The 57,671-nt window shown below is 66.6% G+C and carries 40 protein-coding genes, 1 tRNA gene and 1 pseudogene (2 of these 42 running past the window's edge); 19 read left to right on the forward strand and 23 right to left on the reverse strand.

The window, feature by feature from the left end:
- A protein-coding gene (locus ABLE91_RS00940) for an alkaline phosphatase family protein (protein ID WP_510181889.1) crosses the window boundary here: on the forward strand, positions 1-517 show its end. The gene continues 1,304 nt to the left of window position 1, outside the view; 517 of the gene's 1,821 nt are visible here — the last part of the coding sequence; its start codon lies beyond the left edge, outside the window; the stop codon is at positions 515-517.
- A 7-nt stretch (positions 518-524) separates the two neighbouring features.
- Here the strand turns inward: ABLE91_RS00940 and ABLE91_RS00945 are convergent, their stop codons facing one another.
- From ABLE91_RS00945 to ABLE91_RS00955, 3 genes are all read right to left on the reverse strand, one after another.
- Positions 525-1,862, reverse strand: a complete 1,338-nt coding sequence (locus ABLE91_RS00945; RefSeq protein ID WP_348927556.1) for a diguanylate cyclase domain-containing protein — start codon at positions 1,860-1,862, stop codon at positions 525-527.
- Between the two features lie 208 nt (positions 1,863-2,070).
- Complete coding sequence (locus tag ABLE91_RS00950; RefSeq protein ID WP_348927558.1) at positions 2,071-2,787, reverse strand: RlmE family RNA methyltransferase; 717 nt, start codon at positions 2,785-2,787, stop codon at positions 2,071-2,073.
- The gene (locus tag ABLE91_RS00955; protein WP_348927560.1) at positions 2,784-3,902 is read right to left on the reverse strand and encodes a Ppx/GppA phosphatase family protein; all 1,119 of its coding nucleotides are present in this window, start codon (positions 3,900-3,902) and stop codon (positions 2,784-2,786) included. Before ABLE91_RS00955 ends, ABLE91_RS00950 begins: the two co-directional genes overlap by 4 nt.
- A gap of 233 nt (positions 3,903-4,135) precedes the next feature.
- Between ABLE91_RS00955 and ABLE91_RS00960 the strand changes: the two genes are divergently transcribed.
- Positions 4,136-4,498, forward strand: coding sequence for a hypothetical protein (locus tag ABLE91_RS00960; protein ID WP_348927563.1), 363 nt, complete (start codon positions 4,136-4,138; stop codon positions 4,496-4,498).
- A 22-nt stretch (positions 4,499-4,520) separates the two neighbouring features.
- Here ABLE91_RS00960 and pncB read toward each other — a convergent pair whose 3' ends face one another.
- Positions 4,521-5,813: a nicotinate phosphoribosyltransferase gene (pncB, locus tag ABLE91_RS00965; protein ID WP_348927566.1), complete on the reverse strand. Its 1,293-nt coding sequence runs from the start codon at positions 5,811-5,813 to the stop codon at positions 4,521-4,523.
- A gap of 399 nt (positions 5,814-6,212) precedes the next feature.
- On the opposite strand from pncB, the gene ABLE91_RS00970 reads away from it, so the two are divergent.
- From ABLE91_RS00970 to ABLE91_RS00995, 6 genes and pseudogenes are all read left to right on the forward strand, one after another.
- Positions 6,213-7,691, forward strand: a complete 1,479-nt coding sequence (locus ABLE91_RS00970) for a sensor domain-containing diguanylate cyclase (RefSeq protein WP_348927569.1) — start codon at positions 6,213-6,215, stop codon at positions 7,689-7,691.
- A 233-nt stretch (positions 7,692-7,924) separates the two neighbouring features.
- Positions 7,925-9,700, forward strand: coding sequence for a glyoxylate carboligase (gene gcl / locus ABLE91_RS00975; RefSeq protein ID WP_348927571.1), 1,776 nt, complete (start codon positions 7,925-7,927; stop codon positions 9,698-9,700).
- A 127-nt stretch (positions 9,701-9,827) separates the two neighbouring features.
- Positions 9,828-10,601 carry a hydroxypyruvate isomerase gene (gene hyi, locus ABLE91_RS00980; protein WP_348927574.1) on the forward strand — a complete coding sequence of 258 codons (774 nt, stop codon included), beginning with the start codon at positions 9,828-9,830 and terminating at the stop codon, positions 10,599-10,601.
- A 64-nt stretch (positions 10,602-10,665) separates the two neighbouring features.
- Positions 10,666-11,592, forward strand: a pseudogene (locus ABLE91_RS00985) (2-hydroxy-3-oxopropionate reductase); the annotation flags it as partial.
- A 253-nt stretch (positions 11,593-11,845) separates the two neighbouring features.
- Complete coding sequence (gene pyk / locus ABLE91_RS00990; protein ID WP_348927577.1) at positions 11,846-13,339, forward strand: pyruvate kinase; 1,494 nt, start codon at positions 11,846-11,848, stop codon at positions 13,337-13,339.
- A gap of 154 nt (positions 13,340-13,493) precedes the next feature.
- A complete protein-coding gene (locus ABLE91_RS00995) occupies positions 13,494-13,964 on the forward strand; it encodes a CYTH domain-containing protein (protein WP_348927578.1) in 471 nt (156 codons plus the stop codon).
- A 25-nt stretch (positions 13,965-13,989) separates the two neighbouring features.
- On the opposite strand, the gene ABLE91_RS01000 is transcribed toward ABLE91_RS00995, so the two are convergent.
- Positions 13,990-14,868 (reverse strand): uracil-DNA glycosylase, encoded by an 879-nt coding sequence (locus tag ABLE91_RS01000; protein ID WP_348927581.1) that lies wholly within the window; start codon positions 14,866-14,868, stop codon positions 13,990-13,992.
- 152 nt (positions 14,869-15,020) lie between these two features.
- Between ABLE91_RS01000 and ABLE91_RS01005 the strand changes: the two genes are divergently transcribed.
- Positions 15,021-16,691 carry an electron transfer flavoprotein-ubiquinone oxidoreductase gene (locus ABLE91_RS01005; RefSeq protein WP_348927584.1) on the forward strand — a complete coding sequence of 557 codons (1,671 nt, stop codon included), beginning with the start codon at positions 15,021-15,023 and terminating at the stop codon, positions 16,689-16,691.
- Between the two features lie 48 nt (positions 16,692-16,739).
- Here ABLE91_RS01005 and ABLE91_RS01010 read toward each other — a convergent pair whose 3' ends face one another.
- Together ABLE91_RS01010 and ABLE91_RS01015 are read right to left on the reverse strand one after the other, a co-directional pair.
- Complete coding sequence (locus ABLE91_RS01010; RefSeq protein WP_348927586.1) at positions 16,740-17,477, reverse strand: ZIP family metal transporter; 738 nt, start codon at positions 17,475-17,477, stop codon at positions 16,740-16,742.
- An 89-nt stretch (positions 17,478-17,566) separates the two neighbouring features.
- Positions 17,567-18,112: an adenine phosphoribosyltransferase gene (locus ABLE91_RS01015; protein ID WP_348927589.1), complete on the reverse strand. Its 546-nt coding sequence runs from the start codon at positions 18,110-18,112 to the stop codon at positions 17,567-17,569.
- 133 nt (positions 18,113-18,245) lie between these two features.
- Here ABLE91_RS01015 and ABLE91_RS01020 point away from each other — a divergent pair, with 133 nt between their 5' ends.
- Complete coding sequence (locus ABLE91_RS01020) at positions 18,246-18,659, forward strand: VOC family protein (protein ID WP_348927591.1); 414 nt, start codon at positions 18,246-18,248, stop codon at positions 18,657-18,659.
- A 408-nt stretch (positions 18,660-19,067) separates the two neighbouring features.
- Here ABLE91_RS01020 and ABLE91_RS01025 read toward each other — a convergent pair whose 3' ends face one another.
- The 3 genes from ABLE91_RS01025 to petA are packed head-to-tail and all read right to left on the reverse strand — an operon-like array spanning position 19,068 to position 21,745.
- The gene (locus ABLE91_RS01025) at positions 19,068-19,904 is read right to left on the reverse strand and encodes a cytochrome c1 (protein ID WP_348927593.1); all 837 of its coding nucleotides are present in this window, start codon (positions 19,902-19,904) and stop codon (positions 19,068-19,070) included.
- Between the two features lie 19 nt (positions 19,905-19,923).
- Positions 19,924-21,183, reverse strand: a complete 1,260-nt coding sequence (locus ABLE91_RS01030) for a cytochrome b (RefSeq protein ID WP_348927595.1) — start codon at positions 21,181-21,183, stop codon at positions 19,924-19,926.
- A 37-nt stretch (positions 21,184-21,220) separates the two neighbouring features.
- Positions 21,221-21,745: a ubiquinol-cytochrome c reductase iron-sulfur subunit gene (gene petA, locus ABLE91_RS01035; RefSeq protein ID WP_348927598.1), complete on the reverse strand. Its 525-nt coding sequence runs from the start codon at positions 21,743-21,745 to the stop codon at positions 21,221-21,223.
- A 287-nt stretch (positions 21,746-22,032) separates the two neighbouring features.
- On the opposite strand from petA, the gene ABLE91_RS01040 reads away from it, so the two are divergent.
- From ABLE91_RS01040 to ABLE91_RS01055, 4 genes are all read left to right on the forward strand, one after another.
- On the forward strand, positions 22,033-22,518 hold the full coding sequence (locus tag ABLE91_RS01040; RefSeq protein ID WP_348927600.1) for a tRNA (cytidine(34)-2'-O)-methyltransferase: 486 nt from the start codon (positions 22,033-22,035) through the stop codon (positions 22,516-22,518).
- A 33-nt stretch (positions 22,519-22,551) separates the two neighbouring features.
- On the forward strand, positions 22,552-23,436 hold the full coding sequence (gene hemF / locus ABLE91_RS01045) for an oxygen-dependent coproporphyrinogen oxidase (protein ID WP_348927603.1): 885 nt from the start codon (positions 22,552-22,554) through the stop codon (positions 23,434-23,436).
- A gap of 96 nt (positions 23,437-23,532) precedes the next feature.
- On the forward strand, positions 23,533-25,620 hold the full coding sequence (locus ABLE91_RS01050) for an FUSC family protein (protein WP_348927606.1): 2,088 nt from the start codon (positions 23,533-23,535) through the stop codon (positions 25,618-25,620).
- 192 nt (positions 25,621-25,812) lie between these two features.
- Positions 25,813-25,889, forward strand: a tRNA-Arg gene (locus tag ABLE91_RS01055).
- A gap of 6 nt (positions 25,890-25,895) precedes the next feature.
- On the opposite strand, the gene ABLE91_RS01060 is transcribed toward ABLE91_RS01055, so the two are convergent.
- Positions 25,896-26,144 carry a hypothetical protein gene (locus ABLE91_RS01060; RefSeq protein ID WP_348927609.1) on the reverse strand — a complete coding sequence of 83 codons (249 nt, stop codon included), beginning with the start codon at positions 26,142-26,144 and terminating at the stop codon, positions 25,896-25,898.
- Positions 26,145-26,269: 125 nt separating this feature from the next.
- On the opposite strand from ABLE91_RS01060, the gene ABLE91_RS01065 reads away from it, so the two are divergent.
- Positions 26,270-27,187 (forward strand): hypothetical protein, encoded by a 918-nt coding sequence (locus ABLE91_RS01065; RefSeq protein ID WP_348927612.1) that lies wholly within the window; start codon positions 26,270-26,272, stop codon positions 27,185-27,187.
- Between the two features lie 230 nt (positions 27,188-27,417).
- On the opposite strand, the gene ABLE91_RS01070 is transcribed toward ABLE91_RS01065, so the two are convergent.
- From ABLE91_RS01070 to ABLE91_RS01085, 4 genes are all read right to left on the reverse strand, one after another.
- Positions 27,418-27,735, reverse strand: coding sequence for a hypothetical protein (locus ABLE91_RS01070; protein ID WP_348927614.1), 318 nt, complete (start codon positions 27,733-27,735; stop codon positions 27,418-27,420).
- A gap of 274 nt (positions 27,736-28,009) precedes the next feature.
- Positions 28,010-28,234: a hypothetical protein gene (locus tag ABLE91_RS01075; RefSeq protein ID WP_348927617.1), complete on the reverse strand. Its 225-nt coding sequence runs from the start codon at positions 28,232-28,234 to the stop codon at positions 28,010-28,012.
- A 509-nt stretch (positions 28,235-28,743) separates the two neighbouring features.
- Positions 28,744-29,481, reverse strand: a complete 738-nt coding sequence (locus tag ABLE91_RS01080; protein ID WP_348927618.1) for a LytR/AlgR family response regulator transcription factor — start codon at positions 29,479-29,481, stop codon at positions 28,744-28,746.
- Positions 29,469-30,521, reverse strand: coding sequence for a sensor histidine kinase (locus ABLE91_RS01085; protein ID WP_348927620.1), 1,053 nt, complete (start codon positions 30,519-30,521; stop codon positions 29,469-29,471). The genes ABLE91_RS01080 and ABLE91_RS01085 overlap by 13 nt, the downstream gene beginning before the upstream one ends.
- Before the next feature lie 151 nt (positions 30,522-30,672).
- Here ABLE91_RS01085 and ABLE91_RS01090 point away from each other — a divergent pair, with 151 nt between their 5' ends.
- Positions 30,673-30,948, forward strand: a complete 276-nt coding sequence (locus ABLE91_RS01090) for a hypothetical protein (RefSeq protein WP_348928317.1) — start codon at positions 30,673-30,675, stop codon at positions 30,946-30,948.
- Positions 30,949-31,313: 365 nt separating this feature from the next.
- Here ABLE91_RS01090 and ABLE91_RS01095 read toward each other — a convergent pair whose 3' ends face one another.
- Together ABLE91_RS01095 and ABLE91_RS01100 are read right to left on the reverse strand one after the other, a co-directional pair.
- Complete coding sequence (locus ABLE91_RS01095; RefSeq protein ID WP_348927622.1) at positions 31,314-32,768, reverse strand: autotransporter outer membrane beta-barrel domain-containing protein; 1,455 nt, start codon at positions 32,766-32,768, stop codon at positions 31,314-31,316.
- A complete protein-coding gene (locus ABLE91_RS01100; RefSeq protein ID WP_348927624.1) occupies positions 32,690-33,475 on the reverse strand; it encodes a hypothetical protein in 786 nt (261 codons plus the stop codon). The genes ABLE91_RS01095 and ABLE91_RS01100 overlap by 79 nt, the downstream gene beginning before the upstream one ends.
- A gap of 34 nt (positions 33,476-33,509) precedes the next feature.
- Between ABLE91_RS01100 and ABLE91_RS01105 the strand changes: the two genes are divergently transcribed.
- The 3 genes from ABLE91_RS01105 to ABLE91_RS01115 all read left to right on the forward strand — a co-directional run bounded on the left by ABLE91_RS01105 (position 33,510) and on the right by ABLE91_RS01115 (position 34,788).
- Positions 33,510-34,034: a hypothetical protein gene (locus ABLE91_RS01105; RefSeq protein ID WP_348927626.1), complete on the forward strand. Its 525-nt coding sequence runs from the start codon at positions 33,510-33,512 to the stop codon at positions 34,032-34,034.
- Positions 33,955-34,545 (forward strand): hypothetical protein, encoded by a 591-nt coding sequence (locus ABLE91_RS01110; RefSeq protein WP_348927628.1) that lies wholly within the window; start codon positions 33,955-33,957, stop codon positions 34,543-34,545. The genes ABLE91_RS01105 and ABLE91_RS01110 overlap by 80 nt, the downstream gene beginning before the upstream one ends.
- A 108-nt stretch (positions 34,546-34,653) precedes the next feature.
- On the forward strand, positions 34,654-34,788 hold the full coding sequence (locus tag ABLE91_RS01115) for a hypothetical protein (RefSeq protein WP_348927629.1): 135 nt from the start codon (positions 34,654-34,656) through the stop codon (positions 34,786-34,788).
- A 1-nt stretch (position 34,789) separates the two neighbouring features.
- Here ABLE91_RS01115 and ABLE91_RS01120 read toward each other — a convergent pair whose 3' ends face one another.
- From ABLE91_RS01120 to ABLE91_RS01145, 6 genes are all read right to left on the reverse strand, one after another.
- Complete coding sequence (locus ABLE91_RS01120; RefSeq protein WP_348927631.1) at positions 34,790-35,575, reverse strand: hypothetical protein; 786 nt, start codon at positions 35,573-35,575, stop codon at positions 34,790-34,792.
- 186 nt (positions 35,576-35,761) lie between these two features.
- Complete coding sequence (locus ABLE91_RS01125) at positions 35,762-36,088, reverse strand: hypothetical protein (RefSeq protein WP_348927633.1); 327 nt, start codon at positions 36,086-36,088, stop codon at positions 35,762-35,764.
- 390 nt (positions 36,089-36,478) lie between these two features.
- Entirely contained in the window at positions 36,479-43,735 is a 7,257-nt protein-coding gene (locus tag ABLE91_RS01130; protein WP_348927635.1) for an autotransporter outer membrane beta-barrel domain-containing protein, read from the reverse strand.
- Between the two features lie 714 nt (positions 43,736-44,449).
- Positions 44,450-50,962 (reverse strand): hypothetical protein, encoded by a 6,513-nt coding sequence (locus ABLE91_RS01135; RefSeq protein ID WP_348927637.1) that lies wholly within the window; start codon positions 50,960-50,962, stop codon positions 44,450-44,452.
- A gap of 524 nt (positions 50,963-51,486) precedes the next feature.
- Positions 51,487-54,822 carry an efflux RND transporter permease subunit gene (locus ABLE91_RS01140; RefSeq protein ID WP_348927638.1) on the reverse strand — a complete coding sequence of 1,112 codons (3,336 nt, stop codon included), beginning with the start codon at positions 54,820-54,822 and terminating at the stop codon, positions 51,487-51,489.
- Positions 54,819-57,671 carry the 3' portion of an MdtB/MuxB family multidrug efflux RND transporter permease subunit gene (locus ABLE91_RS01145; RefSeq protein ID WP_348927640.1) on the reverse strand. Its footprint extends 237 nt past the window's final position, so 2,853 of the gene's 3,090 nt are visible here — the last part of the coding sequence; its start codon lies beyond the right edge, outside the window — the gene reads right to left on this strand; it ends in the stop codon at positions 54,819-54,821. The genes ABLE91_RS01140 and ABLE91_RS01145 overlap by 4 nt, the downstream gene beginning before the upstream one ends.

Raw genomic sequence — 57,671 nt, forward strand, 5'->3', positions numbered from 1 at the left:
CACGCTGACGCTCGACGACATCGCGCTCGACGGCAAGGCGGTGACGCCGAAGCCGGCCATCGCGGTCAATTTCCGCTCCTTCGACACGGTGTGCGGCGAGCCGGCGCGCTGTGGTGTGATCATCGCGGATAGCCCGCTCCAGCAGGGCCAGGGCCAGCACGGCTCCTTCAGCCGGGCGGACACCTGGAACTTCATGGCGTTCCACGGCCCCGACTTCAAGGCAGGCTTCATCGACCCCGCCCCCACCAGCAATGCGGATGTGGGCCGCACCATCGCCCACCTCCTCGGCCTGAAGGCGGAGGACAAGGGCAACCTCGTGGGCCGGGTGGTCACCGAAGCCATGAAGGGTGGCGAAGCACCAGAGGTGACAAGCCGCACCATCGTCTCGGCGCCCGCCCATAACGGCCTCCAGACCGTGGTGAACATGCAGATGGTGGGCGAGACCCGCTATTTCGACGCCGCCGGCTTCCCCGGCCGCACGCTGGGCCTCACGGCTCCGCCGCAGCCCACGCACTGAAGACCAGTTAGGTCGCCGCGCCCGAAACAATCTCGCAGGTTACGGGCGCGGCGATCTCGCACCGGTTCCGGCCGGCCTTCTTCGCCGCATACATGGCGGCGTCGGCATCCGCGAACACCTGCGTCAGGTTCGACGCGCCGGGGTCCGTGGGCATGCAGATGCCCACGGATGCCCCCACATCGAATTCCTGCCCTTCCCATGCGATGGGCTTGCGGATTTCGGCCACCGCCCGGCGCACCGCATCCTCGATGCCGGCGCGGTTCTTCAGCCCGCGACACAGAACCGCGAACTCGTCGCCGCCGACGCGCCCGATGAGACAGCTCTTGCCGAAGGCTCCGCGCAGCCGCTTCGCGGTCGCCTTCAGGCACGCATCTCCCGCGGCGTGGCCGAACGTGTCGTTGATGGCCTTGAAGCCGTCCAAATCGATCAGCACTAGCGCGGCGAGGGCGCGGGCGGCAGGCGCGCGGACGAGCGATTCAAGAAGCTGCTCCTCGAACATGCTCCGGTTGACGAGGCCGGTCAGCGGATCATGCTGGGCGAGCCGCCGCATGCGGTCCAGCAGCTCCTTCTCCTGCGTCACGTCCTGCTTGGTGCCGAAGATGCGGACGGGACGGCCCTCCTCCGCCTCCACGTCCACGGAGAGGCGCACCCATCTCTTATTGCCCTTGGGGGTCCTGATGCGGATGTCCATGGCGAAGCCGGAGCATTCGGCGATGGCCCGGCTGCGCAGGCGCTCCATCTCCTTGCGCGACTCCTCGAAATAGAGGTCGAGGATCATCTGGCGCGTGATGGCCGAGCCGCGCGGAAGCTCGAAGATGTCATAGACCCCGTCGGTCCAGGTGAGCTGTTCCGTCGTCAGGTCGCATTCCCAGGTGCCGATGCGCGCAAGGGCGGAAGAGCGCTCGTACATCTTCTTGTAGCGCAGGACTGAATCGTGGTGCTGCGCAGCGAGGCATGTCTGGGCGTCGAGGTCGCGCCGAAGGGTCTCGATGACCTGCGCGTCCCTTACCCTGCCGATCACGGCCCCTGCGATGCCCGCCATGCCCTGGAGGGCGCGTTCCTCCTCGGCCGTCAGCCGGCGCGGCGCGGCGCCCATGAGGCTCAGCGTGCCGCTTGGTGTGTCCTCACCGCTCGTAATGGGAATGCCCGCATAAAAGCGAACGGCACATGTTTCCGGGCCCGGCCGCTTCCGCATGAAGCGGGGATCGCCCGCCGTGTCTGAGATGATGAGAGGGCCGGGCGCATCCAGCACGCACGCGCAGTCCTCAATGATCGCGCAGGCGTCCAGCTCCCCCGCGCCTGTTGACCAGATGGCCGGGTGGCCGGCCAGAGAGATCGCGGCCATGGGCACATCGAACGTCTTGCGCACTGCAGCAAGCAGGCATTCAAGCTCAGTTCGTCCGACCTCGGTTAAATCCGCAACGTAAGGCAAAGCCGTGACTGCCCGGATGTGCAACGCAGGGGAATTTACTCACGAACCGTTCTCGCTTTGTTAGAACAAGCCCCCGCACGAAGCGCAAGTGGCACATTTCGCCAGCGAAAGAGGTACCTTTTTATTCCCGCTCGTCTTCTTGGGGCGCAGCGCTCCCCCGGAAACCTGTGGCGAGCACATAGAGCTCAGCCGAATCCGCGCGGCTGGCGGCGGGCTTCAGGTGCTTCACCTGGGCAAAATCGCGCTTCAGGTTCGCGAGCAGGGTGCCCTCAGTTCCGCCCTGGATCACCTTCGCCACGAAGGCGCCGCCAGGCGCCAGGACCTGCCGGGCGAAATCGGCGGCAAGCTCCACGAGGGCGACGATCTTCAGATGGTCGGTCTGCCGGTGGCCCGTGGCATTGGCCGCCATGTCGGACATGACGAGGTCCGCCGGGCCGTCCAGCATCTCCATAAGGCGCTGGGGGGCGTCTTCCGCGAGGAAATCCATCTGGGCGAAGGTGACGCCGGGAACGGGGTCCATCTCCAGGAGGTCGATGGCGACGATCTTGCCCTTGCCCTCCTCGACCCCGATGCGCTTGGCCGCCACCTGGCTCCAGCCACCGGGCGCAGCGCCGAGGTCCACCACGCGCAAGCCGCGCCGGAGCAGTTGAACCTTCTCGTTCATCTCGATGAGCTTGAAAGCGGCGCGCGAGCGCCAGCCCTCGCGCTTGGCGCGGGCCACATAAGGGTCGTTGAGCTGGCGCTGGAGCCATTTCTGCTGGGAGGTGGTGCGGCCGCGCGAGGTCTTCACGCGCACTTTCAGCGGGCGGCCGTCAGGCCCCTTGGTCGACGTGCTCAAGCGCTGGCCTCCGCCGCGACCGGCGCATCCGGCCGGCGCCAGACGCCGTCGGCCCGCATGAGCTGCACAAGCATGCCTTCCCGAAGGCCCCGGTCGGCCACGCGCAGGCGGTCGGTGGGGAACGCCTCCCGCACTGCCTCCATGATGGCGCAGCCGGCCAGCACCAGGTCCGCGCGCTGCGCACCGATGCAGGGGTTGGACACACGTTCCTCGAAAGACATGCCCACCAATTGGTCCACCACCCTGTTGATGTCGCGGCCATGGAGCCAGGCGCCGTCCACGCGGGTGCGGTCATAGCGCTGGAGGCCGAGATGGATGCCGGCCACCGTGGTCACGGTGCCGGAGGTGCCGAGAAGATGCATGCGGCCGGGGGCGCGCACGCCCCAGCTCTGGCGCACGCCCTCCAGCATGTCCGCCACCTCGGCGACCATGGTGTCGAACAGTTCGCGCGACACCTTCACCCCGCCATGGCGCTCCGCCAGCGAGACCACCCCCACAGGCATCGAGGCCCAGGAGCGGATGCGCGCGCGGGGCGGACCATCATCGCCGGAGGCTCGGCGGCCGAGCCAGACCACCTCGGTGGAGCCGCCGCCGATGTCGAACAGAATGGCGCCGTCGCAGGACGGGTCCACTAAAGGCGCGCAGCCGGCAGCGGCAAGCCCCGCCTCGGTGCGCCGGTCCACCACTTCGAGGGCGAGCCCGGTGCGCGCCTCCACCTCGGCGCAGAATTCGGCGCCGTTGGCGGCCGCGCGGCAGGCTTCGGTGGCGATCACGCGGGCGCGCAACACGCCGCGGCTGGCGATCTTGGCGGCGCAAACCTCGAGCGCACCCATGGCGCGCTCCATGGCAGCCGTGCCAAGCCGCCCGCTGCCGACCACCCCTTCGCCGAGCCGGACGATACGGGAGAATGCATCCACCACGCGGAAATTGCGCTGGGTCGGCCGGGCGATGAGGAGGCGGCAATTGTTGGTGCCGAGGTCGAGCGCGGCGTAAACGCGTTCGCTCCGCGTGCCGGGCCAGGGGCTAAGCACGGTGGGCGTGTCCTGAGAAGCGCGGTCACGCTCCCGGACAGACGGCGCCGGGTCCTGACAGGACCCGAGCGTCTCGTCCCTCATCTCAATCCCCTTGCCGCCCTCGGCGGCGCCAGATCCGGCGCGGCACGCGGGCTTTCATACATCATTTCAAAAGAAGTGTAGCAGCCAGGGCGCCGGGCGCAATCCACAGGCGCGATGCGCCGGTGCTAACGCTCTGTTCACCACGATCACCCGAAGGGCCGCCCCGGCAAGGGTTGGGAAAGGGGCGCCCGGCCATCCTCCCTCCAGGATAAGATCCGGTCCACGGAGAGACGATGATTTCGGCGGAGATGGTGGAGCGCATGGCAATGGGCGCACACAGCGCGGCGCGAGAGCGCTATCCGCTGCTGGAACCGTGGGACCGCCTTTCGCCCGAACGCCGCGCCTATCAATGCGCCCTCATGGCCAAGGCCCTGTCGGCCCTCACTGCCCGCGACGTTCTGAATCTCGCCAATTGCGTGCCCGAAGTGGTGGTGCTTCCGGCCGAGCCGAGCCCCTTCGCTCTGGCCGAGCTCCAGGAAGCCGCCATCGGCGACAGCGGCACGGTGGGCGATGCCAAGCGCCGCTACCGCTCGCTCCTGTCGGTCGCCGCCCAGCCGCTGCGCCAGCGCACCGGCCTGCCGGGCGGCGCGGCCTGACCGGGCGAAATCCAGCAAATCCCTAAACGATCGTCCGGCGCACCTGCTGCGGGCCGACCTTGAACAAGCGCTTGTAGCGCTCGATCTCTTCCGGCGGGCCCATGGCCTTGGTGGGGTTGTCCGACAGCTTCACCGTGGGGTGGCCGTTGGCGGAGATCACCTTGCAGACGATGGAGATGGGGTCGAGCCCGCCGCCAGCCACCAAGCCCCGGAAATCGTTGGTGAGCAGCGTGCCCCAGCCGAAGCCGAGGCGCATGCGGCCGGCAAAGCGGGCATTGATGCGCGCCACCTCCTCCACATCGAGGCCGTCGGAGAAGATGGCGAGCTTCTCGGCCGGGTCCTGCCCGCGCGAGCGCCACCACGCAACCGCCTCCTCGCCGCCCTCCAGGGGGTCCTTGCTGTCGATGCGGATGCCGGTCCAGCCCGCCAGCCAGTCCGGCGCGTCGGCGAGGAAGCCGGTGGTGCCATAGGTGTCGGGGAGCATGATCCGGAGGTTGCCCTCGTAATCCTCCTGCCAGTCCGCCAGCACCTGATAGGGCGCCCACAGCAATTCCTCGTCCGAGCGTGCGAGCGCGGCATAGACCATGGGCAGCTCGTGGGCGTTGGTGCCCGCCGCCTCCACCTCCCGGTTCTTGGCGATGAGGCAGTTGGATGTGCCGAGGAAGGTGTCGCCCAGGCCCTCGATCAATGCCTGCACGCACCAGTCCTGCCAGAGGAAGCCATGCCGGCGGCGGGTGCCGAAATCGGCGAGGTTGACGGGGCCGAGGGTTTTCAGGAACTCGACCTTCTCCCACACCCGCGTCATGGCGCGGGCGTAGAGGATCTGCAGCTCGAACTTGCCGAGTTCCTTCAGCACCGCCCGCGAGCGCAGTTCGTTGATGATCGCGAGCGCCGGGATCTCCCACATGGTGGTTTCCACCCAGGGCCCCTCGAAGATCAGCTCATACTGGCCCTGGCGCTTCTCCAGGTGATAGGCGGGGAAGCGGAAGCGCTCCAGCCAGGAGATATAATCCGGCGAGAACATCTGGCGCTTGCCGTAGAACATGTTGCCGCGCAGCCAGGTGGATTCGCCGCGCGTCAGCGAGAGCGAGCGCACATGGTCCAGTTGCTCGCGCAGCTCGCCGGCATCGATGATGTCTGCGATGCGGACATGGCTGGTGCGGTTATGGATGCCGAACGTCACCTGCACGGCCGGATGCCGCCGGAAGATCGTCTGGCCCATGAGCAGCTTGTAGAAGTCCGTATCCAGCACCGACCGGACGATCGGGTCGATCTTCCAGGTGTGGTTGTAAACGCGGGTCGCAATATCGATCATGGCGATCTCTCAAGGAGCGGCCGGGACCGACCCTCCTACCCGAGCGGCAGACTGTACGAATCACCCCCACCATGACGCTTCGCAGCCCCATGGGAAACCGCGCGACCCGACGGGAAAACCGCTTACACCATTACCCGCCCGCTCTCCAATGGAACCGCAGCCATTGCGAGCATCCATTTCAGCAACCTTTGCGGGAAGATTTGGCCTCGGCGCGGCCGATGGGACAAAAAAAGCCATGCGCGGGCCTCGGCGGTCATCAACCTGTGTGTTTAGGTGCGGAGGTATGAACGCAGTCGGCTAGATTTTGGGGGCGGTGCAGGTGGCCGCCACGGGTCGCCGACATGAAGGGCGACGCTGCGCCAGGATCGGCCGGCCGTGTATTGAATGAACAGGAATGCCATGGAGGCACGGGTCGGGAGCGGCTCAGCTGCTGTCGAGACGGGTGACTGGGCAGAAGCACTGCGAGCCCTGCGACGTCTGCTTGCCTTGGGCGAGTGCGGCATCTCCGAGATTTACGATGCCTATCTGAACGTCGCGAAAGACGTCTTCGCGCTTCGCACCGCTCTCATCGGCGGTGTGCGGGACGGCAGCGTGTCATTTCTCCGCGTCGTATCCGACGTGCCCGTGCCGTTCGCGCCGGCGGAGGCGTGGCCTGTCGCATCCCTCTTCGAGGGAGAAGCGGTGTGCGCCGGCACCAGCCTCCTGTGCCACCACATCGCGCACGAGCCGGGCCTGCGCGCGCATCCCCTTTATGCGCAGGGCGGGTTCGAGACTTATGCCGCCGTGCCGATCCGCATCGGCGCGCAGGTCTTTGGCGTCATCAGCCTCTTCGACCCCGATCCGCGCGCCAAGCCCTTCGATGCGGAAGCCCGGGCCTTCCTCGAACTTCTGGCGGACACGCTCGGCCACGCCATCGAACGCCATCAGCTAGAGACCCGGCGCCGCGCTGCGGAACAAGAGCGCCGTGAGGCCAGCGCACTGTTCGGCACGGCGTTCACCAACGCGCCCATCGGCATGGCGCTGGTGGGGCTCGACGGCCACTTCCTCCAGGTGAACGAGGCCGCATGCCGCTTCTTCGGCTACACCGAGCAGGAGCTGCTGGGGCAGGACTTCCAGTCCATCACATATGGCGCCGACCTCCACGCGGACCTCGACCTTCTGGAGGCCCTGCTGTCGGGCGACACCAAGGACTACCAGATGGAGAAGCGCTACGTGCACCGGGACGGCGCGATCGTCTGGGCGCAGCTGAACGTGGCGCTGGTCCGGTTCGAGGATGGTACGCCGCGCTGCTTCATTTCGCAGATCCAGGACATCAATCCCCGCCGCGCGCTCATCGCCGAGCTGGACCTGAGGCGCCACGAGCTGGAGGAAGCCAACCGCAAGCTCACCCAGCTTGCGGCCCTCGATCCTCTGACCGGCACGCTGAACCGGCGCGCGCTGCGCCAGCGCCTCGACGAGGAGATGGTGAGCGCGGTCAAGGCCGGCACCCCGCTCGCCTTCGTCATGGTCGATGTGGACCACTTCAAGAACTACAACGACCGCCATGGGCACCTGGAGGGCGACATCGCGCTGAAGATGGTAGCGCAATGCCTGAAGAGGACGGCCCGCGAATCCGACGCGGTCGGCCGCTTCGGCGGCGAAGAGTTCATGCTGCTCCTGCCTCGAACCGGAGAAGGCGACGCCCGCAAGGTTGCCGAGCGCCTGCGCGAAGGCATCGCCGCCTCCAAGGATCTTCGCTGGCCGCTGACGGTCAGCGCCGGCGTCCATGTGTTCCAGCCCGATGGAAAGGTCATCCCCGTGGACCGGCCCATCGCCCAGGCGGATACGGCGCTCTACAAGGCCAAGCAGAATGGCCGGAACCGGGTCGAGGTGGCTTAGGTCCTTTAGAGCCTCCCACTCAGAGCGTCCCCCCGGGCTTGACCCGGGGATCTCCCGCCATCCTTGGCGCCGCGCCACCCCCTTGGACATGCCCGGATCAAAGCCGGGCATGACCCGCTGAGGACGCGCGCCCATTCTTTCTGAATTGGAACGAATGTACTTCCAATTGTTCCCATAGAAGCAAATGCGGGTTGGGCGTATCTCCATCGAAAGTCCAATAACGGGAGGATGCCATGGCTCGTATGCGTGCCGTCGATGCCGCGGTCCGGGTTCTTGAAAAGGAAGGCATCACCTGTGCCTTCGGTGTTCCGGGCGCGGCGATCAATCCGCTTTATTCCGCGCTGAAGGCGCGCGGCTCCATCCGCCATGTCCTGGCGCGCCACGTGGAAGGCGCCTCGCACATGGCCGAGGGCTATACCCGCGCTGTGGCCGGCAATCTCGGCGTGTGCATCGGCACATCGGGCCCCGCCGGCACCGACATGATCACCGGCCTCTATTCTGCCCAGGCGGATTCGATCCCGATCCTGTGCATCACCGGCCAGGCGCCCCGTGCGCGCCTCTATAAGGAAGACTTCCAGGCGGTGGACATCGAATCCATCGCCAAGCCCGTCACCAAGTGGGCGGTCACCGTGCGCGAGCCGGCACTGGTCCCCATGGTGTTCCAGCAGGCGTTCCACGTCATGAAGTCCGGCCGCCCCGGCCCGGTGCTCATCGACCTGCCGCTGGACGTCCAGCTCGCCGAGATCGAGTTCGACGACGAGACCTACGCGCCGCTCCCCGTCTACAAGCCGAAGGCGACCCGCGCCCAGGCGGAGAAGGCCCTGTCCTTCCTCCTCGCCTCTGAGCGCCCGCTGATCGTCGCCGGCGGCGGCATCATCAATGCGGACGCGGCCGACCTCCTCGTCGAGTTCGCCGAGACGGCCGGCATCCCGGTCATCCCCACCCTCATGGGCTGGGGCACCATCCCCGACGACCACAAGCTGATGGCCGGCATGTGCGGCCTCCAGACCTCGCACCGCTACGGCAATGCGAACATGCTGGCCTCCGACTTCGTGCTCGGCATCGGCAATCGCTGGGCGAACCGGCACACGGGCTCGGTTGAGGTCTACACCAAGGGCCGCAAGTTCGTTCACGTGGACATCGAGCCGACCCAGATCGGCCGCGTCTTCGGGCCGGACTTCGGCCTCGTCTCTGACGCCGGCGCCGCTCTGGAGCTGTTCGTGGAGATCGCCAAGGAGTGGAAGGCGGCCGGCAAGCTGCCCGACTATTCCGCCTGGGCCGCCGAATGCCTCCAGCGCAAGCAGACCATGCTGCGCAAGTCGCATTACGACAACGTGCCCCTCAAGCCCCAGCGGGTCTATGAGGAGATGAACGAGGCGTTCGGCCGTGACGTGACTTATGTCACCACCATCGGCCTCTCGCAGATTGCGGGCGCCCAGTTCCTCCAGGTCTACGAGCCCCGCAACTGGATCAATTGCGGCCAGGCCGGCCCCCTCGGCTGGACCCTGCCGGCGGCGCTCGGTGTGCGCGCGGCGCGGCCCGACGCGAAGATCGTGGCGCTCTCGGGCGATTACGACTTCCAGTTCATGATCGAGGAACTAGCGGTGGGCGCCCAGCACAAGCTGCCCTACCTCCACGTGGTCGTGAATAATTCGTATCTCGGCCTTATCCGGCAGGCGCAGCGCGGCTTCGACATGGACTTCGAAGTGTCGCTGGCGTTCGACAACATCAATTCCGAGGAGGCCGGCGGCTACGGCGTCGACCATGTGGTGGTGGCGGAAGGCCTCGGCTGCAAGGCGATCCGGGTGCGCACCCCCAACGAGTTCAAGGACGCGTTCGCCCAGGCCGAGACGCTCATGAAGGAGCATCAGGTGCCGGTGGTGGTGGAGTTCATCCTGGAGCGGGTGACCAACATCGCCATGGGCGTCGAGATCGACAAGGTCAACGAATTCGAAGAGATCCTCGACGTGCCCGTCGAGAAAGTGCGGCAACCCGAGCCGGCGGAGTGACCTCCCCTCCGAAGATTGGGTAGACTTGGCCCTCCGGCCCCGCCGGAGGGTTCTTCATGACCGGGCTGGCCCATGGGGGGCGCCGGTAAATCACGAAAAATCACAGGCTCAGCCAGCGGAGAGGTGAATGCCCAAATTCGCAGCCAATCTCACCATGCTCTGGAACGAGATCGACTTCCTCGACCGGTTCGAGAAGGCGGCCAAGGCCGGCTTCACCGGCGTGGAATATCTCTTCCCCTATGCCTATCCCGCCGAACAGCTGAAGGAAAAGCTGGAGACGAACGGCCTGAAGCAGGCCCTCCACAACCTGCCCGCCGGCGACTGGGCCAAGGGCGAGCGCGGCCTCGCCGTGCTGCCCGACCGGGTGGGCGAGTTCCAGGACAGCGTCGGCAAGGGCATCGAATATGCCAAGGTGCTGGGAACTGAGACGCTGAACGTGCTGGTGGGCCTCACCCCGGCGGGCGTGCCGGCCGAGAAGATCCATGAGACGCTGGTGTCGAACCTGAAGTTCGCCGCCGCCGAGCTGAAGAAGGCGGGCATCCCGTTCGTGGCGGAAGCCATCAACACCCGCGACATTCCCGGCTTCCACCTCACCGGCACCAAGCAGTCCATGGCGCTGTTCGACGAAGTGGGCGCGGACGACATCTTCCTGCAGTACGACATCTATCACATGCAGATCATGGAAGGTGACCTCACCCCCACGATCCGCGCGCTGCTGCCGCGCATCAAGCACATCCAGCTTGCGGACAATCCGGGCCGCGGCGAGCCAGGCACGGGCGAGATAAATTATCCCTTCGTGCTCAAGGCCATCGACGATGCCGGCTATGCAGGATGGGTCGGCTGCGAGTACAAGCCAAAGACCACAACCGACGAGGGTCTTGGCTGGCTCAAGGCGTATTAAGGCCCGACAAAGCGCGCCCTAATCCCCTCCCCCGCAAAGGGGGAGGGTCAAGAACCGCAAGGTCGCACATATAAAGCGCCCCCGGCGCCGCTCATACTGGGAGAATCAAGACATGAACGTGGGTTTCATCGGTCTCGGCATCATGGGCAACCCCATGGCCGGCCATCTCATCGACGCCGGCCACACGCTGTTCGTCTATGACGTGTTCAAGATCCCGTCCGAAGTGACCGGCAAGGGCGCCACCGCCGTCGCCTCCTCCGCCGAGGTCGCGAAGAATTCCGACGTGATCATCCTCATGGTGCCGGATACCCCGCATGTTGAGGAAGCCCTGTTCGGCGCCGTCGGCGTCGCCGAGGGCCTCACCCCCGGCAAGATCGTGGTGGACATGAGCTCCATCTCGCCGGTGGCCACCAAGCAGTTCGCCGAAAAGATCAACGCGCTCGGCTGCGACTATCTCGATGCCCCGGTGTCCGGCGGCGACGTGGGCGCGAAGGCTGCGTCCCTCACCATCATGGTCGGCGGCCCGGAAGGCGCCTTCGAGACGGTGAAGCCCCTGTTCGAGAAGATGGGCAAGAACATCACGCTCGTGGGCGGCAACGGCGACGGGCAGACCACCAAGGTCGCGAACCAGATCATCGTCGCCCTCACCATCGAGGCGGTGAGCGAGGCCCTGCTGTTCGCCTCCAAGGCCGGCGCTGATCCCGCGAAGGTGCGCCAGGCGCTCATGGGCGGCTTCGCCAATTCGCGCATCCTGGAAGTCCATGGCGAACGCATCGTGAAGCGCAACTTCGCCCCCGGCTTCCGGATCGAGCTGCACCAGAAGGACCTCAACCTCGCTCTGTCCTCGGCCCGCGCGCTCGGCGTCTCGCTGCCGAACACCGCGACCGCGCAGGAGCTGTTCAACTCGGTCGCCGCCCATGGCGGCGCGAAGCTCGACCACTCCGCCATGGTCAAGGCCCTGGAGCTGCTGGCGAACCACGAGGTCGCCTGATAGCGGGCCTCGCTCGCGCAACGAAGTCCCCTCTCCCGTCCGGACCCGGCTGTGGCCGGGTTCGGTCAGTCAAGTGCCGAAGTTGGAAACATCCGACTTCGGTGCGGGGGAGGGCCAGGGAGGGGGAAGGCGGGCGGTTTCTCTACGGAGCGACGTCGCCCTGCTTGATGGTCCCCTCCCCAACAACCCTCCCCCGCGAGCGGGAGAGGGAGTGCGTCGCTCAACTGACGACCATTCAAGGGGGAGGAAAGCCATGGCTTTGAGACGCGACCGGTCCACCAAGATCGTTGCCACCGTCGGCCCCGCCTCGAACAGCCCGGAGATGCTCCGGGCGCTGTTCCTCGCCGGCGTGGACGTGTTCCGGCTGAACTTCAGCCACGGCACCCAGGAAAATCACGGCGAGGTGCTCGCCCGCATCCGCGCGCTGGAAGCCGAGATGGGCCGCCCCATCGGCGTCATCGCCGACCTCCAGGGCCCCAAGCTCCGGCTCGGCCGGTTCGTGGAGAACGCAATCACCTTCGCCCCCGGCAAGGTCCTGCGCTTCGACGCGGACGTGGGCCGGCTGGGCGACGACACCCGCGTCCCCATTCCCCATCCCGACATCATCGAGGCGCTCACCCTGGGCGCAACCGTGCTGTGCGACGATGGCAAGGTGCGCCTGAGGGTGGTGGGCAAGGGACCCGGCTGGCTGGATGCCGAAGTCATCAGCGGCACGAAGCTCTCCAACAATAAGGGCTTCAACATCCCCGACGTGGTGCTGCCGCTCTCGCCGCTTACCGAGAAGGACCATCTGGACCTCCAGTTCGCACTCTCCAAGGGCGTGGAATGGATCGCGCTCTCCTTCGTGCAGCGGCCCGAGGACATCCACGAGGCCCGCGCCATCATCGGCGACCGCGCCGCCATCATGCTGAAGATGGAGAAGCCGGCGGCGGTGGAGCATCTGACCGAGCTGGTCCAGCTCTCCGACGCCATCATGGTGGCGCGCGGCGATCTCGGCGTGGAGCTGTCGCTCCCCGAAGTGCCGCCCATCCAGAAGCGCATGATCGCCGAATCCCGCCGCTTCGGCCGCCCCGTGATCGTGGCGACGCAGATGCTGGAAAGCATGATCACCGCGCCCGTCCCCACCCGCGCCGAGGTCTCCGACGTCGCCACCGCCGTCTATGAGGGCGCGGACTGCGTGATGCTCTCCGCCGAGAGCGCCGCCGGCCAGTATCCCATCGAGGCGGTCTCGTTCATGGACGAGATCATCCGCAACGTGGAGCGCGACCCCGGCTATCGCCAGATCCTCGACGCGACTCCGGCGCCCAGCGGCAACACAATCGGCGATGCGGTCATCAAGGCCGCCACCCAGACCGCCACCGCCGTGGGCGCCAAGGCGCTCGTCGCCTACACGCTGTCGGGCACCACGGGCCTGCGCGCCGCGCGCGAGCGTCCGGCCCAGCCCATCCTCGGCATCACCAGCCGCATCGAGACGGCGCGGCGCCTCGCCCTCTCCTATGCGGTCCATGCCGTGCATGCGCCGGAGGACATCCATTCCTTCGGCGAGATGGTGGACAATGCGGTGCGGATCGCCGTGCGCGAGGGCCTGGGCACGCCGGGCGAGCGCCTCGCCATCACGGCCGGCGTGCCGTTCGCCCGCCCCGGCACCACCAACATCCTGCGGGTCACCACCATTGGCGACACCGACCCGCCCAGCAAGTACGACGTGGAGGTGGAGGTCGCGCCCCGCGTAACCGAAACCGCCTGATATCACGGCACAATTCCGCGACAAATAGCCTCATATGCGCTATGGTTCTCAGGTTGCTTGCCCGCGCTCCGGCGCGGGCTGAGTTTTTGTTCTTCCCCAAGCGTCCCGATGACGTTCGAATACGACCTCGTTCCACGGCTCGGGATAAGTGCGCATGCCGGTTGAAATCGAACGCAAGTTCCTCGTCTGCTCCGATGCCTGGCGCGAGGGTGCCCATGGGCAGCGTTTCAGCCAGGGCTATCTCTGCATTTCGGAGAACGCGACCGTGCGGGTGCGCCATGCCGGCGCCCGCGCCTTCATCACCGTCAAGGGCTCCACCGAGGGCATGTCGCGGGCGGAGTTCGAATACGAGATCCCGGTCGCCGACGCGGACGCCCTCCTGCGGGACCATTGCCTGAAACCGCTGATCGAGAAGACGCGCTACGACGTGCCGTTCGCCGGCAAGACCTGGACGGTGGACGTGTTCGAGGCCGGCAATGAGGGCCTCGTCGTCGCCGAAATCGAATTGTCCCACGACACGGAGAAGGTCGCCCTCCCGCCCTGGATCGGCGAGGAGGTCACCGACGACCCGCGCTACCGGAACTCTGCGCTGGTGAGCGAGCCCATGACCGGCAACGGGGCTTGAGCCGGCACTTGTCCCGGTAGACCCTTTAGGTCTTCGCCTCTCCCAATGCCGCCTCCACCTCCAGCAGATCCCGCCAGACCAGCCTTTTGCCCAACGGCGTGCGCAGCAAATAGGCCGGGTGGAAAGTCGGCATGGCGCGGATCGTCCGCTTGCCCGTGTCGTAGGAGAAGAAGCGCCCGCGGGTCTTGGTGATGCCCTCGGTGATCCCGAGCAGCGTCTGCGCCGAGGGGTTGCCGAGGCAGATCAGGATATCCGGGTCCGCCAGTTCGATCTGCCGCCGGATGAAGGGCAGGCAGATGGCGGTTTCCTGCGGCGTCGGCGTGCGGTTGCCGGGCGGGCGCCAGGGAATGACGTTTGCGATGTAGGCGCTGGTCCGGTCGAGGCCGATGGCGCCCATCATCAGATCCAGCAGCCGGCCGGAGCGGCCGACGAAGGGCAGGCCCTGCGCGTCCTCGTCGCGCCCCGGCGCCTCCCCCACGAACATCACGCGGGCTTCCGGTTTCCCATCGGCAAAGACGAGCCGCGTCGCGGTGCGCTTCAGGGGACAGCCCTCGAACGCATCGAGGATGGCGCGCAGCTCATCGAGGCTGCCGGCGGCGCGGGCCGCCTCGCGCGCAGCCATTACCGCCTCGTCCGGCGGCTGCGCGGCCATGACGGGCGAAGGCGCAACTGATGGGACCGCGCGCGGTGCGGCCGGGCGCGGCGGGACGAGGGGCGAAGGCGCTAGCGAAGAGGAGGCGGAAGAGGCGGGCCGGACGGGCGGCGCCTCCGCCGGCTTCGCTGCGCGCGCGGCCGCAGCGGCGGCGAACCGGTTCACCGGCGCATCACCCAAGGCAACGTCCACCCCGGCCTCCACATGGAAGGCCAGGAGATCGCGAATGTATGAAACAGAAAAATTCGTCATTAGCCGGCGCGTTCGTCCTCCATCATAGAGCATCCCGACCCGTCCTGCGATTCCGCACTGCGCCTGACGCAGGTGCAGCAAAGCGAATTGTCATGGCGGCCCAAGCATGGAAGAACTCCAAGGACGAAAGATTGATGTCTAGGGACACGGGTATGACCGAGGCGGAACTGCCGGAACGCGAAGGCATGGATTACGACGTGGTGGTGGTGGGCGCGGGGCCCGCCGGCCTCGCCACCGCCATCCGCCTGAAGCAGCTCGCCGGCGAGCGGGGCGAAGACGTTTCCGTCGTGGTGGTGGAGAAGGGCTCGGAAGTCGGCGCCCACATCCTCTCCGGCGCGGTCGTCGACCCGAGCGGCCTCGATGCCCTCCTCCCCGGCTGGGAGAGCGAGCCCGACGCGCCCCTCGTCACCAAGGTCTCGGACGACCAGTTCTATCTGCTCGGCCCGGCCGGCGGCGTGCGGCTGCCCAACATGCTCATGCCGCCGCTCATGAACAATCATGGCAATTATGTCGGCTCGCTCGGCAATGTCTGCCGCTGGCTCGCGCAGAAGGCCGAGGGGCTGGGCGTCGAGATCTATCCCGGCTTCGCCGCCACCGAGATCCTCTATGACGACAAGGGCGCGGTGAGAGGCATCGCCACCGGCGACATGGGCGTTGGCCGGGACGGCGAGCCGAAGGGTGAGTTCACCCGCGGCATGGAGCTGCGCGGCCGCTACACGGTGTTTGCCGAGGGCGCGCGCGGGCACCTCACCAAGCAGGCCATCGCCAAATATGCCCTCGATGCCGGGCGCGAGCCGCCGAAATTCGGCATCGGGCTGAAGGAGCTGTGGAAGGTGAAGCCGGAAAAGCACCATCCCGGCCTGGTGCAGCACGGCTTCGGCTGGCCGCTGGACCCCAAGACCGGCGGCGGGGCGTTCCTCTACCACATGGAGGACGAGCAGGTGATGGTGGGCTTCGTGGTCCACCTCAACTACCAGAACCCCTATATCTCGCCCTTCGACGAGTTCCAGCGCTTCAAGACCCACCCCATGTTCCGCGGCACGTTCGAGGGCGGAAAGCGCCTCTCCTACGGCGCGCGCGCCATCACGGAAGGCGGCTGGCAGAGCGTGCCGAAGCTCACCTTCCCCGGCGGCCTCCTGGTGGGCTGCGCGGCGGGCTTCGTGAACGTGCCGCGCATCAAGGGCAGCCATAATGCCATGCTCTCCGGCATGCTCGCGGCGGAGCATCTCGTGCCGGTTCTCGCCGAAGGCCGCGCGCACGACGAGGTGGCGGACTATGAGGCGCGGTGGCGCTCTTCTGCCGTGGGCGCGGACCTGAAGAAGGTGCGGAACGTGAAGCCGCTCTGGTCGAAGTTCGGCACCTATATCGGCATCGGCCTCGGCGCGCTGGACATGTGGACCAACACGTTCGGCTTCTCGCTGTTCGGCACGCTGAAGCACGGCAAGAGCGATGCGGCGAGCCTGAAGCCGGCCGCCCAGTTCAAGCCCATCGCCTATCCCAAGCCCGACGGCGTGCTCACCTTCGACAAGCTCTCCTCGGTGTTCATCTCCAACACCAATCACGAGGAGGACCAGCCGATCCATCTCAAGGTGAAGGACATGGCGCTACAGAAATCGTCGGAGCACGACGTCTATGCCGGTCTTTCCAACCGCTATTGCCCGGCGGGCGTCTATGAATGGGTGGAGGAGGCGTCAGGGCCGCGCTTCCAGATCAACGCGCAGAACTGCGTCCACTGCAAGACCTGCGATATCAAGGACCCCAACCAGAACATCGTCTGGACCGCGCCCGAAGGCGGCGGCGGCCCGAACTATCCTAATATGTGAGGACCTGTTCCTCGCCGTCATCCCCGGGCTTGACCCGGGGATCTCAGATCACCCTCCCACTGCCTTCAGCAGCAGCACCGCCAGGAATCCCAGGAAGAAGGCGCCCGCCGAAATCGGCGTGTCGGGCGCGTCCTCATGGGCCTCGGCGAGCAATTCCTCGGCCACCAGATAGAGCAGCGCGGCGGTGGCGAAGGCCAGAACGCCCGCCTGGAGGTTGGCGGGGGCCGCCGCAAAGGCGAGCGCGCCGATGAGGCCGCCCACGGGGATGAGCACGAACAGCCCGAACGATTTCAGGAGCGTTTCCACGCTCCGCCCCAGCGTGACCACGGTGGCAAGGCCGAGGAAGAAGACTTCCAGCGACAGAGCGGCCACTACCACAAAGCCGCTTTCCGGCGCCGCCGCCAGGGTCACCGCGCTCAGCATGCCGTCGATGAAGAGGTCGACGCCCACGGTGGCGATGAGCGCGAGGCTGCCCTTGCTCACCGCCTCACCTTCCGCGTGCGCTTCGCCGTCCCCGTGCTCTTCCCCCTCCCCCGCCAGGGCGCGGATCGCCAGCATGGCGCCGCCGCCGAGGAGGAAGCCGATGGACATGCTCAAGGGCGATGCCGCGCTCAGTTCCGGCAACAATTCCACGCCTACCGCCGCAAGGACGACGCCGGCCGTGAAATGCTGGACGGAGCTGCGCGTGATGGCACCGGGGCGCCACGCCATGCCCAGCAGCGCGCCGAGCGCAGCGGCGGCGGCGGGAACAAGGGTCATCAGGACGATGGGCAAGGCGCCTTGCATGGGGTCGCGTCCGAGCGGGATCAAAGACCGCCAACCCATGCACCCGGCTTCATCTCAGCCGTAAGACAGCCCCGGCGCAGCGCCGGCGGTCAGTGCCCCTCGAAGGAGATCAGCGTGCGCACCGGCACATCCATGGCCCGCAGCTTCTCAGCGCCGCCGAGGTCGGTGAGATCGACGATGAAGCAGGCGGCCTCGACTTTCGCGCCCATATTGCGCAGCAGCTTCACCGCGCCTTCGGCCGTGCCGCCGGTGGCGATGAGATCGTCCACCAGGATGATCCGCTCGCCGGGGGAGATGGCATCCACGTGCATCTCCATCTCGTCCTCGCCGTATTCCAGCGCATAGGCCATGCGCACGGTCTGGTGCGGGAGCTTGCCCTTCTTGCGGATGGGGACGAAGCCGGCGGAGAGCTGGTGCGCCACGGCACCGCCGACGATGAAGCCACGCGCCTCGATGCCGGCCACCTTGTCGATCTTCGAGCCCGCCCAGGGCTGCACCAACTCATCGATGGCGCGGCGGAAGGCGCGGGCATCGCCGAGCAAAGTGGTGATGTCGCGGAACAGGATGCCGGGCTTGGGATAGTCCGGAATGGTGCGGATCGCGTCGGCGAGATTCGTTGAGGAGAATGGGGTCATGGTCGCCGGTCCGGGTGCGATGCGTCTTCATCCGACTATCATTCTACTCCCCCTTCGGCCAGCCCCTCCCCTTGGGGCGAGGCGGTGCCTCTGCCGTTGCGTTACAATGGGCGAGATAGACGGAGGAGTGCCCATGACCCAGATCCCCGGCCGGCCGAACATGTTCCCGGCCCTGCGCTACCAGGACGGCCCCGCGGCGGTCGAATGGCTGGAGCGCGCCCTCGGCTTTGCCCCGCATATGGTGGTGCCCGGGCCGGATGGAACCGTCGCCCATGCGGAGATGACCTTCGGCGGCGGCATGGTGATGCTGGGCTCGGCGCCCAATCCCGACCCGGCGAATCCCTGGAGCACCACCGCCATGGGGCTCTATGTGCGGGTGGACGATGTGGAGGCGCACTATGCGAGGGCCAAGGCTGCGGGGGCGGAGATCGTGATGGAGCTCTACGATACGCCCTATGGCTCGCGGGAATATTCGCTGCGCGATCCCGGCGGGCATCTGTGGAGCTTCGGGACCTATGACCCGTTCAAGCCCCAAGCGGGGACGTGAGCGCGGCCCTCGCGCGGAGGGACCGTTGCATCATTCCCTCTTCCGCTTGCGGGGGAGGGTTAGGGAGGGGGAAAAGTGCGTCCGCAGGTCCGAATGCGTTGCTCTGCTTGAGAGCCCCCTCCCCAGCCCTCCCCCGCAAGCGGGAGAGGGGGCGAACCGCGCATATCGCACGGTCCCCTCAAGGGGAGAGGGTGAGATCAGCGGCGGTTTGAACACAGGTGCTCGTCCCGGCCGTCCACGGGACTCCGCGGGGTGCGCACCGAGAGGGGAGACGTGGATGCCCGGGACAAGCCCGGGCATGACGGCGAGCCGGCGAAACAGGCGCGCAAAACCCCGTCGTGCCCCAAAAAGAAAATGCCCGGGACCAGCCCGGGCATTCCGTCATCTCAAGGTCGGTCGAACCGGCGCTCAGTGCGCCACGTTCTTCCACACCTTCTTCTTCGTGAAATAGAGCAGGCCCGACAGCACGATGAGGAAGATGAACACCTGGAAGCCCATGCGCTTGCGCGCATCGAGGTGGGGCTCGGCCATCCACATCATGAAGGCCGCGACGTCGCGGGAATACTGCTCCACCGTGGCCGGCGCGCCGTCGGTATATTCGACCTGCCCGTCGCTCAGAGGCTTGGGCATGGCGATCTGGTGGCCGGGGAAATACTTGTTGTAGTGCAGGCCCGTCTGCACCGTCGTGCCCGCCGGCGGCTCCACGTATCCGGTCAGGAGCGCATGGATATAGTCCACGCCGTGCTCCTGGTACTGGATGAAGGCGTCGGTGATGAAGCCCGGGAAGCCCACATGGTAGGAGCGGGCCTTGGCGAGCACCGAGAAGTCCGGCGGCAGCGCACCGCCATTGGCGACGCGGGCGGCCGGGTCGTTCGGGAAGGGCGCCGGCCAGTGATCCGACAGGCGGCCGGGACGCTGGAACATCTCGCCCTGGTCGTTGGGACCGTCGGTGACCTGATATTCGCCCGCCACCGCCTTGGCCTGGGCCTCGGAGAAGCCGGGGCCGCCGTCCTGGGCGAGGTTGCGGAAGTAGAAGTAGTTCGCCGAGTGGCACGAGGCGCACACTTCGCGGAACACCTTGAAGCCGCGCTGGAGCTGCCCCTGGTCGTAGCCGCCGAAAGGTCCGGCGAAGGACCAGGATTCCCGGTGCGGACGGTCGTCATGACCGCCGTCCGCCGCCTTGGCCGGTGCTCCGAGAAGGAGCGCCGCCGCAAGCGCACCGAAGAGAATGCTGCGATTGATCATCTCTCTCTCCGAGTGCTCGTCAGGCCTTCGCGGGGGACGCAACCGCCCCCTTCGCGCCCCGCGCCAGCACCGCGTCCGCAATGGAGGCGGGCATGGGCTTCGGCCGCTCGACGAGGCCGAGCACGGGGAGGATGATGAGGAAGTGAATGAAGTAGTAGGCCGTCAGGATACGCGAGGCGATGACGAAGCCGCCTTCGGCCGGCTGGGAGCCGAGATAGCCGAGGCCCACCGCCACCACCGCGAAGATCCAGAAGAACTGCTTGTACAGCGGGCGATAGCGGGCCGAGCGCACCTTGGAGGTGTCGAGCCAGGGCAGCAGCGCCAGCACCGCGATGGCGCCGAACATGCACAGCACGCCGCCGAGCTTGTCCGGGATCGAGCGCAGGATCGCGTAGAACGGCAGGAAGTACCATTCGGGCACGATGTGCGCCGGGGTCGAGAGCGGATTGGCCGGGATGTAATTGTCCGAATGGCCGAGATAGTTCGGGATGTAGAAGATGAACCAGGAGAAGAACAGCAGGAACACCACCATCCCGAACACGTCCTTGATGGTCGCGTAGGGCGTGAAGGGCACCGTGTCCTTGGCGACGCTCTTCACGTCGATGCCATCCGGGTTGTTCTGACCCACATGGTGCAGCGCCCAGATGTGCAGGACGACGACGCCGGCAATCATGAAGGGCAGCAGGTAATGCAGGGAGAAGAAGCGGTTGAGGGTCGGGTCACCCACCGAATAGCCGCCCCACAGATACTGCACGATGGTCTCGCCGATCCAGGGAATGGCGGAGAACAGGTTGGTGATGACGGTGGCGCCCCAGTAGGACATCTGGCCCCAGGGGAGCACATAGCCCATGAAGGCGGTGGCCATCATCAGCAGGTAGATGATCACGCCGAGGATCCACAGCACTTCGCGGGGCGCCTTGTAGGAGCCGTAATACATGCCGCGGAACATGTGGATGTAGACCGCGATGAAGAACATCGAGGCGCCGTTGGCGTGGATGTAGCGGATGAGCCAGCCGTAATCCACGTCGCGCATGATGTGCTCGACGCGGGCGAAGGAGATCGGCGCATAGGCGGTGTAGTGCATGGCCAGCACCACGCCCGACACGATCTGGCAGACCAGCATGAAGGTCAGGATGGCCCCGAACGTCCACAGATAGTTCAGGTTCTTCGGCACCGGATAAGCAATGGCCGAGGAATGCACCAGTCCGACCAGCGGCAGCCGGCTCTCGAACCAGCGCGCGATCTTTCCCTGGGGCTGGTAGGTGGAATGTCCTTCCATGGGGTCCAACCTTTACTGAGCGAGGCGACGCGCGGCGTCAGCCGATCACGATCTTGGTGTCGGAAACGAAATTGTACGGGGGCACGGCAAGATTGAGCGGCGCCGGCCCGACCCGCACGCGGCCCGACGAATCGTATTGCGAGCCGTGGCAGGGGCAGAACCAGCCGTCATAATTGCCCTGGTGGCCCAGGGGCACGCAGCCGAGATGGGTGCAGATGCCGATCACCACGAGGAAATTGTCGTGGCCCGCCTTCACGCGGTCTTGGTCGGGCTGCGGGTCGATCAGCTGGCTGACGGGCACGGCGCGGGCCGCTTCCACGTCCTTCGGGGCGCGATTGAAGATGAAGATGGGCTTGCCGCGCCACTGGACCGTGACGATCTGGCCCTCGGAAATGGGGGAGAGATCCACTTCGGTGGTGGAGAGCGCGAGCACCGACTGGTCCGGCTGGAGCTGGGAGACGAAGGGCCACACCATGCCCGCAACGCCCACTGCGCCCACCGCCCCCGTGGCGATATAGAGGAAGTCTCGACGGTTGGTTCCCGAGGTCTCCGTATGTGCCACGGCGCTTGTCCTCACTCGTCTGTCCGGTCAGGCCTACACGGCGCGCTTTGGTGCGGGGGAAGCTCCGTGCGCGGGAACCCCCATTCCGCGCGCGGCGCGAGGCCTTGTGCGGCGGCCCCGCTGCCTGCGGAGCGCCACATTCGATTGCCTCTAATTGCACCCTCTTTTGCCCTTGTCCAGATCGCCGCCGTGCGGCACGCGGTCCTGCCGGGGTGGCATGAACGCGCAAGGCGGCCCCTCGGGAACACCCCGGCCGTCCCGATGCCCCGCTCCAAGGCTCAAGCTCAATGATCCTCGCGCTTTATTGCCCCGACATCGCCCAGAATGCTGGTACCTGCCTGAGGACCGGCGCGTGCCTCGGCGTTCCCGTGCATATCATCGAGCCGGCGGGCTTTCCGGTGGGGAATGCCGCCTTCCGGCGCGCCGGCATGGACTATCTCGACCATGTGGATTTCGAACGCCATAGCTCTTTTGCCGCCTTCGAGGCGCGCCGCAGGCAGGAGGGACGGCGGCTTGTTCTGTTCACCACGAAGGGCGCTCGGCCCTTCCACGATTTCGCTTTCCGCCCCGACGACGCGCTGCTGTTCGGGCGCGAATCGGCCGGCGTGCCGGACGAAGTGCATGCTGCGGCCGATGCGCGCCTCGTGATTCCCCTGCGCTCCGGTTTGCGCTCCCTCAATGTGGCGGTCGCCGCCGGCATGGCATTGGCGGAGGCACTGCGCCAGACCGGTCTCTTTCCCGGCTCCATTCCCGAGGTGGCCGAACGGGGATAGAAGGCGCAAGGAGAAGGAAGGAAGGACGTCTCCATGCTCCCCCCCGACATCGAGGTTCGCAAGACCCGCGCCCGCACCTGGTTCGAGGAGCTTCAGACGCGCATCACCGCCGCCTTCGAGGCGATCGAGGACGAGGCGTCCGCATCCCTCTACCCCGGCGCCCCCGGCCGCTTCGAGCGCACCCCCTGGGATCGCACCGACCATAGCGGCGCACCGGGCGGGGGCGGCACCATGGCGCTGATGCGCGGGCGCGTGTTCGAGAAGGTGGGCGTGCACACCTCCACCGTCCATGGCGAGTTCGCTCCCGAATTCCGTGGCCAGATCCCCGGCGCCTCGGAAGACCCGCGCTTCTGGGCCTCCGGCATCTCGCTCATCGCCCACATGACGAACCCGCACGTGCCCGCGGTGCACATGAACACCCGCTTCGTGGTGACCACCAAGAGCTGGTTCGGCGGCGGGGCGGACCTCACCCCGGTGCTGGACCGGCGGCGCACCCAGGAAGACCCCGATACAATCGCCTTCCACCGCGCCATGAAGGCCGCCTGCACGCCGCACAAGGTGGCCGACTACAAGAAACTGAAGGCGTGGTGCGATGACTATTTCCACCTGAAGCACCGCAATGAGCCCCGCGGCATCGGCGGCATCTTCTATGACTGGCTGGACAGCTCCGACTTCCCCGCCGACTTCGCCTTCACGCAGGACGTGGGCCGCGCCTTCCTCGACATCTACCCCAAGCTCGTGCGCGCCAACCTCTCCACCCCCTGGAGCGAGGCGGACCGGGAGGAGCAGCTCATCCGGCGCGGGCGCTATGTGGAGTTCAACCTGCTCTACGACCGGGGCACCATTTTCGGCCTGAAGACGGGCGGCAATGTCGCCTCCATCCTCTCCTCCATGCCCCCCGTGGTGAAGTGGCCTTGAAATCCAGGCCCTAGTCGCGCGACAACGTCCGCGCAACAGGCTCGGGGGCGAGGGTGCAGAAGCCCGCACGGGACGCCGACATCCGGCAGGTGATCCATGCCGCCTGACGCCCCTGCCCCCGGCTGGCGCGAGCGCGCGCGGCTGCTCGCGGCGGATCTCCTGGTGTTCGACACGAGGCGCCTCGGCTGGGTGCTGGCGCTGCGCACCCTGATCGGCCTTTTGGTGCCGCTGGTTCTGGCGCGGTGGCTGGACATGCCGTCCCTCATCTGGGTCGGTATCGGCGCCTATCTGCTGGCCATCGGCGACAGCATGGACGATGGCGACCGGCACCAGAAGCTGCGCCTCGCCATCGGCGCGCTGCTGGGCGGCCTTGCGCTGGCCACAGGCGTGCTCGCCGGCGCCAGCTTGCCGCTGGCGGTGGCCGGCATGCTGTTCTGGGGGCTGCTTACGGGCCTCATGGGGGTCTACGGCAATGCCTTCGCCACCATGTCGCTGCCCATTGCCTGGGCCTATGCGGAGCTCGGCCTGCCGGGCAGCAACCATTCCCTCTCCCACGCTTTCCATCTTGGCGGCCTGTTCGCGCTGGGCGGCGGGCTCACCCTTGTCCTCACGCTGGCGCTGCGCTTCGGCGGCCCCCATGGCCGGGTGAAGGCGCAGGTGGCTGCCTGCTATCGCGCCGCGGCCGACTATTTCGAGCCGAAGGGTCCGCACGGCGCCATCTCACCCGAGACACGGGTGCGCAGCGCCATCGCCGAGGCGCGCCGCATGGCCTCCCAGACCCGTGGCGCGGCGCAGGCATCGAGCCGGGCCAACCAGCGCCATCTGGTGCTGATCGAGATGGCCGACCGCCTCTTCTCGCTCACCGGCGCATTCCTGGAAGAGGGCCGCACGCCCCCTCCCCTGTTCCGGGAGGCCGCCCTCGCCATCGCCTCCGCCTTGGAGGGAAAGGCGCCGGAAGCGGACCTGCGCGGTCTCATGACGGCACTGGACGCCCATGCCGCCGGGGCGCAGCCGGCATTCGGCACAAGCGCGCTGGAAAACCGCATGGAGCGGGAACTCTCCCACGCGCTCCACATCCTCCTCGGCGATGCGGCGCCTGCTTTGCCCCTCGCCCAGCCTGCTCCAAGCGCGCGCCTCTCGCAGATCCTCGCGCCACTAATCCAGAATCTGGACTGGAACTCGGTGGTGGCCCGGCACGCGCTGCGCTTCGCGGTGGTGGCGGCCGTGGCGGTGATGATCTTCTGGGTGTTCCCGAAGCCGTTCGGCTATTGGGTGCCGCTCACGGTGACGGTGATTCTAAAACCCTATGCGGGCATGACGCTGGCGCGCGCCGTGCAGCGCCTCGCCGGCACCACCGCGGGCATCCTTGTGGGCATGGCGCTCATGCCGCTGCTGCCGACCCCGGCCCTCCAGCTCTTCGTCGTGGCGATCGCCTTCTTCTGGATGATGGCGGTGCTGCCTTTCAATTACAGCCTCGCCATCTTCTTCCTCTCTGCCGGGCTCATCCCCTTCGAGCATGTGCTGACGCCGGGGCTGGGGCTCGATGTGGGGCCCATGCGCCTCCTCGCGACAGGCATCGGCGCGGCGCTGGCCTTGGTGGGCGGGCACCTCCTCTGGCCTACTTTCGAGCGGCGGAACCTGCCCGGCCTGCTCCGCGCCTCCGTGTCGTCCATGGCGGCTTATGCCGACTTCGTGCTCAACGCGGCCGAGGGGCGAACGGACGTGGCCGCAGCCGAGGCGGCGCGCCGCCGGGCCGGGCTCGACACCACCAACCTCCAGGCCGCCCTGCAGCGGGCCATGACCGAGATTGGCGGCGAGCCCGGCGCCATGCAGGCGACAATCCGCGCCTCAACAGCGCTCCAGCAGCTCAGCCGGACCCTGAACGCCCTCATGAACGCGGCCCCCGCGCTGGCCCGACAGCCCGCCGCGCTCACGCCCTTCCGCACCGCCTTCGCCTCGGCTTTGGCCGGCCTCGGCACCGGCGCGCCACGCACCTCGACCAAAACGCTGCGGGCGGCGCTGCCTGCAGAAGCAACGGGCGAAGACACATTCCTCGGGCGTGAGCTGGAACGCCTGACCTCCGAGTTCGAAATGCTGCGCGACGCGCTTGCCGCTCTGGCGCAACCCGTCTTCAGCGCCTCCGGCGAGACCCCGGCGCCAGGCAAGGCCGTGACCAAGGCATGAGGCGATAGCGCGGCGACGTGACGGGCTCCGGGGCCGCATCGTCCCTCAGCCGCCCTAGCGCACGCAGGTCAGCTCCGAACGTATCCGCATGTGCCACCTGCTGGGGCACGTGCTGGAGGCCAAAGCATGCACAACGACCGCCGATGCGATTGTCATGGCGCGGACGATGAGGTAGACGAGGAATCTGCGCAGGCACCCGTAGCTCAGCTGGATAGAGCGTTGCCCTCCGAAGGCAAAGGTCGCACGTTCGAATCGTGCCGGGTGCGCCAATCTTTTCAATAGTTTAGCGTGAATCTGGCGACTCCCCTCGCCACATCCCACAGACCTTTCCCACACAAACCTCCATGGGCGAGCGCCCAGCCGCTCAGCACTGCCTCCGCAGCGATGTCCTTCCCGGCAGCCCTGCACTGCGCCAGCACCCGCTTGTAGCGGTCATGTCCCTTCGCCTTGCCGGCTGCCATTGCAATCGTGAGCGCCACCGGCGTCACCGAAGAATGGGAATTTCTCGTGATCTGCGCGGTCATCATCGCGCTGAGCCCAATCTGTGTCAGAACGGTCGGCGTCTGGCTGGGGTATATCAAAAAGCACGAGCACCGGGGGGGCTATTGGGGTCCCGCTTCAGCACCGGACGTTCCGCAAGGGGCCAACAATGTCCACATCGCGTAGGGCGCTTTCCGTTTTGGGCGTGCTGCTGTTCGCGCAGCCCGCATTCGCGCTCTCGAACTCCGAGCAGTTGCAGGCCTTCAATACCGCAGCGCTCGCCGCCTACGCGGCCGGGAAGTCACAAATGCTGGCAAAGCGCGGCCCGGCAATTCTGGTGGGAGAAGACATCACCCTCTTGGCAGACGGCAAGGAGACCCGCGTCGACTATATTCCAGCGACCTACACCAACCAGAAAACCGTCGCCCACCTTGCCCTCGGCGCGGTGGTTGTATTGGAGGCGTTCGCGGATGATCCGGCCGCTAATGCGGCTACATGGAAGCCGCACCTCGAAAAGCTGCTGGCGCAGGCGCAGGCCCTCAAGCCGATTGTCGGAACGCTTGGCTTTGATGACGACGCTCTGGCGCGGGCGAACTTCGTTCTCGACAAGGGCAGCGCCTTCATTTCCTCGACCCTTGCCGCCGGTACCTACACGCGCGCTGATCTCCAGGCCTTCGCTCGCGACCTCACCCCCATCCTTCTCGGGAGCGCCACCAGCGTGGCCAAGGCGCAGATCGACGGGCTTCACCGCGTTGTCGAGGAATGGCGCGCGCAGATGTCGCCTGAGGAGTGGGCAAAGGTGCGCGTCGTGGTGCTCGGGCCGCACATGCCGCGTGACGGCAATATCCTCGTCAACTATTTCCGTTTCGCCTTCGGAAAAGACGAAGCCGAGAAGCGCGTGACCTATGCCGAGAACGTCTTCGACAAGGCTGGCGGCCTGAACCTGCTCGGCACCATCCTGACCGACCGCAGAATGGCCAAGCTGGTCTTCGACGATGAGATGCGGATGGATCGTGATCTACTCAGCGACGCCGCGCAGGCCTATCTGCTGGAGAAGTTCGGCAAGCTAGGTAAGTCGCGCCCATAGGCGGCGACGCAGGATGGATGACGGTCTGGTGATGACAAGCTGGGGCATATCTTTGGGAAGGTCACACACCTCCAGAGACGAAGATTGGCGCTACCGGAGGGCGCGGAGCAAAGACCAAGAATGACTTCGCCAATTTGGCGAACTCAAATACTGAACCAGCCCCCCGCTTCACTACCGCCATGTCCACCGCGACCGGCAAGTCGGAGCGGACATGGTGCGGGAGGCTGCCGCTAATGGCGAGAGCGCCGTGAGGCTGCGATAAAGGTCACCACTGCCGTGCCGCAGAACGCCGCGACGCCACTCATGAGCACGCCGCGGAATACGACCTCCGCGACGTTGCCCGAGCTTCGCCCGGCCAATGAGTTGTTCCAAAGAATTACAGCGCTCAAGGAGACCAGGCCGCTCACCGTTCCCAGCGCGGTCGACACCGCTTGCCCGCGTAACGTCAACAAACCTATGGCGGGCGCCAAATAGACCAAACAGGCGGCGCCCATGGCCACGAAGAACGCGATTGAAAACGGTAAAAACCCAAAGGCATTAAACGTCATAGCGCTCTCATCGGCTCGGACAGCGACAGCTCATTCATAGTAGGCCGGCTTCCACGGACCTAACCAATGTTGCCCCCCGCACCGCGCCTCACCTCCTCGCCGGCGCGATGTAAACCGGACACCCGAATGTCTCCGATCGCCCGATATTCCGCCGAGCCAAATGGCGCATCAGGGTTCAGCTTGAGCAGGTCGTCTCGCCAGCGGTCTAAAACTTTGATGACCGTTTCCGAATGAGCCGACGTCCATACTCGCTTTCATTGGCGCAAGCTCACGGCTAGAAGTCCGCCAGGCGCGAACTGGACAGCGAACGTCCGAAACCAGACGACACGCGCCTCTGCAGCTTCTTGTGCTCCTCCTCGAGAAGGCAGTAAGCGACATAGACGGCGCTCAAGGCGGCTATGGGATCCCCATCGCAAAGCTCGATAATTTCCGCCACCGTACCCGCCAGCTTGTCGTCCATAGTTGGGCGTTCGACCTCCGCCTCTGCGGTCTCCGTCATCACTCTCTCCCTCTCTGAGGCCTCCATCGCGGCTCAAGAACAAAAAGAGAACAATAGAGATTGAAAGTTGTGCATCGGCCGGCGCACCCGCAGCCTATTTCTCCCCCCGAAGCCCGTCCGGCACGCCCCATGCCACGGTGTTCGGTCCGGGAGGGCAGGGTCGAAGCAGGAAACGTCTAATCGGGCTTATTCGTCATCGTCGCCGCCCCGCATGTCCGCGCGAGCGGGCTTTCGGGTGGCCCGCCGCCGCTGGCGCGGGTCCGTTTCCGCCTGCCCAGACGGCATCCGAGCCATTCCGGCCTGGCCGACGATGGGCTTGGCCAGATGGCGCCAAGCTTCTCCGCTGGATTGCCCATGGATAACGTGTTCAGCCAGATCGCGCGGGCATCGAGCTCGCCGGCCTCAACAACGGCGTCCACCTCCGAGGGGAGTGTGAAGGCGCCCTCCCGGAGCACGCCTCGCGCAACACGGGGGTGCTGCGCTTCTCCCTGAACTTCTGACGCAGGCCATCAGGGGGAAACACCTGTCTGCCGCAGCCGGCGCGCGGCGGTGCGGCCGAGCGGCACGGCCTGCTTCGAACGGCCGAGGAACATCTGCGCCCGGCCACCGTCGGTCCACTCCACCCGGTGAACATGGTCCAGGTTGACGATGATCGAGCGGCTGAGGCGATGGAAGGGCGGGCGCGGCAAATCCGTTTCGAACTGGCCGAGGAGCCGGCAGATCAGCTGCTCACGCCCGTCGGACAGGGCGATCCGGGTGAAATCCCCTTCCGCCGAAAGGGAGAGAACCATCTTGAACGGTACCGTCAGCCGCATCCCCGGAAGGTTCAGGAGTGGCCGTTCTCTTTCGGCGGGGATGGCCCCGGATCCGTCCAGCCTGTCGAGCGGCATCGCCGCCCGGCGCTCGCGCAGGCGCTGGAGGGCGAGGGCCAGGCGCTCGGGGTCCACCGGCTTCACCAGGAAATCGGCGGCCGCCACGTCGAAGGCGCGCACGGCATAACGGCTGTACGCGGTGACAAACACCACGTCGGGACGGGTGTCGGCCCCGGCAAGCATCTCGAACCCCTTGCCGTCCCCGAGCTCCACGTCGAGGAACACGACGTCGGGGCGGGTGGCGGCGTGGGCCTTCACCGCCTCGGCGAGGGTGGCCGCCTCCGCCACGATGCAGAAGTCCCCATGCTCCGCCAGGAGGCGCTTGAGACCGCGGCGCGCGGGAGGTTCATCGTCCACCAGCATCACGCGAAGCATATCGGCCCTCGCACGGTTATGCGTACGCAGACGAGATCCTGCTCCTGGGCCACCGAGAGGTGGTGCTCCTCCGGATAGTGCAGTTCCAGGCGGCGGCGGATATTGGCGAGCCCCAGACCCGAGCCCGGCTTGGCGCACGGGGCGTAGGTTCCTGGATTGGTCACCTCGATGCGCAGGTGTTCTCCCTCGATACGTGCCGCGACGGTGATCCGCAGCGGGATGTCCGTCGCCGGTCCGAGGCTGTGCTTCACGGCATTCTCCACCAGCCCTTGGAGGATCAGGTGGGGCACGGGGAAGTCGCCGGCTTCCGGCTCCAGCCGCACTGCGCAGTTCAGGCGGCCGTCATAGCGCAGCTCCTGGATGCGCAGATAGGCGCGCGCCGCGTCGATCTCGTCGGCGAGCGGACAGGCCGAGCGCAACTGGTGGTCCAGGCAGTAGCGCATGTAGTCGCAGATGCGCCGGATCATCTCGAGCGCCACATCCGGCCGCTCATGGGTCTCTGCCGCCACGGTGTTCAGGGCGTTGAACAGGAAATGCGGGTCGAGCTGGATGCGCAGCTGCTGGAGCTCGGCGCGCGCGGCCATGGATTCCGCCCTGCTGCGCTGGACCTGCTCGCTGTGGAACGCACGGTCGGCGGAGAGCCAGAGATAGCTCAGCGTCCAGCTGAAGAAAATCATGGTGTAGTAGATCAAGGTGATATAGCGGCCGCCGGCCGGGTTGCGGAACACGGCCTCGGTGTAGGCGGCATGCCGCAGGAGCTCCGCGACTGCCCATTGCGCGCCCGCACCCACCACGCAGAAGGCCAGCGCGAGCGGAATCATCACGATCACCGATTTCCGCGAGCGGAGGCGCCCGCGCATCAGAAAATGCCCGAGGCAGGTCAGGCAGAAACCGATTGAATCGAAGATGAGGGTGCGAGCGAGCGCATCTCCGAAATCGCCGAAGAAGACGGTCCGGGAGGCGACGTTGAACAGCGCGATGATTGCCCAGCCGGCAAGGTTTGCCTGCCAGAAATGCTGCGGGATAAAAATGCGGGGCACGGTGCTTGCGGATGCCCGGCCCGGATGCCATGCGCGATGCCGATCCACAAACCCCATGGCCCTCTCCCAGCCCGATACCTATCAAAAGACGCTTTCTCCGCCAATGGGCGGGGGTCGCACACCGTAGCCATGGATCGAAGGGCCCATAGTCATGACAGGAATTCCCGTGCTGCGGCATGCGGCTTTCAGCCGGTTCATCGAGGATTTCGGCCAGTTCATCGAAATCGGGCTGTTTGAGGGAATTCACGATGTTGCCCGCCTGGGGAGAATTCCAACATTGGAACTTAATGCGGACCATTCGGATCTCCCTATGGCCTGGCGCCATCTCGGATCGCTTCCGCCACAGAACGGCCCTGCGAAACCAGAACGTCCACATGCCGAAGCTTCGAGACGATCTCGTCAGGCTTGTGCTTCTTATGCGCCATAGCGCCATCCAAAACCGGCCGGGACGCATGCTTATGGAGGGCCGCTTTTCAGGAGGCAGGCCACATCGGGTGGAGTGGCCCGACGGCCGCCGGGCGCAGCTCTTTCCCGGCCATTCGAAGCGCATGATGCCGCTCGGCCGCGCCGCCGCCCGTCGTCGGCGTCAGACGGAAGCGCCGGGCTGATATGTGGGGCGTTCAAAAGGCCCTCCTCTCCCCTTCCCGTGAGGAGAGTTAGCCCTCGGAATTGCACCGAGAAGCATAGCGACCCGGTATTGCTGCTCTTGGCATAGGTGCGCAGCACCTGCCCGTTCTTCAGGTTGAGCCGCGTCGGCTGCGGCGGATAGGCGCCGCACCCTGACGGCCTGCGTCAGAAGTCCAGAGAGAAGCGAACCGACCCCATGTTGCTTGAGGTATGCTCGGAGAAGGCGCCTTCATACTCCGCCCGAAGGTGGATGCCGTTCTTCAGGCCGGCGAGGTCGATGCCCGCGCCGATCCGGCCGAATACGTCGTCCATGGGCAGCAGGACGGAGAAACCGTCCACCCCTGCCGGCGCAGCCTGGAGCCGCATCGTGCTGGTCCAGCTGTCCGTGGTGGAGAAGGTGGCGCCCACCTTCGCATAGCCGCGCAGGACATAACCACCCTCGAGGTCCAGCCGGGTGCCGAACTCTAATGCCGGCGTCGCAAGGCCGGTCCATTGCGAGCTGCCGGAGACCTGGAGGTCGAGCAGGCCGGCGCCGGTTTCCGAATAGCCGGACAGGCTCGTATAGACGAGGTCGAGGTCCAGGAACGGCCGCGCGTAGAAGCGGTCCCAGGCGAAAGTGTAGGCGGCCCGGAGGCGGGCGCTGGCACCGCCAAGATCGCTGGTGCCCTCGGCGATGCCGCCGATGGGGCCGACCACCGCCGTGCGGTTGATGTCGAACGAGCCGAAGCTGCCGCTCACAGCGGCGGCGAACAGCCAGGGCCCGATCTCGTGCTTCAGGCTCGCGCCGACCCAGCCGGTGCTGCCGTCCGACGAGCCGCCGCTGCCCAGGATGGAGCTGTCGTCGAAGCCGGCGGCGATGCCGTAGAACCAGCCCGGCGCGAACTCCCTCTGCAAACCCACGGCGTAGCTGTAGAGGGTGTCGCTATAGCTGCTGCCGCCGTCGAAGGCGCTCTGGTTGAACTTCCCGCCGGCGGCGGCCGCCCAATAGCAGCTTGTCTGCGCCACGATGGCGGTCTCGCCCTCGAAGATCGGGCAGCTCATCAACCGGTCGAGATGCTGCTGGGCGAGGCTGATGCTCTGGGCGCCGCTGGCGTTCACCGTGTCGGCGGCGAGGCTGGACAGCACGCCCGGATACTGGCCGGCCTCGATATTGGACAGGGCGCCGAACAGCGGGCCGAAGACGCCGCCGCCGGCATTCCAGATCGCCTGCAGGTGAGAGGCCACGCTCTGCTGGCCAGCATTCAGGCCGAAGCCGAGCTTGGTGAAATCGGCGGTGACCGAGACGGCATAGTCGCCGCCGCTGCGGGTAACGTCGAAGTCGAACACATTGGCCGTCATGCCCTGTAGCGTGCCGGTGGCCTCGCCCTGCACCTGCAGGAAGGTGAGCGAGCGGTTCGGCAGCAGGTTCGAGGACAGCACCTGGAGCCCGCCGTCGAGGGCGGCATTCCCCAGGACCAGGAGCCGGTCGATGGTCCCGGTGCTGAAATTGGCCTGGGTGACGACGAGCCCCCCCGACGTCTGGGTGAGATTGTCCTCAAGCGTCACCGTCCGTGGTCCGCCGAGCGCAGCGACCAGCGCCGCCCGGCCATTGACGAGGCTGCTTTCCAGCCTCGGGCCCACACGTCGGGCACCGAGGCGAGGAACACCATGCCGGCATTGTTGAGGTCGCCCCTCAGCGTGCCCTGCGGCACCAGCACGCCGCCGTTCTGGTTGTTGAAGGAGCCGCCATACAGGGGCGTCTTCAGCCAATAGGAGCCCACCACCGTGCCGGAATTATAGACGTTATTGTGGCCGACGCCGGTCGCCTGGATGGCCTGGCCGGACTCGGAGCGGACCAGGCCGCCGGCGCCGATGTTGATGGCATTTATCGAGTTGGTGCTGTCGACCCAGACGCCCCAGCCACCGCCGCCCGAGCCGCCGGAGACATAGCCGTTCACATTGACGGTGATGACACCGTTGACGGGGTAATCGAGGTTGTCCGCCATGCCGGTCGACTGGGCGAAGATGCCGGTCGCGTGGGCTCCCGTGGTGACGAGCGTTCCGGCCTGTGTGACGGTGACGCTGCCGCCGGTGCCGTTCGAGCCGGCGCCGCCGCTCGTGCCGGCCCGCATCGAGCTGGCGCCGTCGGTGGACGACCAGATGCCGCCGCCCGAGCCGACGCTCTGGGCAAAGATGCCGTGCGCATTCGCCCCGGTGGTGAGGATGGTCGCGTTGCCGGTATTGACGGTCACCGACTGGCCGTCGCCGAAGGCTGCGGGCGCGCTCAAATGGCTGCCGGAATCGAAGGCGATCGCCGACAGCGAGGCGGTGTTGGAGGTCGGCAGCACGGCGATGCCGTAGCTGCCATTGCCATAAGTGAGGATGTTGCTGCCATTGCTCAGATTGATGGTGGTGGTGTCGCCATTGCCGGCCGCCCCGCCGGTTTCGCCGACCGCGAAGGCGCCGGAGAGGCCCCGACGCCGGCGCGAAGGGATTGGGGATGTCGATCGCCATGGCCTTGGCGGAGGCCGAGCCGGCCATGCCGCCGCCGCCGCCGACCGACTGCATCACGATGCCATAGGCCTGCTGGCCCTCGGTCGTCACGCTGCCGGCGCTCCCGTCGAAGGTGATGCCGCCGCCATTGCCGGTCGCGGTGCCGGAGCCGCCGACCGAAACGACGGTGAGGGTGGTGCCACCGCCGACGCCGCCACCACCGCCGACCGACTGGCCGACGATGCCATAGGACTGCACGCCCTGCGTGGTGATGGTGCCGGAATTGGCGAGCGTCAGCGTGCCGCCGGCGCCGCCACTGCCGCCACTGCCGCCGATGGCGACGATGCCCGAGCCGCCGCCGGCACTGCCGACGCCGCCGCCGCCGCTCAGCGACTGCACCTCGATGCCGGCTGATTGCGCACCCCAGGTCTGGATCGACCCGAGATGGGTCACCTTGGTGTCGCCGACCGTGCCGGCCGAGCCGCCATTGCCGCCATCCGAATACAGTATGTTCCCACCCGTGCCGGAGTTGCCGCCATTGCCCGACTGGTTCTGGATCAGGATGCCCTGCGACTGGTCGCCAAAGGTGATGATGGTGGCGATGTTGCTGACCGAGATAAGGCCGGTGCCCCCACCGGCGCCGGCCCCGCCGGCCGCGCCGAAGAACAGCGAATCGGCGTCGCCGCCATTGCCGGCCATGCCGCTGATGCTCTGGGCGAAGATGCCGGGTGAGGCGGTGCCGACGGTCGAGATGGTGCCGGAATTGGCGAGGACCTGCACCATCCCCGTCGAGCCGCCCGTGCCGCCCGTGCCGCCATCTTTGTCGCCGCTGCCGGCCTTGCCGCCATTGCCCGCGTCGCCGCCCTGCGACAAGGCCCAGATCGCTGGGGAATTGGTCGCGCCGGCGGTGGCGACGTCGCCATAGCTGACGATCGTCACCGTGCCGCCATTGCCGCCCCTGCCGCCCTGCCCGCCATTGCCGATGAGGCCGCCTTCATAATCGCCGCCGGTGCCACCGGTGGAAACCGCATAGATGGCCGGCGACTGGTCGAGCGCCGTGCTGACCTTCACCGACGCCGGCAGCGCTGCGGAGCCGACATGGACGCTGACGACGCCGCCGCCATTGGCACCGTCGCCGCCGGCGCCGGCGACGTCGAAGGCGCTGTAATTTATGCCGTTTCCGCCCGCCCCGCCGAAGGCCAGGGCGGCGATGGCCGGCGATTGCAGGGCCTGGTGGAGATAGTCCGCACCGTGCCCGCCGGGGTTGCCGAGGTCGCAGCGAAGATGACGTTCACCGGCCCGGAGCTGCCGCCGTCGCCGCCGCTGGAGTGGTTCTGCTGCAGGCCGCCATCCCCGCCCCGGCCACCGACGGTCTGCGCCAGCACGCCCGGCGTCAGCATGGCGGCCTGTCCGGAACCGCCGGGCGCGAGGCCGCTGGACGTGATGGTGACGCTGGAATCGTAGATGCTGACGTTGGCGCCCTGGGTGTTACCGCCGTGCCCGCCCGCCGCATGGTCGTAGCCTTGGCCGGCGATGCCACCCCAGGAGGAGGCGACCACACCGGCCCCGACGAAGTCGCCGGCGCCGGCGAACGGGCCGGTGGCGGGATTGGGATTCGGGAAGGCGCGCGCGAAATCCTCGCTCTGCGAAGGCGGGGCATTGGCCTGGACGATGGAGACGTCACCGCCAAGTCTCGTCTCGACGACGGCCATGGCCGCATCGCCGCCGCCGCCGCCACCGTATTCTTTCCCGGCCTTTGTCGTCGCCGTGCCGAAGCCGCCCTGACTTACAGCAGCGAGGCCCACCGTCTGATTGAGCTCGGGGGCGCCCCAATTGACGGCAAGGCTGACTGCGGCAGTGCTGGTGAGGCCCGCGCCGCCGCCGCTGCCGCCCGTCAAGCCATACCAGCCGACGCCGGCATTGCCGCCGGTGGATTGGGCGATGACGCCGCGCACGCCCGAGCTGGTGCTGGGTCCGTATTGGACGCCGCTATAGGCTGTCAGCGGCGCACTGAGCGTAAGCCAGACGTCGCCGCCATTGCCGGGCGCCTTGCCGATGCTGGCATATTGCGGCGTGCCGTTGCCATCGGTGCCGGTGTAATAGGCAGTGCCGCCATTGCCGCCATGGCTGAGGGCCCCGACCTAGATGGTCTGGAAGCCCGCGTCGCTGACGCTTTGCGGCGTGGTGTCGTTGAAATTGACCGTGCCGCCTGAGGTGTCGGCCGTCGGCGTGGCGGACTCGGACGTCGCATTGGTGCCGTTGAAGCCGTTGTTCTGCTGGATCTCGGCCGCGCGCGGGGCACCGGTGCCGACGGCCAGCATGGCGGCAAGGGCGAGTGCCACGGTGGAGACGGAGGACAGGAACTCTGCCCTTGGGGTCGCCTTGGCCAGATTCTTCCGGCTCTGCTTCTGCACGACGATACGCTCACACCCGGTGGCGACATCGCCACCTGCGCCAGAACTATTCATCACATGCCCCACCCGCCGACCCCAGAACGTAGTAATCACGTGCATAAAAGTGATACTTCGCTCAAGATCATCGTTATTATGCTTATATTTTCGATTTTTCAGCGAAATCAGATCTTGAACTGCAATATCTTGCCGATGATCGCAGGATCAAGCCGCAGTCGACGAAACGGCGCCGCCAGTCGATGAAGCGGCGGGCGCGCACGTGCCAGTGCGCGGGGTGCCGATGGCGGTTGGAGGTCGAAAAGGGATTGGCGTTTCCGGTGATGCCGGGCAACGCGCACAAGCCCGCATTCGCGCCGGGATCGCGGATTCATTCACCCAGATGCCACGGCCTTGCCAAAGGCCCTTTCGCCTCGGCCGCCCTATACCAGAAACGCCGTTGCTCTCCGCTCAGAACTGCACCGACAGGCGCAGCGATCCCATGTTGCGGGACGTATGCTCCGAAAAGGCGCCCTCATACTCAGCCCGAAGGCCGAAGCCGTGCTGAAGTCCCGTCAAGTCGATTCCCGCTCCGACCCGGGCATAGATGTCGTCCATGGGCAGCACCACGGAGAAGCCGCCGGCAGCGGCAGGAGCGGCAAGCAAGCTCACCGTATTCGACCAGCTGTCGGTGCTGGAAAGGGTGACCCCGGCCTTGGCATAGCCGCGCAGGACCATCCCGCCATTAAGATCGAGCCGTGTCCCGAACTCGACCGCGGGGGTCGCGAGCGCCGTCCATTGGGCGCTGCCTGAAACCTGGCGGTCGAGCAGGCCAGCGCCGGTCTCCGCATAGCCGGACAGGCTGGTATAGAGCAGGTCGAGATCGACGAAGGGCCGCGCATAGAAGCGGTCGCCGCCGATCGTATAGGCCGCCCTCAGGCGTGCAGCGCCTGCGCCCAGGTTGTTCGTGCCCTCGGCAAGGCCGCCGAGGCTTCCGAGCGCCGCCCATCGCGTGACGTCGTAGGAACCGAAGCTTCCGCTCGCGGCCGCCGCAAACTGCCAGGGGCCCGTCTCATATTTCAGGCTGGCACCGATCCATCCCGTGCTGCCATTGGCGGAGGTGGCCCCGCCGCTGATGAGGCTGTCATCATAGCCGGCGGCGATGCCGAAGAACCAATGCGGCGCGATTTCCTTCTGCATTCCCACGGCATAGCTATAGACGGTGTCGCTATAGCCGGCCGCGCCGCCAAAGGCGCTCTGGTCGAAGACCTGTCCCGAAGCGACGGCCCAGACGCAGCTCGTCTGGGTCACGATGGCTGTCTGTCCTTCGAAGACCGGGCAGCTCATCAGGCGATCCAGATGCTGCTGCGCGAGGCTGATGCTCTCCGCGCCCGTCGCGTTCACCGTTTCGGAGGCGAGGTTGGACAAAACCGCCGGATACGCGGCGAGATTGATATTGGCGAGGGCGCCGAACACTGGCCCAAGGCCGCCGCCGCCGGCGTTCCACGCCGCCTGCAGATGCCCTGCCGCGCGTGCCTGGCCGGGATTGAGACCGAAGGCCGGCTGATTGAAGTCCGCGGTCGCCGAGACGGCGTAGCTTGTGCCGCTCTGCGAGACATCGAAATCGAACATATTGGCCTGCGCGCCATCAAGCGTGCCGGCGGCCGTGCCGGAGACATCTAGGAAAGTGAGCGGGCTGTTCGGCAGCAGGTTCGAGGAAACGACCTGCACGCGGCCATCGAGCACGGCATTTCCGCCGACCGAGAGGCGATCGACGGTCCGCGCGCTGAAATCGGCATCGATGACGAGGACGCCCGTCCGGGTCTGCACGAAATCGCCGGTGAGCGTGGTGCGGTCGAACGATCCGGGCGTGCCGATGAAGATTTGGCCCCTATTGACCAGTTGCGCCGCGGCGACGGTTGATCCGGTGTGGAGCGAGCCCGTGGGGCCGTTGGTGAAGGTGCCGGTGCCGAGGCTCACCGAGCCCGAAGCTACGCCGTCATTCTGGACATCGACGCCGCTGGAGCCCGTATAGGCGATGAGCTGCCCCGACAGCGCGCTGATCGAAGACGTCACATCGACGGTGATCAGGTTGTTCTGCGTGGGATCGGTCGAGGAGGGATGGATGCCGCCGTCCACCCAGATCGCAGCGCCCTCGCCGGAGCCGCCCTGGATCCGCGAACCGATCAAGTTGACGACGACAGTCTGCGCCCCGGTATTGGCTGCGGCGCCCTGCACCGGCGCGCTCTGCGCGAAGATACCGACGCTGTTCGCGCCCGTCGTCTGGATGAAGGTGGAGTCGAGATTGACCGTGACCTGGCCGGCGGTGCCGGAGCCTCCCGATCCCGTGGAGCCGGCATAGAGTGTGCTGCCATAGCCGATCAGGCCGCCGCCGGCGGCAACGCTCTGCGCGATCACGCCGTGAGCGCTGGCCCCCGTCGTGTTGATGCCCCCCACAAGGTTCAGCGTCACGGCTCCGCCATTGCCCTGGGCGGCGGCATTGGCCGGCAAGGTGGTCGAGAGCGTCGGCGTGCCGTTGACGTAACCCGCCACGCCGCCGCCACCACCGATGGACTGGGCGACGATGCCGTGGGCGCCCACGCCTGATGTGGTGATGTTCGAGCTAGCCTTGGTATCGAGCAAGGTGACGGTGACGGCACCGCCGTTCTGGAGGATCCCGTTGGGCGTGCCGCCCAGGACGGGCATCACGGTCGCGGTGCCCGGCACGGTGAAGCCGAGGCCGCCGCCGCCGCCGATGCTCTGCGCCAGCAGGCCGATGGCATTGTTGCCGGAGGTCGTCACCCGCAGCTGCGAATTGACCGAGACTTCGCCGCCATTGCCGTTGGAGCCGGTGCCGCCGCCCACCGCCAGCGAGATGGAACCGCTCGTTTGCGGCGTGGTGAGCGAGACGCTCCCGCCCGCGCCGGCGATGCCGCCGCCGCCGCCGATGGATTGCAGGACGATGCCGTGCGCACCGAGGCCCGAGGTCGTCACGGCATTGAGGCTCTTATCGAAGGCCGTGCTGGAACCGGTCAGGCTGACCGAGCCGCCGCTGCCGGCCCCTCCCCCCGAGCCCCCGCCGCTCGCCCCGATGGTGATGACACCCGACGCGGTGTCCGAGCCATTGGCGGCCACGCCGCCGCCGCCGCCGACGCTTTGCCCGACGATGCCATAGGCCGAATATCCCGACGTGGTGACCGAGCCGTTTTCCAGCGCAAGGTTGACCTGCCCGCCGGCACCGCCGCCGCCGCCGGCGCCGCCGATGCCACCGCCCAGATTGAGGCTGATGACAGGGGCCGCGCCCGAGCCGGTGGCGGTCGCGGTGCCGCCCTTGCCGCCGCCGCCACCCACGCTCTGCGCCAGGATGCCGTGGGACCAGTCGCCGGCCGTGGTGATGAGTCCCGCATGGGTGACGTTGATCGTGCCGCCGGGGCCGCCTTCGCCCCCCGTGCCGCCGACCGCCATGGAGAGGGTGGCGGAATAGGGCTCGGTCTTGCTGATGCCCGTATTGGTGATGAATTCGCGCAGCCAGACGCCGTCCTGCAGGATCAGCGGGCTGTCAGCGGAAGCGTCAGAGCCGGCCGAGCCGCCGAGACCGCCGCCGCCGCCGATGCTCTGCGCCAGCACGCCGGGCGCGTCGCCACCATGGGTGGCGATCTGCCCGTTCACCGTCACGTTGACGATGCCCCCGGCCCCGCCGCCGCTGCCGCTGCCGCCCACCGTGCCCTCCACGGTGCCGGAGGGGGTGACATTCTCCAGATAAGGTTTTCCATCCTGCACCTTCGCCACTTGGAAGGTGAAGCCCAGATCGAGCATGCCGCCGCCCGAGGTGCCACCGCCGCCGCCAATGCTCTGCGCCACGATGCCCGCCGACCCGGAGCCGAAGGTCTGGATGCTGCTGCCGCTGTTCAGCGTGACGTCGGCCTCGCCGCCATTCCCGCCGCCGGTGGAAGCGCCGCCGACACCAATGGCCAAGTGGCCGTTGCGCGTGCTGCCATAGTCCGCCGTGGTGCTGGATCCGGTGCCGCCATTGCCGCCGCCGCCGCCGATCGACTGGACGAGGATGCCGTTGGAATAATCACCAACGGTCAGGATGCTCGCCGCCGCCGTGTCGCCGAGCGTGACCGCGACCGTGCCGCCATTGCCGCTCCCGCCGGTCTGGCCGCCGACCGAAACCGCGATGTCGCCCGTCCAGGTCTGCACCGACTTGTCCGTATCCGGATTCTGGCCCAGCGTCCCGGCCCGGCCGTAGGCGACGGTCGCGGCCATGGCGGAGGAATCGCCGCCATTGCCGCCGCCGCCGCCGACGGACTGCGCGATGACCGCATGCGAGCCCTGGCCCGCGGTCTCGACCACGGTGCCGCCGCCGAGCGTGAGAGTAACCGCGCCGCCGTCACCGGCGGAGCCCCCTGCCCCCCCGACGGAAGACGCCACCGAGCCTGCGACCTCCTTCGTGGTGGCCGGAATATGGAGGGCAATGGCCACCGCCTGGGCGGAGGCCGTGCCGCCATTGCCGCCGCCGCCGCCGATGGACTGCGCGACGATGCCGTAGGCATCCGTGGGCAGCACATTGGTGGGGGTCGACTGCGGCACGGTGAGGGAGGGTGACTGCCCGGTGCGAACCTGGAAGTTGGACGTATTCACGGTCACGTCGCCGCCAGCGCCGGCCGTGCCGCCGGAACCGCCCACCGCAACCCCGATCGAAATGCCGACGCCGATGGACTGGGCGTAGGCGCCGCCGGCATTGCCGCCGCCACCGCCGATGGATTGCGCGACGACACCGATGGCGCCGCTGCCCTGGGTGGTGATGCCGCCCCCCGTCCCGGCAAAGGATGCCGCACCGCCGCCGCCGCCGGTGCCGCCCGTGCCGCCGACGCTGACTGAGATGAAGGGCCCGAAGTTCGGATCGTAGCTGTAACCCGCATTGCCGCCGGTGCCGCCGCCGCCGCCGATCGACTGGGTCAGTACGCCGAATGCTTGCGACCCAGTGGTGTCGATGCTGCCGCCGCTCATGGTGACGCTGCTGGTCGCGCCGTACCCCCCGGCGCCGCCGCTGCCGCCGACTGCGAACGGTCCCGTGGCGTCGCCGCCCGTGCCGCCGCCGCCGCCGATCGACTGCGCGACGATGCCGACGCCCTGGCTGCCCGAGGTGGTGATGGTGCCGGCATGGGTCACGGTGACGGGACCGCCATTGGACGCAAGACCGGAGGAGCCGCCGATGCCCGAATTGGCGAAGTCGAGGGTTCCCCCGTCTCCCCCGCTGCCGCCGATCGCCTGCGCCAGGATGCCGAACGCACCCTGCCCGGAGGTGATGATCGCGCTTCCCGCCTGGCTGGTCACCGTGACAGAACCCACGGCGCCGGCCGTGGCCCCACTGCCGCCCTGTCCGAAGATGCCGCCGGAGGCACCGCCGGCACCGCCGCCGCCCGACAACGCCTGCGCCACGATGCCGTGCGAAGCGGCGCCCAACGTGGTGATGCGGCCCCAGTTCTCCACCTCGGCCGCCTGGATCGCGGTGGTGTTGTTTTCGACGTAAGTATGGCCGGCCTGACCGCCAGCCCCGCCATTGCCGCCGACATTGGCGAAGATATCCGACGTGATCGATCCGACGCCGCCATAGCCGCTGACGCTGGACGCAATGATGCCGGGCGATGCCGCCCCATAGGTGGTGATGGATGTGCCCGCCTGGTCGAGCACCACGTAGACAAAGCCGCTATTGCCGCCATTGCCGCCGGGCTGCGGCGTGGAGCCGAAATTCGGGTTGGCGATACCCGCCGCGCCGCCCAGCCCGCCCTCGGACCGCGCGGCGATGCCGGGCGAATAGGCCCCTTGCGTGACGATGCTGGCGGTATCGATCAGGCTCACATTGATGTCGCCGCCGGAGCCCGCGGCGCCGCCCGCGCCGGCATTGCCGGACTGGCCGGTGTCGCGATTGCCGCCATTGCCGCCATTGCCGCCCTGCGTCCCCACCACGATGCCGGCGGCGTAGGAGCCGTTGGTCTGGATGCTCGAAGACCCGCTCATCGTGGCGGTCGCGTCGCCCGCGGTGCCGCCCGCACCGCCATAGCCGGCATCTCCGGCGGGGTTGTCGTTGGTATCGTAGGTCGAGCCGTCGCCGCCACGGCCGCCGATCGCGAGGACGACCATGCCCGGCGACAGGGCTCCCGTGGTCGAAAGTGCGGCGGTACCCGCAAGGCTCGCCCCGGCGCCGCTCGCGGCGCCGCCCTTGCCGCCATTGCTATCGTTTCCGCCCTCGCCCACCCCGTTGACGAGGTGGTTGTTGCCATCGCCGCCGGCACCGCCGGTGCTGCGCGCCAGAATGCCGGCAAACCCGTTGCCGATGACGGAGACCTGCGCGTCCTGCACCTGCACCGCCGCGCCCCCAGCCGTGCCGCCGGCGCCGCCGGCGATCACCGGATTGGCACCGATCTCATGGCTCGCTTCGTACGGCGACCCGCCGGTGCCGCCCTGGGTGAGCGCGGCGACGGCCGCACCTGTCAATATGGGGAAGGCACTGATCGGCGTCGGGGGAGTGTAGCCGGGCGGCACGTCATTCTGCGAGGTGATGAAGACGTTCCCGCCCTGGGTGAGCGTCACGAGGGCGCCGGCAGCGCTCCCGCCGCCACCGCCGGAATAGTCCTGGGTATAGGTCGGCTGTCCGTCGGCACCCACGCTGGCCGCGACGATGCCGAAGGCAACCTCGCGGGGGAGCGGGGCGCTCCCGCTGCCGAGGTTCCAGTTCCAGTTGACGCCGACCTGGCCGCTATTGTTGACCACCACGGTGCCGGCGCTGCCGCCCACCGCGCCGCCGCCGCATCCCGTCCCGTTGGTGTCGCACTTGCTTCCGGACGCACCGGCGCCCTGGCCGGCAAACCCGCCATTGGCGGTCGCGGAGATGGCGCGAAAGCCGAACACGTCCGAACCGGTGGAATAGGATTCCTGGCCGGAGGTGTATCCGCCGATCGTGAACGTGGGGCCATTCAGGCCGACGCTGACGGTGCCCGAATTGTTCACCGTCACGTTGCCGGCCGCGCCGCCATTGCCGCCATTGCCGGAGCCCCCGAACGTGGGGAGCCCGAAATCGTCGGTTCCGTTGGAGAGCACGCCGCCGCCCTGTCCACCAACGGCCTGAGCAATCAACGCCATTCCCCCGCCCGGCAGCGTGGCGGCAGGCATTGCGATGGACGACGTGTTGTTTACGACAACGTCGCCCGAATTCCCGCCTGCCCCGGCATCATACTTGCCGTTGGAGTTGCTGTAGCTGCCGCCATACCCGCCCACGCTCTGAATCCAGAAGGCGTTTGCATTTATCCCGGCCGTGCCGTTTCCGCCGAGGCTGATGGAGTTGCTGTTCGTCGCGGTGACCGTGCCCGTGATCCCGCCGGCGCCGGCGGGCCCGCTGCTCGATCCCATCCCCGACGTGCCGGTGACGTTGGCATTTAGCCCATAGCCGTATGAGCTGCTCAGAGGGAAGGTGATGACCTGGGTGTTATTGAACTGTGTTGCGTCTGTCGGGGAGTTGCTGTTGAGGAAGATAGGCACGCTGACCGGGTTGCCTGCCGGAACGTCGGCGACACAGGGATTGGTGCCCGTGCATGCGACGGTGGTCTGGGCCGCCACGGACCCGGCAGGCAGCATGGCCAGCATCGCCAGTCCGAGAGCGGCGGACCCGCCTGTTATGACCGGGCCGGTCTTGCTCCCACCGCGCGCGCCGAGGCCGCGCGGCACGGACGCCGCCGGGCCCCGCTGGGGCGCCGATCGCGCCGGACCGTGCGCTGAGCACAATATTGCTGTCGAAGACACCGAAGAAGATAGCGTCGCCGGCCGGATGATCGACTTGGGCAGGGGGGCCGCCCGCCCGGCTGTTCCAGCCAGTTTATACCGAGCCACAACCTCATGAGGTCCGATCGCGCTCTTCACGGCACATCCACTTATCTATATTTTTGCGGAAGATTATTTTTGTTATTTTACGTAAACATCCCATTGTAGGATATGTACTGCACTCTTATCGAACGAAGAGGAACGTCGCTCCTTTTCCGGCAGTATCGGACGGCGGTAAAGGGGTCAATGCTCATTCGATGAAACGGCCATTCCGGTCGATGAACCGGGTCCGCACACTCTTGTTTGGGATGCATGCGCCCTTGGGGCTTAAGGACCCAAGGCGCCTGAATGCCTCAGCGGGCCCACACCGGCGCTATGGCGCCCGTCAGCGCAAGACGCTGGCATCGCGCGCAGGCGGCGGGGCACGGCCGAGGAAGATCTGCGCCTGGAGGTCTGTCCATTCCACGCCCTGCATATGATCGAGATTGACGATCACGGAGCCGCTCAAACGGTAGAAGGGCGGATTAGGCAGCCGCAGGCCGCACAGAGCCTAGAGGCGCGCAGACGGACAGAGCCGCCATGCACGCCGCCTATTCACGCAGCGGCAGAAATGACCTGCCCTCAGAACTGGACCGCGAAGCGCGCACTCAATTCCTGCGAGAGGTAGTTGTCGCCAATGTCGGCCTTGTATTCGGCGCGGACTTCATAGCCCTTGGTGTCAAAGAGCTGCACGCCGGCGGCGAGGTTGACCAGCGTGGAGGGCATGGTCACTTCGGTCATGAAGTCGCCAATGGCGTCGTCCGCATCCGAGAGGCTGACGCCGATGGGCATGCTGTCCTTCGCGAAGAAGGTCATGCCCACAGAGCCGTGGGGCCGCAGCCACAGGCTGGGGGAGAGATCGAACCGCCCGCCGATCTCCACATTCGGGCTGAAGGCGAAGTTCCATTGCTGGGCAGAAGCGAAGTCCAGCGTCGTGCCGATGCCCTGCTCCTGATAGGCCGGCATATAGGTGTAGAGCACGTCGAAGTCTGCATAGGGCTTCACGTACCAGGTGGAGAACGCAAACTCGTAGCTGGCGCGGAACCGCCCACCGCCGGTCAGCACGTTTGAGGTGCCGGTCGCCTGATCGACGTCGTCTCCGATGTCGATCACCCGGTCGGTCTGGTAGCTGCCGAAGCCGAGATGGCCGGAGAGCGCGAAAAGCCACGGCCCGATCTGGTGCTTCAGCGAGAGCGCGGCGTCGGCGCCGTTGCCCTCGGTCGAGGAGAAACCGTCGCTGCCGTTGAGCCATGACTGGGTGAAGCCTGCGGTGGCGCCAACGAACCAATCGTCGATCACTTCCCGCTGGATGCCGACACGGTAAGTGACAGCACTTTGATTGTAGCCGGAGGCTTCGGCGGAGCTGGTCTGGTCAGTCCATGTGCCGATGATACGTGCCCAGGCGCAATTGGATTCCTCCATGAGCGTGCTCGAGCCCTCGAAGATCGGGCAACTCAGGGAAGCATTCATAGACATGCGGGCGTTCAGCGTCTGAGACGTGAGCGTGCTGGAGGATTCTTCGGGAACGAGAGAATCGATGCTCTGCATGTACTCCGCGGCGGATGTCACGCGGGCGAAGTCGCCAAACGTATTGGCCATCTGGTCGTTGATGGAGTTCGCCCCTGCGTTCCAAGCCCTCTGAAGATAGGCCATGACCGATTGTTCGCTTGCGTTCGCCTGGAGGCCCGCGATCGGCACGAAATTGGCTTGGGGCTTAACGTAGAGATCTTGGAACGGTTGCCACATGACCACCATTCCATCCTTGCTGACAGGATCAAGGGACTGACTTCTTCGCGTCTGCCACGTGAAAGGTGCAGCGTCATTGGCGCCAAAGACGCCAATACTCCCGCTCATACTTCCCCTGGTCGTGATTACTTTAAATTCTTCCGGCCTCAGCCCGCCCACGACATGGACCTTGATCTTGCCAGCGAGATTAACGTTGACGTTGGGGTCGGCTCCGAGCCCGAGGATCCCTCCGCTGTTGCTGCCGCCGGCTCCCGTGATGCTGAGCAGGTCACTCTTCGGCTGGCCCGTCGCGGAGGTCGACGTGACATCGACGCGCATGGAGCCTCGATCGTTCTGCCGGAATTCAGCAGCGCTTACCGACAGCTTGCCGAAGGTGCCGTTACCGCCGATGTCCAGCGTGCCGAAATTCTCGAAGAGGCCCCTCGGCCCCACAGCGACAACGCCTTGTCCCTCAAGGCTTTTATAGGTTCCGAAGTTGGAGAAATCATTGTAGGCATCCAGGACGCCCCCTAGATCGACGTCTCCTATGACCGTGCCGTCGTTGAACACACGATCATTTCCAAAGGAGGCAATGATCGCCTTGCCAGACTCGGCCCCGACCTCCGAACCGGGGGCGATCTGGACCCTGTTATAATAGCCACCATCGATGCGGATTGCGGCGCCCGAGCCAGAGCCGCCCCACAGCTTGCCCTCGTGTTCGATCCTGATGGCATTCACCTGACCGGACAGATCGTAAGCAATCCTCGTCGGATCGAGAGAGCCGTCCGACTTCTGCACGCCGGTTTGTGCAAAGATCGCGTAGGAGTCTTTGCCGGTGGCAGAGATATCGCCTCTGGTATTGATCTTTATGACTCCGCCGACGCCCTTCATCAGCGCATCCCGGCCCGCGCTCTGATTGACCGATGGCATGTTGCCGCCGTCCACGTTGAACCAGGCGCCGCCGCCGCCACCGAGGCTCTGTGCGAAGATGCCATGGGCGCGCTCGCCGGTGGTCGTGATGGCAAGCTTGGCGTTGCGATCCTGCATGTGGATGTCGATCAAGCCACCATTACCGGTCGCGCCGTGCTTGCCGGTGCGAAAAAAGCCGATAGAGGGCAGAGGGAACCCGTTGGGCCCGATGATCGGCTGAGGAGGGATATATCTGCTCCACTCCGTCGGTCCCTTGATCGTGACCGATCCCTTGCCGGCCCCCGCATATCCGCCGCCGCCGCCGATCGACTGCGCGAATACGCCTGATGCGCCCGCCCCGCTCGTTGTAATCTTGGCGCCCTTGGCGAACTCCACCTTGACCGTGCCGCCATCTCCCTTGGTGCCCGACGAGCCACCCAGGACGGTGTTGCGGATGATCTCCGAGGCGGGCAGTGCGTGGGCGCCAAAGCCACCACCGCCACCGATCGATTGGGCAAAGATGCCCATGGCGCCGAGCCCCGTGGTCTGGATCGTACCGGAATGGACCACCGAGACGGCCCCGCCATTGCCTTCGTTCTTGCCCTCGCCTTCGCTGCCGCTCCTCGCGCCGCCACCGATATTCACCGAGGCCGTCAGCGGCGGCAGGATGGAGTTGCCGTCCCGTCCGGCACTGGCGTCGTCCCCGATAGCGCCGAGGCCGAGGTCCTTCAGGACGTCATTGGCCGCGTTCAGGGCGTCCAGTTCTGCCTGCGAGGTCACCAGCAGGTCCGCCGACACCGGAGACTTGCGATCGAGGAAATAGGCCCCGCCTCCGCCACCGACGCTTTGCGCCACGATCGCATGGGCCTCCTGGCCGGCGGTGATGATCTTGCCGCTGTTCTTGACAATCGCATCGCCGCCCTTGGAGAGGGCCTCGGTCCTGCCACCCAGATTGACGATCGCGGAAACGGATGCCACGGCATCGGTATTCGCCGCGCCGCCGCCCACGCCGCCGCCACCACCAATGGATTGGGCGATGATGCCGAACGATCCACCCCCTCCGGTCTCGATGGTGTCCGAGTTCGTCACCATCGCGATGCCGCCGGCGCCGCCCTTCGCACCCGTCCCGCCGATCGATACGCCAATATTGTACGAATTGGATCCGCTGGTCGCCCCGCCGCCGCCGGCACCACCGCCCCCGCCGATACTCTGGGCAAAAACGCCGTAGGAAATGTTGCCCTCGGTGAAGAGCTTGCCGGCATTGGTGATTTCCAAATCTCCACCGGCTCCTCCATCACCTCCACTGCCACCGATACTCACGTTGATCGATGTCTGCCCCGGGCCAGCTTTGGGAGTCTTCCCAACCACGCTAGAGATGGCGCTTTTCAACGTGTCTGTGAACTGATCTTTGATATAATTGAGAACTCCCTGCTTCGTCGTCTCGAGGAGGGCGTTCACGAGAACGGAGGAGATGGGAATTTCGGGAATCTGGTCCAGCTTATTCTTAGCGCGCTCCAGATTATCCTTCCTAATTTGCTCATTCTTCTTTATATCATCTTTGACTGAGCCCCAAAATATCTTTACATCCCCAAGTATTGTCTTAGCCGCCGCGAGGCGCTGCTGGGTGGTGCTGTTCTTGTCGAGGAACGCCGCCTCCGCAACCTTGGTCTTCGGGTCGACGAACTGCTGGGTCAGGCGCTTGTTGACCTTGATAATCTCGTCCGCGAGCTGAAGCACCGAATTGGTCACCGCCTGCGCGCCGCCGGGGACCGAACCGCTCTTCTTCGCGCCGGACATCGATCCGCCCGCGCCGCCACCGCCGCCGATGCTCTGGGCGAAGATGGCGGCCGAGCCGTCGCCTTTCGTCGTGATGGTCGCATTGGCTCCGTTGGAGACGATAACCTTGCCACCGGCCCCGCCTTTGCCACCGCTGCCTCCAAGGGACACTCTGACAGCGTACTCGCCTGCACCATTGCTCAGATAGCCACCGGCATTGCCGCCGCCGCCGCCGATGGATTGGGCGATGATGCCTTTGGATTCATTCAATGATGTGGTGATCGAGGACCAGTTTAAAACCTCGACCCCGGCCCCGTTGCCGCCGTCGCCGCCGGATCCCCCGACCGCCACGTTGATCGACAACGTGTTCGCGACCGGCAAAGCTTCCGACCACAGCGACAGTTGGGGATCATCGGTGGGCACCCCCTTCTTTGTCGTGGCGGATCCGGCGCCGCCATCCCCGCCGCCACCGCCAATGCTGACCGCCTGGATGCCCGCCGAGAAGGCCCCCTTCGTTTCAATGGACTTGAGATTGTTCACGGTGATGGCACCGCCATTGCCGCCGCCGCCGCCACCACCACCGACCCCGACGGACACCGCCAGATTCCCGTAGAAGCCTGCAACATCCGAGACGGCTGATGCGCCGCCGCCGCTACCCCCGCCGCCGCCGATGCTGGTGGCGAGAATGCCATAGGCCTTTTCGCCCTTGGTCATGACCGCTGAGGCGTTGACGACCGTGACCTCGCCTCCGAAACCACCGTCGCCGCCCGTCCCGCCCAAGGCATAGGTGATGCTGAACGAGGGAGAGCCGGGAGGTGCCGCCGCGATCGCAGTGGCACTGGCGCTGCCGGCGCGCCCGCCGCCGCCCCCGACGCTTCGCGCCTCGATGCCGTGCGCCTCCTTGCCGGATGTGGTGAGAATGGACGTGTTGTTGACGGAGACGGCCCCGCCGGCGCCCCCTTTGCCGCCCGCTCCGCCGATGGCGTACGCCACGGACACGTAAAGGCCGGCCGACACTGCCTGCGCCTCACCGCCAATTCCGCCGCCGCCGCCGACGCTTTGCGCCAGGATGGCGCTGGAGGAATTGCCCTTCGTGGTGATGGACGGAAGCACGCTGCCGCCAAGAACCGACTCGGAGGAGGGTATGACCTCGACCTTGCCTCCATCGCCGCCGCCGCCGCCGCCGCCTCCGGCAGCGGTACCCAGTATGATGCTGAGGACGGTCCTGGAGCCTCCTCCCGAGCCGCCACCGCCGCCCACGCTCTGGGCCAACATGCCGATGGCGGAACTCCCCTCGGTGAGGATCGAGCCATCGTTTGTGACGGAAACATACCCGCCATTGCCGCCGGCGCCGCCCGTGCCGCCCCTGCCAGCTGGGAAGAAGGCGCTGGAACTGCCGCCGCCGGCACCACCGCCTCTCACGGACGCCGGCGTGATGTCGGTCTTCTGGAAGGCGTTGACTGCGCCCCCGCCTCCGAGGCTCTGGGCCATGAGACCCACAGAGCCCTTGCCCCGTGTGATGATCGACCCGCTCTGGACGACGTCGACCCTGCCGCCGCTCCCCGCCGCCCCGCCGTCGCCGCCGCTACGGCCGCCGAACGCAGGGGCTCCGTTTCCGCCAACCCCGCCCATGGACATGGCGACGAGACCGAAGGAATATTCCTGCGAGGTGGTGATGGAGCCGGCCTGAACGGCGGTGACCGTCCCGCCATTGCCGGCCTTGCCGCCCCCGCCGCCTCCGGACATTCCGGTATAGTCGCCGGACGGTGCCTGTGTGACCTGCTGACCGCCGCGGCCGCCCACTGACTGGAGAAGCACGCCCGTGGATGTTACGCCAGCGGTGACAATAGTGCCGGAATTCGTGAAGGTGATGTCGCCGGCCTGACCGGACCCAGGCAACACGTTCCGATAGGTTCCGCCATCGACCCCGGCGCCGCCAATGGATTCGACGATCACCGCCGGTGCATAGCTTCCCTTCGTGAAGACGCCAGCCTCCTTGGCAATCTTCACGTCGATGTTGCCGGCATTGGCGCCCGGATATTTGCTTACATTCTCAGGATAGACCCCGGTCGCCCAACGGGGATTGTAGACATTGTTGCCGGTCTGGCCGCCTATGGATTTTGCCCAGACGCCGGCGAAGTGATCCCCGGTCGTCGTCACGGTTGCCTGAAGGTTCAGGGTGACCGATCCTGCCTGTCCGCCTTTGCCGTGGGCGGGCGGACCTTCGGGGCCGTCCCGGCCGACAATCCCATCTCCGCCGAGCGAGTAGATGCTGAGGAGCGCGGTGTTGCTGGAAAGGTTTGCGCTGCCGACGATGGCGCCGGTCTGCGTGAGGGAGACGTTGCCGGCACGTCCGCCATCCTTGCCGGGGGTATAGTAGGTCATCGAACCTCCTATCCCGCCGGCTGAAAACACTTCCCCCCGCTTGCCGTCACCGCCTTCCGAGCCGACTTCGACAGCGGTGGATTTGGCGGGCTGCCCGATGTTCGAGGCCGGGTTCACCAGCGTGACATCGCCCCCATCCTTGCCGGGCGTGGAATCTACCGGGAGGTTGCGACCATCCGGCCCCTTCGACATGTACCAGTCCGTGCCGTCCGCGCCCTTGCTCACTTGCCGGACGCCTTGCGCCGCCACCGGCTGAGCCGCGATCCACACACATGAAAATGAGAGCGCGACGACGCTCACACCCGAAAGAAGGGTTTTACGCAAAGACATCTGGACTTCCCCCCAGCAAAAGAAGCCTTATTCGAAAACTATCGACCCCACCAATCGGCACAAAACTAGAACATAAAGCGCGTCAGAGGACATGAACCTTCGACTTTTCAATAGATAAAATCTCTGCCTGTAAATATCAAAAATATTACGCAATCTTTCACACTATGACGGATGTGCGACTGGGACACTTAGGGGGTCGCCCGCGATTTTAACCTGCTCCAGTCATCATGTATTGATCATATACTTTAGAGCGCCCTTTTGGTCTTATTCGGTCATTGAAAACGGGCGGGCGAAGTTCGCGACGTCATTCTCTACGCTCGGTAGGGGGGCGTTCTTCTGAATCTTCATCCCGAGGAGATCTTCGGCTCAGGGTCGGTGGGCTTCGTAACCCCAGCGCCTCAGCCCATCCTCGGATGAACACCCTTCATAGCTTCGACAACTAGAAGCCCTCTTCCACCCCAGCGGCCCGCAATTCGATGACCGCGCAGTCCGGGCTACTCCGCCGGCACGGCCGCGGGAAGCGCCTTCGAGCGGCGGCGGAGGCGGTCGAGGCATAGATAGACCACCGGCGTCGAATAGAGGGTGAGGACCTGGCTCACCAGGAGGCCGCCGATGATGGCGATGCCCAGCGGCTGGCGCAGCTCCGACCCGGTGCCGGTGGAAAGCGCCAGCGGCAGCGCGCCGAACACCGCGGCCAGCGTCGTCATCAGGATCGGGCGGAAGCGCTTGAGGCATGCCTCCCGGATCGCCGCCTCCGGCGAGAGGCCGCGCGCGCGCTCGGCGTCGAGGGCGAAGTCCACCATCATGATGGCGTTCTTCTTCACGATGCCGATCAAGAGGATCACGCCGATCATGGCGATGACGCTGAATTCCTTGTGGAACAGGATCAGCGCCAGCACCGCGCCGATGCCGGCGGACGGCAAGGTGGACAGGATCGTGATGGGGTGGATGTAGCTCTCATAGAGGATGCCGAGCACCATGTAGACAGTGATGAGCGCCAGCAGGATCAGCGCCGGCTGGCTGCTCAGCGACTGCTGGAACAGCTTGGCGGTGCCCTGGAAGGTGCCGTGGACGGTGGCGGGCACGCCGATCTTCACCATGGTGGCGCGGATCGCCTCCACCGCCTCGCCGATAGTCTTTCCGGGCGGCAGGTTGAACGAGATGGTGGAAGCTGCGAACAGCCCCTGGTGGTTCACCGCGAGCGGCGTCGTTCCCGGCGCGAAAGTGGCGAAGGCGGAGAGCGGCACCGAAGGCTCGAAGCGCGTACTCACCGCCGCGCCGGTGGAGGCGCTGGACCGGCTGGAATTGGCGATGCGGTTGGTGTTGCTGTTGCGCACCGCATCGGTGTCGAGGGAGGAGCCGCCGCTCGCGCCCGGTGCGGATGTCGCGGACTGGCCGGTGCCGGCGGATGCGCCGGAAGCCGCGGCGACCACAGCGGCTGCCAGGGGTGCCGTGCTCGGCAATGCCGCCACGAGGGCGGCGGTGGAGGCGCTGCCGGCGAGCGCGCCGCCTGACGTGCTGATGCGGATGTCGTCCAGGGTGCGCGGGTCCTGCCAGTATTGCGGGGCCACCTCCATCACCACGTGATACTGGTTCAGCGGCGCGTAGATGGTGGACACCTGACGCTGGCCGAAGGCATCGTAGAGCGTGTTGCTGATCTGGCTCATTGTGAGCCCCAGCCGCGCCGCCATATCGCGGTTGATGGCGAGGTCCACCTCCAACCCCTTCTCCTGGCTGTCGGAGTTCACGTCGGCGAGTTCCGGCACGTGCTGGAGGGCTTCGGTGATCTTGGGCGCCCATTGCCGGAGCGCTGCGAGGTCGTCGCTCTGGAGGGTGTACTGGTATTGGGCATTGGACTGCCGCCCGCCCGCGCGCACATCCTGCATGGCCTGGAGGAACAGCGTCGCGCCGGGCACGCTGGAGAGGCGCCGGCGCAGGCGGGCGATCACCTCATCGGCGGAGACGTCGCGTTCCCAGAGCGGCTTCAGGCTCACGAACACGAAACCGGAATTGGTCTGCGAGCCGCCGGTATAGCCGACCACGTTCTCCACCGCCGGATCGCTCTTCACGATCTCCACGAACCGCTCCAGCTTCTTGCTCATGAGCTGGAACGAGATGGACTGGTCTGCCTGCACGCCGCCGATGAGCATGCCGATGTCCTGCTGGGGGAAGAAGCCCTTCGGCACCACGGTGAACAGGTGGACATTGAGCGCGATGGCGGCGGCGAGCAGCAGCAGGACGAGCACGGAATGGCGCAGTGCCCACCCGAGCGACAGGTCATAGACATGGAGCACGCCGGAGAAGACGCGCCCCGCGGTCCGGGCCAGCCGGCCGGGCCTGTGTGCCGGGTCGCGCTCGCGCATCAGCCGGGCGCACATCATCGGCGTGGTGGTGAGCGAGACGACGAGCGACACCACGATGGCCACCGACAGCGTCACCGAGAATTCGCGGAAGAACCGGCCGACGATGCCCCCCATGAGCAGGATCGGGATGAAGACGGCGATGAGCGAGATGCTCATGGAGAGCACGGTGAAGCCCACCTCCTTCGCGCCCTTCAATGCCGCCTCCATGCGCGGCATGCCCTCCTCCATGTGGCGGGCCACGTTCTCCAGCACGACGATGGCATCGTCCACCACGAAGCCGGTGGCGATGGTGAGCGCCATGAGCGAGAAATTGTCGAGGCTGTAGCCGAGCAGATACATCACCCCGAACGTGCCGATCAGCGAGACGGGCACGGCGATGGAGGGGATGAGCGCGGAGCGCAGATCGCCCAGGAACACGAAGACAACAACCACCACCAAAATCACGGCGATGATCAGGCTGCGCTCCACGTCGTTGAGGGAGGCACGGATGGTGGCGGTGCGGTCCTGCGCGATGGTCACGCCGATGTCGGCGGGGATCGACGCCTGGAGCTCCGGCAGCACCGCGCGCACCCGCTCGACCGTATCGATGATGTTGGCGCCCGGCTCGCGGGAGATGATGACGAGCACCGAGGGCTTGCCGTTGACGAGGCCGAGATTGCGGATGTTCTCCACCGAATCCGTCACCTCGGCCACGTCGGTGAGCCGCACCGGCGCGCCGTTGCGATAGGCGATGATGAGGCCGCGATAGGCATCCGCGTGGGAGGCTTGGTCGTTGGAATAGATCTGGTAGCGCCGCTCGCCCATCTCGATGGCGCCCTTGGGCGAGTTGGCGTTGGCTGCGGCGAGCGCGGCGCGCACGTCCTCCAGGCCGATGCCGTATTGCGAGAGGGCGTGAGGATTAAGCTCCACCCGCACCGCCGGCAGCGATGAGCCGCCGATGGTGACGAGCCCGACGCCTTTCACCTGCGAGAGCTTCTGCTGGAGCACGGTGGCGGCGGAATCATAGAGCTGGCCGCGGCTCAGCGTGTCCGAGGTCAGGGCCAGGATCATGATGGGCGCGTCGGCCGGGTTCACCTTCCTGTAGGTGGGGTTGCTGCGCAGCGCCGTGGGCAGATCGGCCCGCGCGGCGTTGATGGCCGCCTGCACGTCCCGCGCGGCGCCGTCGATGTCGCGGTCGAGGCCGAACTGGAGCGTGATGCGCGTGGAGCCGACACTGCTGGAGGAGGTGATCTCGCTCACGTCGGCGATCTGGCCGAGATGGCGCTCCAGCGGCGTCGCCACCGTGGAGGCCATGGTCTCGGGGCTCGCGCCCGGCATGGAGGCGGTCACCTGGATGGTGGGGAGGTCCACCTGCGGCAGCGGCGAGACCGGCAGCTTGAAGAAGGCGAGCCCGCCGGCCGCCGCGATCGCGAAGGTGAGGAGGGTGGTCGCGATCGAACGGCGGATGAAGGGCGCGGAGAGGTTCACCGCGCCGCCTCCTTCGCGGTGCCCCCGGTGAGGCGCCGCAGGCGGGCCGCGAGGCTGTCGAAGGCGAGGTAGATGACCGGCGTCGTGAACAAAGTGAGCACCTGGCTCACCACGAGGCCGCCGATGATGGTGATGCCCAAGGGCGAGCGCAGCTCGGAACCGGGGCCCGAGCCCAGCACCAGCGGCAACGCGCCGAGGATGGCGGCCATGGTGGTCATGAGGATGGGCCGGAACCGCAGCAGGCAGGCCTGGTAGATGGCTTCAGCGGGCGGCAGGCCCTGGTTGCGCTCGGCATCGAGGGCGAAGTCGATCATCATGATCGCGTTCTTCTTCACGATGCCGATGAGCAGGATGATGCCGATGATGCCGATGATGTCGAGCTCGCCGCCGGTGGCCATGAGCCCCAGCAGCGCCCCGATGGAAGCGGACGGCAACGTGGAGAGGATGGTGATGGGGTGGATGTAGCTCTCATAGAGCACGCCCAGCACCACATAGACCGTGAGGATGGCGGCGAGGATCAGCAGCAGCTCATCGCCGAGCGCCGCCTGGAAGGCGAGCGCCGCGCCCTGGAACGAGGTGACGATGCTCGCCGGCAGGCCGATCTCCGCCTGCGCCTGCTTCACCGCCTCCACCGCCGCGCCGAGCGAGGCGCCCGGCGCAAGGTTGAACGAAACGGTGACCGCCGGGAACTGGCCGATATGGTTGACCTGGAGCGGGGCCGGACGGGGATTGACCGTCGCGATGGCGGAGAGCGGCACCTGCCCGCCGCCGGACGAGGGAAGGTGTACATTGTCCAGCGACTTCAGCGTCGCCTGGAGCGCGGGGTCCGCCTCCAGGATCACCCGGTATTGGTTGGTCTGGGTGAAGATGGTTGAGATGATGCGCTGGCCGAACGCATCATAAAGGGCGTTGTCCACGGTGGCGGCAGTGATGCCGAACCGCGAGGCGCTGTCGCGGTCGATGGTGATGTCCACCGCGAGGCCCTTGTCCAAAAGGTTCGAGGAAACGTCCGCCAGCTCCGGCAGCTGCGACAGGCGGTCCACGAGGCGGGGCACCCATTTCGACAGCTCGGTGATGTCGGTGTCTTCCAGCGAGAGCTGGTACTGCCCCCGCCCCTGCGTGGAATCCACGCTGAGGTCCTGCACTGGCTGCAGATACAGCGAGATGCCGGTCACGTCGGCGACGTTATGGGTGATGCGCCGGATGACCTGCGAGATCTTCTCCGAGCGCTCGCCATGGTCTTTCAGCTGGATCAGGAACCGGCCGGTATTGAGGGTGGTGTTGGTGCCGTCTGCGCCGATGAAGGAGGAGAGGCCGGCGACGTCGGGGTCCTTCAGGATGGCGGCGGCCAGCTTCTGCTGGCGCTCCGCCATGCCGGCGAAGGAGATGGACTGGCTGGCTTCCGACACGCCCTGGATGAGGCCGGTGTCCTGCACCGGGAAGAACCCCTTGGGGATCGCCACATAGAGCGCGACGGTGAGCGCCAGCGTGCCGACGGCCACCACCAGGGTTGCCGGCTGATGGCGCAGCACCACCTTCAGCGCGCGGCCGTAAAGCTCCACGAGGCCATCGAACCAGGTCTTCTTCGGCGCATGCTCCCGCTCCGGCCGGGCACGCAGCAGGCGGGCGCACATGGTGGGCACGAGGGTGAGCGACACCACCGCCGAGATCAGGATGGTGACCGCCAGCGTGATGGCGAACTCGCGGAACAGCCGGCCCACCACATCGGCCATGAAGAGCAGCGGGATCAGCACCGCGATCAGTGACACGGTCAGCGACACGATGGTGAAGCCGATCTGCGCCGAGCCTTTCAGCGCCGCCTCCAGCGGCTTCATCCCCGCCTCGATATAGCGGGCGATGTTCTCGATCATGACGATGGCGTCGTCCACCACGAACCCTGTCGCGATGGTGAGCGCCATCAGCGAGAGATTGTTCAGGCTGAAGCCCGCCAGATACATCACTGCGAACGTGCCGACGATGGAGAGCGGCACCGACAGGCTCGGGATGATGGTGGCCGGGATGTCCCTCAGGAACACGAAGATCACCAGCACCACCAGCACCACCGCGAAGGCGAGCTCGAACTCCACGTCCTGCACCGAGGCGCGGATGGTGGTGGTGCGGTCTGTGAGGATGGTGACCTCGGCGGCCGCGGGGAGCGTCGCGGTCAGCTCCGGCAGCAGCGCCTTGATCTCGTCCACCACCCCGATGACGTTGGCGCCGGGCTGGCGCTGCACATTGAGGATGATGGCGGGCGTCGTGTTCATCCACGCTGCGAGCTTGTCGTTCTCCGCGCCGGCGATCACCTCGGCCACCTGCGAGAGGCGGACCGGCGCGCCGTTGCGATAGGCGATCACGAGGTTGTTGTAGACGGCGGGGTCCCGGATCTGGTCGTTGGCGTTCACCGTATAGGCGCGCATCGGCCCGTCGAAATTGCCCTTCGGCGTGTTGACGTTCGCATTGGCGATGGAGGTGCGCAGATCGTCCAGGTTGAGGCCGTAGGCGGCGAGCGCGGAGATGTTGGCGCGGATGCGCACTGCCGGCCGCTGGCCGCCGGAGAGGCTGATCAGGCCGACGCCGGACACCTGGGACAGTTTTTGCGCAACGCGCGTGTCCGCAAGGTCCTCCAGCGCCGTCGGGTCCATGGTCTTGGAGGTGACGGCCAGCGTCAGGATGGGCGCGTCCGCGGGATTGACCTTGGCATAGATGGGCGGGGCCGGCAGGTCGGAGGGCAGGAGGTTGCCGGCAGCGTTGATAGCCGCCTGCACCTCCTGCTCGGCGATGTCGAGGGTGAGATCGAGGCCGAACTGGAGCGTGATGATGGAGGCGCCCGCCGAAGAGACGGACGACAT

This window comes from Aquabacter albus (assembly GCF_040049275.1).
Classification (GTDB): domain Bacteria; phylum Pseudomonadota; class Alphaproteobacteria; order Rhizobiales; family Xanthobacteraceae; genus Aquabacter.

Excerpts from the sequence above, each read along its gene's own strand:
- ABLE91_RS01040 (WP_348927600.1), top strand. The coding sequence starts at position 22,033 with ATGATCCTCGCGCTTTATTGCCCCGACATCGCCCAGAATGCTGGTACC.
- ABLE91_RS01090 (WP_348928317.1), top strand. The coding sequence starts at position 30,673 with ATGACAGGAATTCCCGTGCTGCGGCATGCGGCTTTCAGCCGGTTCATC.
- ABLE91_RS01065 (WP_348927612.1), top strand. The coding sequence starts at position 26,270 with ATGTCCACATCGCGTAGGGCGCTTTCCGTTTTGGGCGTGCTGCTGTTC.
- ABLE91_RS01010 (WP_348927586.1), bottom strand. The coding sequence starts at position 17,477 with ATGCAAGGCGCCTTGCCCATCGTCCTGATGACCCTTGTTCCCGCCGCC.
- ABLE91_RS01000 (WP_348927581.1), bottom strand. The coding sequence starts at position 14,868 with ATGACGAATTTTTCTGTTTCATACATTCGCGATCTCCTGGCCTTCCAT.
- ABLE91_RS01025 (WP_348927593.1), bottom strand. The coding sequence starts at position 19,904 with ATGATCAATCGCAGCATTCTCTTCGGTGCGCTTGCGGCGGCGCTCCTT.
- ABLE91_RS01125 (WP_348927633.1), bottom strand. The coding sequence starts at position 36,088 with ATGAATAGTTCTGGCGCAGGTGGCGATGTCGCCACCGGGTGTGAGCGT.
- ABLE91_RS01060 (WP_348927609.1), bottom strand. The coding sequence starts at position 26,144 with ATGACCGCGCAGATCACGAGAAATTCCCATTCTTCGGTGACGCCGGTG.
- ABLE91_RS01015 (WP_348927589.1), bottom strand. The coding sequence starts at position 18,112 with ATGACCCCATTCTCCTCAACGAATCTCGCCGACGCGATCCGCACCATT.
- ABLE91_RS01080 (WP_348927618.1), bottom strand. The coding sequence starts at position 29,481 with ATGCTTCGCGTGATGCTGGTGGACGATGAACCTCCCGCGCGCCGCGGT.
- ABLE91_RS01075 (WP_348927617.1), bottom strand. The coding sequence starts at position 28,234 with ATGACGGAGACCGCAGAGGCGGAGGTCGAACGCCCAACTATGGACGAC.
- ABLE91_RS00945 (WP_348927556.1), bottom strand. The coding sequence starts at position 1,862 with ATGGCCGCGATCTCTCTGGCCGGCCACCCGGCCATCTGGTCAACAGGC.
- ABLE91_RS01105 (WP_348927626.1), top strand. The coding sequence starts at position 33,510 with ATGTTGCTGCCATTGCTCAGATTGATGGTGGTGGTGTCGCCATTGCCG.
- pncB (WP_348927566.1), bottom strand. The coding sequence starts at position 5,813 with ATGATCGATATTGCGACCCGCGTTTACAACCACACCTGGAAGATCGAC.
- ABLE91_RS01005 (WP_348927584.1), top strand. The coding sequence starts at position 15,021 with ATGACCGAGGCGGAACTGCCGGAACGCGAAGGCATGGATTACGACGTG.
- hyi (WP_348927574.1), top strand. The coding sequence starts at position 9,828 with ATGCCCAAATTCGCAGCCAATCTCACCATGCTCTGGAACGAGATCGAC.
- pyk (WP_348927577.1), top strand. The coding sequence starts at position 11,846 with ATGGCTTTGAGACGCGACCGGTCCACCAAGATCGTTGCCACCGTCGGC.
- ABLE91_RS01030 (WP_348927595.1), bottom strand. The coding sequence starts at position 21,183 with ATGGAAGGACATTCCACCTACCAGCCCCAGGGAAAGATCGCGCGCTGG.
- ABLE91_RS01020 (WP_348927591.1), top strand. The coding sequence starts at position 18,246 with ATGACCCAGATCCCCGGCCGGCCGAACATGTTCCCGGCCCTGCGCTAC.
- ABLE91_RS00995 (WP_348927578.1), top strand. The coding sequence starts at position 13,494 with ATGCCGGTTGAAATCGAACGCAAGTTCCTCGTCTGCTCCGATGCCTGG.
- ABLE91_RS01050 (WP_348927606.1), top strand. The coding sequence starts at position 23,533 with ATGCCGCCTGACGCCCCTGCCCCCGGCTGGCGCGAGCGCGCGCGGCTG.
- ABLE91_RS00955 (WP_348927560.1), bottom strand. The coding sequence starts at position 3,902 with ATGAGGGACGAGACGCTCGGGTCCTGTCAGGACCCGGCGCCGTCTGTC.
- ABLE91_RS01115 (WP_348927629.1), top strand. The coding sequence starts at position 34,654 with ATGGCCGGCGACTGGTCGAGCGCCGTGCTGACCTTCACCGACGCCGGC.
- ABLE91_RS00960 (WP_348927563.1), top strand. The coding sequence starts at position 4,136 with ATGATTTCGGCGGAGATGGTGGAGCGCATGGCAATGGGCGCACACAGC.
- ABLE91_RS00970 (WP_348927569.1), top strand. The coding sequence starts at position 6,213 with ATGGAGGCACGGGTCGGGAGCGGCTCAGCTGCTGTCGAGACGGGTGAC.
- ABLE91_RS01110 (WP_348927628.1), top strand. The coding sequence starts at position 33,955 with ATGGCGACGATGCCCGAGCCGCCGCCGGCACTGCCGACGCCGCCGCCG.
- gcl (WP_348927571.1), top strand. The coding sequence starts at position 7,925 with ATGGCTCGTATGCGTGCCGTCGATGCCGCGGTCCGGGTTCTTGAAAAG.
- ABLE91_RS01070 (WP_348927614.1), bottom strand. The coding sequence starts at position 27,735 with ATGACGTTTAATGCCTTTGGGTTTTTACCGTTTTCAATCGCGTTCTTC.
- hemF (WP_348927603.1), top strand. The coding sequence starts at position 22,552 with ATGCTCCCCCCCGACATCGAGGTTCGCAAGACCCGCGCCCGCACCTGG.